51 protein-coding genes, 1 tRNA gene, 3 pseudogenes and 1 riboswitch (1 of these 56 running past the window's edge) are annotated in these 56141 nt (G+C 74.6%); of the genes and pseudogenes, 18 read left to right on the top strand and 37 right to left on the bottom strand.

From position 1 onward, the window contains the following. Positions 1 to 248 carry the end of an ABC transporter ATP-binding protein gene (locus tag V1J52_RS16750; protein WP_330140648.1) on the top strand. The gene continues 661 nt to the left of window position 1, outside the view, so 248 of the gene's 909 nt are visible here — the last part of the coding sequence; its start codon lies beyond the left edge, outside the window; its stop codon occupies positions 246 to 248. A 71-nt stretch (positions 249 to 319) separates the two neighbouring features. After that, a complete protein-coding gene (locus V1J52_RS16745) occupies positions 320 to 904 on the top strand; it encodes an MSMEG_1061 family FMN-dependent PPOX-type flavoprotein (RefSeq protein WP_330140647.1) in 585 nt (194 codons plus the stop codon). A gap of 329 nt (positions 905 to 1233) precedes the next feature. On the opposite strand, the gene V1J52_RS16740 is transcribed toward V1J52_RS16745, so the two are convergent. The 12 genes from V1J52_RS16740 to V1J52_RS16685 all read right to left on the bottom strand — a co-directional run bounded on the left by V1J52_RS16740 (position 1234) and on the right by V1J52_RS16685 (position 12301). Beyond that, entirely contained in the window at positions 1234 to 1926 is a 693-nt protein-coding gene (locus tag V1J52_RS16740) for a class I SAM-dependent methyltransferase (RefSeq protein WP_330140646.1), read from the bottom strand. A gap of 367 nt (positions 1927 to 2293) precedes the next feature. Continuing rightward, positions 2294 to 3412 (bottom strand): methyltransferase domain-containing protein, encoded by a 1119-nt coding sequence (locus V1J52_RS16735; RefSeq protein WP_330140645.1) that lies wholly within the window; start codon positions 3410 to 3412, stop codon positions 2294 to 2296. A 228-nt stretch (positions 3413 to 3640) separates the two neighbouring features. Beyond that, the gene (locus V1J52_RS16730; RefSeq protein ID WP_330140644.1) at positions 3641 to 4015 is read right to left on the bottom strand and encodes a hypothetical protein; all 375 of its coding nucleotides are present in this window, start codon (positions 4013 to 4015) and stop codon (positions 3641 to 3643) included. Positions 4016 to 4023: 8 nt separating this feature from the next. Then, the gene (locus V1J52_RS16725; RefSeq protein WP_330140643.1) at positions 4024 to 4197 is read right to left on the bottom strand and encodes a hypothetical protein; all 174 of its coding nucleotides are present in this window, start codon (positions 4195 to 4197) and stop codon (positions 4024 to 4026) included. 14 nt (positions 4198 to 4211) lie between these two features. Then, the gene (locus V1J52_RS16720) at positions 4212 to 4883 is read right to left on the bottom strand and encodes a hypothetical protein (protein WP_330140642.1); all 672 of its coding nucleotides are present in this window, start codon (positions 4881 to 4883) and stop codon (positions 4212 to 4214) included. A gap of 79 nt (positions 4884 to 4962) precedes the next feature. Further along, positions 4963 to 6186, bottom strand: a complete 1224-nt coding sequence (locus V1J52_RS16715) for a helix-turn-helix domain-containing protein (RefSeq protein ID WP_330140641.1) — start codon at positions 6184 to 6186, stop codon at positions 4963 to 4965. A gap of 337 nt (positions 6187 to 6523) precedes the next feature. After that, positions 6524 to 6898 (bottom strand): hypothetical protein, encoded by a 375-nt coding sequence (locus tag V1J52_RS16710; protein WP_330140640.1) that lies wholly within the window; start codon positions 6896 to 6898, stop codon positions 6524 to 6526. 46 nt (positions 6899 to 6944) lie between these two features. Beyond that, positions 6945 to 7421 (bottom strand): roadblock/LC7 domain-containing protein, encoded by a 477-nt coding sequence (locus tag V1J52_RS16705; protein WP_330140992.1) that lies wholly within the window; start codon positions 7419 to 7421, stop codon positions 6945 to 6947. Between the two features lie 37 nt (positions 7422 to 7458). Continuing rightward, positions 7459 to 8292 carry a transcriptional regulator gene (locus tag V1J52_RS16700; protein WP_330140639.1) on the bottom strand — a complete coding sequence of 278 codons (834 nt, stop codon included), beginning with the start codon at positions 8290 to 8292 and terminating at the stop codon, positions 7459 to 7461. A gap of 8 nt (positions 8293 to 8300) precedes the next feature. Continuing rightward, positions 8301 to 8693 carry a hypothetical protein gene (locus V1J52_RS16695; RefSeq protein WP_330140638.1) on the bottom strand — a complete coding sequence of 131 codons (393 nt, stop codon included), beginning with the start codon at positions 8691 to 8693 and terminating at the stop codon, positions 8301 to 8303. Between the two features lie 247 nt (positions 8694 to 8940). Then, complete coding sequence (locus tag V1J52_RS16690; RefSeq protein WP_330140637.1) at positions 8941 to 10563, bottom strand: CocE/NonD family hydrolase; 1623 nt, start codon at positions 10561 to 10563, stop codon at positions 8941 to 8943. A 469-nt stretch (positions 10564 to 11032) separates the two neighbouring features. Next, positions 11033 to 12301 carry a PucR family transcriptional regulator gene (locus tag V1J52_RS16685; protein ID WP_330140636.1) on the bottom strand — a complete coding sequence of 423 codons (1269 nt, stop codon included), beginning with the start codon at positions 12299 to 12301 and terminating at the stop codon, positions 11033 to 11035. A 37-nt stretch (positions 12302 to 12338) separates the two neighbouring features. Here V1J52_RS16685 and V1J52_RS16680 point away from each other — a divergent pair, with 37 nt between their 5' ends. Next, positions 12339 to 13643 carry an alpha-hydroxy-acid oxidizing protein gene (locus V1J52_RS16680; protein WP_330140635.1) on the top strand — a complete coding sequence of 435 codons (1305 nt, stop codon included), beginning with the start codon at positions 12339 to 12341 and terminating at the stop codon, positions 13641 to 13643. Between the two features lie 127 nt (positions 13644 to 13770). Then, the gene (locus tag V1J52_RS16675) at positions 13771 to 14556 is read left to right on the top strand and encodes a TSUP family transporter (RefSeq protein ID WP_330140634.1); all 786 of its coding nucleotides are present in this window, start codon (positions 13771 to 13773) and stop codon (positions 14554 to 14556) included. A 129-nt stretch (positions 14557 to 14685) separates the two neighbouring features. Here V1J52_RS16675 and V1J52_RS16670 read toward each other — a convergent pair whose 3' ends face one another. Next, positions 14686 to 15375: a hypothetical protein gene (locus tag V1J52_RS16670; protein ID WP_330140633.1), complete on the bottom strand. Its 690-nt coding sequence runs from the start codon at positions 15373 to 15375 to the stop codon at positions 14686 to 14688. 271 nt (positions 15376 to 15646) lie between these two features. Here V1J52_RS16670 and V1J52_RS16665 point away from each other — a divergent pair, with 271 nt between their 5' ends. Together V1J52_RS16665 and V1J52_RS16660 are read left to right on the top strand one after the other, a co-directional pair. Next, positions 15647 to 17149, top strand: coding sequence for a helix-turn-helix domain-containing protein (locus V1J52_RS16665; protein WP_443075849.1), 1503 nt, complete (start codon positions 15647 to 15649; stop codon positions 17147 to 17149). A 117-nt stretch (positions 17150 to 17266) separates the two neighbouring features. Continuing rightward, positions 17267 to 17467, top strand: coding sequence for a hypothetical protein (locus V1J52_RS16660; RefSeq protein ID WP_330140631.1), 201 nt, complete (start codon positions 17267 to 17269; stop codon positions 17465 to 17467). A 131-nt stretch (positions 17468 to 17598) separates the two neighbouring features. On the opposite strand, the gene V1J52_RS16655 is transcribed toward V1J52_RS16660, so the two are convergent. Then, positions 17599 to 18030, bottom strand: a complete 432-nt coding sequence (locus V1J52_RS16655) for a subtilase-type protease inhibitor (protein WP_330140630.1) — start codon at positions 18028 to 18030, stop codon at positions 17599 to 17601. Positions 18031 to 18840: 810 nt separating this feature from the next. Then, a pseudogene (locus tag V1J52_RS16645) lies at positions 18841 to 20740 on the bottom strand (MDR family MFS transporter); the annotation flags it as partial. A 244-nt stretch (positions 20741 to 20984) separates the two neighbouring features. On the opposite strand from V1J52_RS16645, the gene V1J52_RS16640 reads away from it, so the two are divergent. Further along, on the top strand, positions 20985 to 21194 hold the full coding sequence (locus V1J52_RS16640; protein ID WP_330140628.1) for a hypothetical protein: 210 nt from the start codon (positions 20985 to 20987) through the stop codon (positions 21192 to 21194). A gap of 173 nt (positions 21195 to 21367) precedes the next feature. Here the strand turns inward: V1J52_RS16640 and V1J52_RS16635 are convergent, their stop codons facing one another. From V1J52_RS16635 to V1J52_RS16605, 7 genes are all read right to left on the bottom strand, one after another. After that, a complete protein-coding gene (locus tag V1J52_RS16635) occupies positions 21368 to 22246 on the bottom strand; it encodes an RNA polymerase sigma factor SigF (RefSeq protein WP_330140627.1) in 879 nt (292 codons plus the stop codon). A gap of 200 nt (positions 22247 to 22446) precedes the next feature. Then, positions 22447 to 23238 carry an RNA polymerase sigma factor SigF gene (locus V1J52_RS16630; protein ID WP_330140626.1) on the bottom strand — a complete coding sequence of 264 codons (792 nt, stop codon included), beginning with the start codon at positions 23236 to 23238 and terminating at the stop codon, positions 22447 to 22449. Positions 23239 to 23397: 159 nt separating this feature from the next. Beyond that, positions 23398 to 23559, bottom strand: a complete 162-nt coding sequence (locus V1J52_RS16625; RefSeq protein ID WP_330140625.1) for a hypothetical protein — start codon at positions 23557 to 23559, stop codon at positions 23398 to 23400. A 112-nt stretch (positions 23560 to 23671) separates the two neighbouring features. Then, positions 23672 to 23758 (bottom strand) — tRNA-Ser (locus V1J52_RS16620). Between the two features lie 10 nt (positions 23759 to 23768). Further along, a complete protein-coding gene (gene tadA / locus V1J52_RS16615; RefSeq protein WP_330140624.1) occupies positions 23769 to 24317 on the bottom strand; it encodes a tRNA adenosine(34) deaminase TadA in 549 nt (182 codons plus the stop codon). Positions 24318 to 24346: 29 nt separating this feature from the next. After that, positions 24347 to 24877: a tRNA adenosine deaminase-associated protein gene (locus tag V1J52_RS16610; RefSeq protein ID WP_330140623.1), complete on the bottom strand. Its 531-nt coding sequence runs from the start codon at positions 24875 to 24877 to the stop codon at positions 24347 to 24349. A gap of 179 nt (positions 24878 to 25056) precedes the next feature. Beyond that, positions 25057 to 25344 carry a hypothetical protein gene (locus tag V1J52_RS16605; protein WP_330140622.1) on the bottom strand — a complete coding sequence of 96 codons (288 nt, stop codon included), beginning with the start codon at positions 25342 to 25344 and terminating at the stop codon, positions 25057 to 25059. Positions 25345 to 25417: 73 nt separating this feature from the next. Between V1J52_RS16605 and upp the strand changes: the two genes are divergently transcribed. Next, positions 25418 to 26053, top strand: a complete 636-nt coding sequence (gene upp / locus V1J52_RS16600; protein ID WP_330140621.1) for a uracil phosphoribosyltransferase — start codon at positions 25418 to 25420, stop codon at positions 26051 to 26053. Positions 26054 to 26144: 91 nt separating this feature from the next. On the opposite strand, the gene V1J52_RS16595 is transcribed toward upp, so the two are convergent. From V1J52_RS16595 to V1J52_RS26155, 5 genes and pseudogenes are all read right to left on the bottom strand, one after another. Continuing rightward, positions 26145 to 26798 (bottom strand): LytR C-terminal domain-containing protein, encoded by a 654-nt coding sequence (locus V1J52_RS16595; protein WP_330140620.1) that lies wholly within the window; start codon positions 26796 to 26798, stop codon positions 26145 to 26147. Positions 26799 to 26954: 156 nt separating this feature from the next. Next, the gene (locus V1J52_RS16590) at positions 26955 to 27251 is read right to left on the bottom strand and encodes a type II toxin-antitoxin system VapB family antitoxin (RefSeq protein WP_030543771.1); all 297 of its coding nucleotides are present in this window, start codon (positions 27249 to 27251) and stop codon (positions 26955 to 26957) included. Between the two features lie 154 nt (positions 27252 to 27405). After that, positions 27406 to 28992, bottom strand: coding sequence for a M28 family metallopeptidase (locus tag V1J52_RS16585; RefSeq protein ID WP_330140619.1), 1587 nt, complete (start codon positions 28990 to 28992; stop codon positions 27406 to 27408). A 259-nt stretch (positions 28993 to 29251) separates the two neighbouring features. Continuing rightward, positions 29252 to 29491 (bottom strand): annotated as a pseudogene (locus V1J52_RS16580) (FAD-dependent oxidoreductase); the annotation flags it as partial. Positions 29492 to 29582: 91 nt separating this feature from the next. Continuing rightward, a pseudogene (locus V1J52_RS26155) lies at positions 29583 to 29669 on the bottom strand (FAD-dependent oxidoreductase); the annotation flags it as partial. Positions 29670 to 30119: 450 nt separating this feature from the next. On the opposite strand from V1J52_RS26155, the gene V1J52_RS16575 reads away from it, so the two are divergent. The 5 genes from V1J52_RS16575 (at position 30120) to V1J52_RS16555 (ending at position 35834) form a co-directional block, all read left to right on the top strand. After that, positions 30120 to 30410, top strand: a complete 291-nt coding sequence (locus tag V1J52_RS16575) for a Sec-independent protein translocase family protein (protein ID WP_330140618.1) — start codon at positions 30120 to 30122, stop codon at positions 30408 to 30410. A 126-nt stretch (positions 30411 to 30536) separates the two neighbouring features. Then, positions 30537 to 31283, top strand: a complete 747-nt coding sequence (locus V1J52_RS16570) for a DedA family protein (protein WP_330140617.1) — start codon at positions 30537 to 30539, stop codon at positions 31281 to 31283. 235 nt (positions 31284 to 31518) lie between these two features. After that, on the top strand, positions 31519 to 32760 hold the full coding sequence (locus V1J52_RS16565; RefSeq protein ID WP_330140616.1) for a PP2C family protein-serine/threonine phosphatase: 1242 nt from the start codon (positions 31519 to 31521) through the stop codon (positions 32758 to 32760). A gap of 241 nt (positions 32761 to 33001) precedes the next feature. Then, a riboswitch (cyclic di-AMP (ydaO/yuaA leader) is annotated at positions 33002 to 33133 on the top strand. A gap of 11 nt (positions 33134 to 33144) precedes the next feature. After that, on the top strand, positions 33145 to 34164 hold the full coding sequence (locus V1J52_RS16560; RefSeq protein ID WP_330140615.1) for a M23 family metallopeptidase: 1020 nt from the start codon (positions 33145 to 33147) through the stop codon (positions 34162 to 34164). Between the two features lie 485 nt (positions 34165 to 34649). Then, entirely contained in the window at positions 34650 to 35834 is a 1185-nt protein-coding gene (locus tag V1J52_RS16555; protein WP_330140614.1) for a DNA cytosine methyltransferase, read from the top strand. On the opposite strand, the gene V1J52_RS16550 is transcribed toward V1J52_RS16555, so the two are convergent. The 3 genes from V1J52_RS16550 to V1J52_RS16540 are packed head-to-tail and all read right to left on the bottom strand — an operon-like array spanning position 35754 to position 37449. After that, positions 35754 to 36245: a very short patch repair endonuclease gene (locus V1J52_RS16550; protein WP_330140613.1), complete on the bottom strand. Its 492-nt coding sequence runs from the start codon at positions 36243 to 36245 to the stop codon at positions 35754 to 35756. The genes V1J52_RS16555 and V1J52_RS16550 overlap by 81 nt on opposite strands. A gap of 2 nt (positions 36246 to 36247) precedes the next feature. Next, positions 36248 to 36421, bottom strand: a complete 174-nt coding sequence (locus V1J52_RS16545) for a hypothetical protein (protein WP_330140611.1) — start codon at positions 36419 to 36421, stop codon at positions 36248 to 36250. 41 nt (positions 36422 to 36462) lie between these two features. Continuing rightward, positions 36463 to 37449, bottom strand: a complete 987-nt coding sequence (locus V1J52_RS16540; RefSeq protein WP_330140610.1) for a NaeI family type II restriction endonuclease — start codon at positions 37447 to 37449, stop codon at positions 36463 to 36465. Positions 37450 to 37779: 330 nt separating this feature from the next. On the opposite strand from V1J52_RS16540, the gene V1J52_RS16535 reads away from it, so the two are divergent. Further along, positions 37780 to 38430, top strand: coding sequence for a hypothetical protein (locus V1J52_RS16535; protein ID WP_330140609.1), 651 nt, complete (start codon positions 37780 to 37782; stop codon positions 38428 to 38430). On the opposite strand, the gene V1J52_RS16530 is transcribed toward V1J52_RS16535, so the two are convergent. From V1J52_RS16530 to V1J52_RS16515, 4 genes are all read right to left on the bottom strand, one after another. Next, on the bottom strand, positions 38427 to 39668 hold the full coding sequence (locus V1J52_RS16530; RefSeq protein ID WP_330140608.1) for a PrsW family intramembrane metalloprotease: 1242 nt from the start codon (positions 39666 to 39668) through the stop codon (positions 38427 to 38429). The genes V1J52_RS16535 and V1J52_RS16530 overlap by 4 nt on opposite strands. Before the next feature lie 146 nt (positions 39669 to 39814). Further along, on the bottom strand, positions 39815 to 40552 hold the full coding sequence (gene trmB, locus V1J52_RS16525) for a tRNA (guanosine(46)-N7)-methyltransferase TrmB (protein ID WP_443075862.1): 738 nt from the start codon (positions 40550 to 40552) through the stop codon (positions 39815 to 39817). A gap of 84 nt (positions 40553 to 40636) precedes the next feature. Beyond that, positions 40637 to 41950 carry an L-2-hydroxyglutarate dehydrogenase gene (lhgD, locus tag V1J52_RS16520; RefSeq protein ID WP_330140606.1) on the bottom strand — a complete coding sequence of 438 codons (1314 nt, stop codon included), beginning with the start codon at positions 41948 to 41950 and terminating at the stop codon, positions 40637 to 40639. A 106-nt stretch (positions 41951 to 42056) separates the two neighbouring features. After that, positions 42057 to 43502, bottom strand: a complete 1446-nt coding sequence (locus V1J52_RS16515; RefSeq protein ID WP_330140605.1) for an NsdA family TPR-like regulatory protein — start codon at positions 43500 to 43502, stop codon at positions 42057 to 42059. Positions 43503 to 44400: 898 nt separating this feature from the next. Here V1J52_RS16515 and V1J52_RS16510 point away from each other — a divergent pair. After that, positions 44401 to 46866: an asparagine synthase-related protein gene (locus V1J52_RS16510; RefSeq protein ID WP_330140604.1), complete on the top strand. Its 2466-nt coding sequence runs from the start codon at positions 44401 to 44403 to the stop codon at positions 46864 to 46866. 73 nt (positions 46867 to 46939) lie between these two features. Here the strand turns inward: V1J52_RS16510 and V1J52_RS16505 are convergent, their stop codons facing one another. Further along, a complete protein-coding gene (locus tag V1J52_RS16505) occupies positions 46940 to 48994 on the bottom strand; it encodes a sigma-70 family RNA polymerase sigma factor (protein ID WP_443075847.1) in 2055 nt (684 codons plus the stop codon). Positions 48995 to 49191: 197 nt separating this feature from the next. Further along, positions 49192 to 50151: a TetR/AcrR family transcriptional regulator gene (locus V1J52_RS16500; RefSeq protein WP_443075846.1), complete on the bottom strand. Its 960-nt coding sequence runs from the start codon at positions 50149 to 50151 to the stop codon at positions 49192 to 49194. 409 nt (positions 50152 to 50560) lie between these two features. Between V1J52_RS16500 and V1J52_RS16495 the strand changes: the two genes are divergently transcribed. Then, entirely contained in the window at positions 50561 to 51883 is a 1323-nt protein-coding gene (locus tag V1J52_RS16495; protein ID WP_330140990.1) for an NAD(P)/FAD-dependent oxidoreductase, read from the top strand. A gap of 384 nt (positions 51884 to 52267) precedes the next feature. Further along, entirely contained in the window at positions 52268 to 54061 is a 1794-nt protein-coding gene (locus V1J52_RS16490; protein ID WP_330140601.1) for an ATP-binding SpoIIE family protein phosphatase, read from the top strand. Positions 54062 to 54071: 10 nt separating this feature from the next. Here the strand turns inward: V1J52_RS16490 and V1J52_RS16485 are convergent, their stop codons facing one another. Further along, positions 54072 to 55409, bottom strand: a complete 1338-nt coding sequence (locus tag V1J52_RS16485; protein ID WP_330140600.1) for an MFS transporter — start codon at positions 55407 to 55409, stop codon at positions 54072 to 54074. 135 nt (positions 55410 to 55544) lie between these two features. Between V1J52_RS16485 and V1J52_RS16480 the strand changes: the two genes are divergently transcribed. After that, positions 55545 to 56051, top strand: coding sequence for a MarR family winged helix-turn-helix transcriptional regulator (locus tag V1J52_RS16480; protein ID WP_330140599.1), 507 nt, complete (start codon positions 55545 to 55547; stop codon positions 56049 to 56051). Positions 56052 to 56141: the final 90 nt, after the last annotated feature.

Raw genomic sequence — 56141 nt, 5'->3', positions numbered from 1 at the left:
TCCACGCCGCCGGACCCCCGGAGGAAGTGCTCACGGAGGACACCGTGCGCGCGGTGTTCGGCCTCGACAGCCGCATCGTCGAGGACCCCGTCTCGGGCCGCCCGCTGATGCTGCCCATCGGACGGCACCACGTCACGGCACCCCCGGAGCCGTCACCGGAGGCGGCGGCGTCGGAGGCGGGGGCCTCTCCGCGACCGGCGGAACGGTCGCCGGAGCCCGCCGACGCGGGGAGCACCGCGCGCCACTGAGACACCGGCCACCGCGGGCACGCCGGACGCGCGTCCCGCCCCTCCGCACCTTCGACCCACCGGGGACCCCGATGCTGCCCAAGACCACCGGCACCACCACGGCCGCGCCCCTCGACGGCTGCACCGAGCTGCGATCGGCCGCCGAACTGCGCGAACTACTCGGCGAACCCTGGCAGATCGTGTTCGACAAGGTGCACGACCAGCTCACCGAGAACGACACGGACGTCCTGGCCCGCTCCCCGTTCTGCCTGCTCGCCACGTCCGACGCGCGGGGCGCCTGCGACGTCTCCCCGCGCGGCGACGCCCCCGGCTTCACCCACGTCGTCAACACCCGGACGGTCGCCCTGCCGGAACGCCCCGGGAACCGGCGCGGTGACAGCCTGCACAACATCCTGGAGAACCCCCGCACCGGACTGCTCTACCTCATACCCGGCAGCCGGGACGTCCTGCGGATCAACGGCCGCTCCCGCATCCTCACCGACGCCCCCTTCTTCGACGCCATGGCCTCGGCGGGCCGACGCCCCGCGCTCGCCCTGCTCGTGGAGATCGAGGAGATCTACCTGCACTGCGCCCAGTCCCTGAACCGCTCGGGCCTGTGGAACCCGTCCACCTGGCCCGGCACCACCGACGACCAGCCGCCCTCCCCCGGAACCTGACCCCGCGGGGAACCCCGGCACCGGAACCAGCCGCCCGCACGGACAACCCCGCACGAACGGCCGAACCCAAAAACCCCGCCTGCGCGGGGAAGACGTGTCCGGCCTCACCGACCTGTACGCCGTCAGCGGACCACCCCCGCCTGCGCGGGGAAGACACCAGCTCCTGCGTCAGCCGGACGCCGACTGAAGGAGCACCCCCGCCTGCGCGGGGAAGACTCTTTCTGACCTGGGGCGTTAGAGAGGCTTTGCCTTTTCTTTGCCTTGCGCTGTACTCGTCACCGGGACATGCTGACATGAGGACGAGCGGTCCGCTGCGTCCCCGCCCCGAGTCAGGGCGCCTGGCGGAAGGCCGTTACCAGCAGGGTGTCGGCGGCGCGTGGGACGTCCCCCGTGAGCGGCAGTACATCGGTACTGATCCCAGTGAATCCGGCCTCGTCGAGGAGCTTGGTCCACACGTGTTCCTGGAGGACCCAGCGACGCATCGTGGTCGCCTTGCCGTCGGGGGTTCTCGCGGGGACGTCGGCAGCTGTGACGTCGGGCTGGCCGGGCGCGCCGCTCAAGTAGTGGGCGAGCGTGGAGAACACCAGCCGTCCACCTGGCCGCAGCGCGGCGCACACCGCTGGCAGCAGTTTCCGTGGCTGGGTGAAGTCGAGGGCGCCGAAGACGCTGTAGAGCACGTCGTAGGCACCGACCATGGTGTGCAGGTGCTCCACGACATCGGACCGGACGAGGCGGAGCCGGGGTGCGAGGTGGCCGTACAGGTCGGTGGCCATGGCGTACTGCGCGGGTGAGGCGTCTACGGCGATGACCCGGCCGGTTTCGTGGTGAGTGGCCAGGTGGGCGGCGTGCCGGGCGGCCCCGGCGCCGAGGTCGCCGATGACCCGTCCGCCCAGATCCCCGAGCACTTCCGGGCCGGGGCCGGAGTCCTGGGTCCAGCTCCAGCGGAAGGTGTCAGGGACGGCGCGGTCGCGCTCAGCGCGGATGCGGCCGTAGTGGAACCAGAGGTCCGCAGTGGTGGTCACCGCCCCATCCTGGCGGGTCCGGCCGGATGCCCGGGCCCGGATCTGCGGAGTTTCGCCTGGCCGTGCCGCTCCGATCCCGACCGGAGACGTCTCATGTCGTGCAGGAAGCATCGCATCGTTCACGCCTACGGCCGAGCACTGTTCGGAACACCCCGCCTGCGCGGGGAAGACGTGCGCATAGTGCGGCACAAACACGTCACCGACGGAACACCCCCGCCTGGGCGGGGAAGACGCTTTCTGACCTGCGGTGTTAGAGGGACTTTGCCTGTTCTTTGCCGTTGGCTGTTGTCGTCATCGGACATCGTGGCAGACGGGGCGCGGCCGTGGGCGCGATCGCGGCGCACGCGGGTTGCCCGGCTTTCTCGTGTCAGGTCGGCGGGAAGGGGATGTCCAGGCCGTCGAGCCAGACGGACTGGCCCGTGGGGTCGACGGTGAGGCCGAAGCGGTCGCGGGGTGGTGAGCCCGCGTCCGTCCATCGCGCGTGCGCGGCTTCGACCTCGTCCCACAACCGGCGCGGGCCGCCCTGTTCGACGTGGAAGGTCTTGTGTCCGGGGACGTAGTCCACCGAGGCCCAGGTCTGCCGGTCGTCGGACAGGACCCACAGGGTCGACTCCCGGCTGCCGTCCTCGGCTTCCACCAGGAGCGGCCAGGTGGCGGAGAGCTGGAGGGACACGGCGAACCGCTGGTCGAGGTCCCAGTACAGGGTTTCCGGGTGGATGCCGGTGCGGCTCTCCGCTGCCTTCGGCGCGCTGATGTGGTCGGCCAGGTAGCCGCGGCCGGGTCGCTGCTGGCGGACCCACATGAAGGCCGGTCGGCCGGTGAACCGGCCCCGCGCGACGCCGTCGGCCACGTCGAGGACGGCGAAGGAGGCGGAGAAGAAGCCGGTGCCCCACGGAGTGACGATGCGACCGGCGGGGGTCTGCTCGATCCACGCGTACGGCACCCTCTGCACCGCGCAGGTGCAGATGAGCCGGTCGAAGGGGGCGTGCTCGGGGATGCCGGCGAGTCCGTCGCCGCACACCACGGCGGGGTGCTGCCCGGCGGCGGCGAGGTTGGTGCGTGCCCGGGCGGCGAGGGCCGGGTCGGTCTCGATCGTGGCCACGTTCGCGTCACCGAGCCGGTGCGCGAGCCATGCGGCGTTGTAGCCGGTGCCCGTGCCGATCTCCGCGACGCGGTGGCCCTCGGTGACGCGGAGCAGGTCCAGCATTTCCAGCATGAGCGAGGGCATCGACGTCGAGGAGGTGGGCGTCGCCGGGCCCTCACTGGTGTCCGCTCCGTCGTTGGTCTGGGTCGTCAGGGCCAGGTCACCGTAGACGTACCTGGCCCACGTCTCCGGCTCGTCGGCCCGGCTGACGACCCGGTTGCCGTGGCGGTAGGTGGCGGTCACGAAGAGGCCCCGGTCCACGGCCGTGACCGCAGGACGCCATTCGGGTGTCAGCGCGCCGAGATCGTCGAGGATGTCGACCAGGCGCTTCGGATCGCTCATGGCGTCACCTCCCCGGCGGGGGCCACTGGCCGTCGGACTCTTTCGGGGACTGCTTCTTGTCGCCCTCGGCCCCGCCCTTGCCGTCACCGTGCTTGCCCATGTCTGTCCTTCCGTTTCCGGGTGCTGATCTCCCTGCCGCCGGGTCAATGCCCGATGAGGCGGTGCGTCACGCGGGGTCACGAAGAAGTTCAGCCGAGAGAGGCCGTTTAGCTCTTGGGCCAGGGGTGGTCAGGTGGCGGGGCCCGGACGGCACCGGGGGCAGGCCCTGGGGAACCAGAAGCTGATGTCGCCGTGCCAGCGCTGGCGTTGTGGGGGCGCTTCGACGGCGTCGGGGCCGAGCGGCGTGCCGCAGTGGACGCAGGCCTCGGCGCGGATCTGCGCGTCGGTGAGGCCGGTGCGCGGGATGCGTTCGTAGGGCGGCCCGCCCGGTGGCGGTGCTCCGGGAATGCGGGTGGCCTGCCAGGCGGTGTAGAGGGCGTGGCTGACCGGGCAGGTAGCGCCGCCGCGGGTGCGGCAGGCAGGGCAGCGGCGGCCGTGTCGCAGGAGATCGCCCCACGCCAGGTCCGCCGCCCGCTGCCGGGGCGTCAGGGGGGCGGTCGCCATTCTGCGGATCACCATGGTCCGCATCCGGCGGGTGTGGGCGGCAGGCCGTCGTGCAGGGGTAGCCGGGCGACGTACCGCCGTACGAGCGCGCGGTGTTCGTCCGCCACCGCCACGGTGCGGGGCGGGGCCGGGCGGCAGACGCACACGGTCCGGCTGGTGATCAGCAGACGTCGGATGCGCACGGCGGGCGGAACCGTCACGCGGCCCCCGTCCCGTACCAGCAGGGCGGGCATTCCCACACGGACGTGACCGGGGCCGCGGAGGCGAGGCGGGCGCTGCGGAGGTGGAGGTCGTCGCTGGGGGTGCCGCAGGTGGTGCAGCAGACCGGCGGAAGGTTCTCGACGGCCAGGCACACGGGGCACATCTGCCGCCGCCAGCCCGGCCCGGACGGGGACTCGATGAAGCTGACGGTCACGGCCTCGCCCGTACCGCAGCCGTCACACCGCAGCCCGCTCACCGGTTCACCGCCCCGGCCGGTCCGGCAGTGGGCGTCCGCGTCCCAGGCGGCGGTGAGTGCCCTAAGCAGCGGTTCCGGTTCGGTCAGTGCTGTGGTGGCCGGGAGGACGAGCCAGCGCAGCGGGCCGGTCGTCACTCCGGCGGGCGGGACGGGAATGCTCAGTCCGCTGGTGAAGACGTAGACGCCCTCCAGGTGCGGCCAGGCGGTGGCGGCGCCGGGTTCCACGAGCCAGGTCCAGACGCGGTGGGTGGCGTCCTCCATGACCGCCCCGGTGCGTTCACCGAGGGCCGCGAGGACGGCGGGGCCGAGCCCGGCAGGCACCCGGACGGCGTCCCACCACCGTCCGGCGGGCAGCAGGACCGGCTCCCCGCCGGACGGCGGGGACCAGGGGACGGAGGAAGAGTGCGACACGGCGGCTCCCAGGTTCGGTGATCGTTCTGTCACCGAACGTAGGGGTGCTCAAGTAGCGGTAGGAATACAGAACGTAGCCCTACAGGGCGCCTACCCGCATCCCCAGTTCCAGCAGGTTCCCGCGCCGCTGGGTACGGATCATCGTGCGCACCGTCTCCCGGACGCCCGGGTGCATGCGCGTCGTTGACGGCGCGATCGCCTCCGCTGTCAGGAACGCCGCCAGGGCTTCGTCACGCTGCCCGTTGTACCAGTGCCCCCGGCCCACATCGATCCAGTGCTGGGACCTGCGCTCGGCCGCGTAGCCCTGCGGGAGGTCTCCGCTGACGTGTTCGGCGGCGCGGACGGCGTCCCGGCCCCGGCCCATCTCCACCGGCAGGCTGACGGACCAGATCGCCGCGTTCGTCGGCCCGAACTGGAGCTGGTAGTCGTTGCGGTCCTCGCCCAACTGCTCGGCTGCCTGCCGAGCTTTGAGCAGGTGCCGCTGCGCCGATGTGCCGTCACCGGCTCGCGCGGTGTTGAGGGCCGCCTTCAGGTGGAAGGCTCCCGCCAGCGACAGGGCCTCGGGCGTGCGCGGTGTGCCGAGGTCGACGAGCGCGCCGTCGATGACGTCGGCCGCGTCCTGGTGTTCACCGATCGCCAGGTACTCACCGGCCTCGTACCAGCGCGCCGACAGCAACCGCATGGGGTCCTCGGTGCGCTCGGCCGCCCACACCACCCGTTCGGTCGCCAGGGTGGCGGCGGAGGAGCGACCCAGCTTGTAGAGGTACTGCATGGCGCACTCGTAGCCGGACGCGAGCAGGTCGTAGGCCGTGAGGCGGTCCTGTCCGGTGCACACCTCGGCGGCGACCTGGAGGTCGCGGAGCAGCGCGGGCAGCAGCTCGGCGGTACGGGAGAGGTCGGCGCCCTGCCGTAGGGCGTTCGCGGCTTCCACGCGCGTCCGCAGGTCCGTCACGTCCACGGCGGCGGCTTCCTGGTCGGTCGGCCGGGCGGGGCGCCCGTGCCGGAGCAGGGCGCGGTGGACGGCCGCGACGGCGAGAGCGGCGTCCTGGGCGTTCCGGTCGGCGGGCGCGAAGGGCTGACCGGTGATCTCGGTGGGATGGCAGTCGAGCGCGCGGCTGAACGCGAGGATGACGGAACCCCTGTCGAGACTGCGGCGGCCCTGCTCGAATCCCTTCACCGCCGACAGCGAGTAGCCGGTCTCGCGGGCGAGGCGTTCCTGTGTCCATCGGCGGCGTTTGCGGAGCGCGGCGAGGCGCTGGCCGTTGCTCTCGGGGTCCGGCGGGACGTCAGTGCGGTACGGCAACTCGTGCCTCCGTTCGTGACTTCGACATGAGGACGGTACCCCCGGGGCTGTGTGCGGGAACACCGGACGGCTTCCCGGCCGCCGGGGGGCGAAGACCCCGCGGGGACTCCGGCGTCAGGGGACGGTGGCGAGGACGTGTGTGCAGCGGGCCGGGGGTGGCAGGGGAGGCCGAGGCTACAGCGGCACACCCCTCGGCGGGGGTACGGTTCGTAGCCCTTCGGTCATGCCGCCACCGGTACTCCCATGCGTACCCGCAGCGTTCCCGCGTCCTGGCGTGCCGTCTCCGGTCCGCGTGCCGCCAGTTCGCCGACCGTTCCCCGCGCGTGGTGCCCGGCCGTCAGACCTCCAGCTCGGCTTCGATCCGGCGGAGCTGGTGGCGGGCCATCGCCAGGTTGGCCCGGTTGCGGTCGAGCGCGAGGTAGAGGAACAGGCCCTTGTTGCCGCGGGCCCGCAGCAGCCGTATCAGGTGGTACTGGGAGCCGAGGGTGATGAGGATGTCCTCGATCTCGTCGGTCAGGCCCAGGTGTTCCATCGTGCGCACCTTGGCGCGGACGACGTCGGTGTTCCCCGCGGCGGCGACGCCGAGGTCCAGTTCCTTGCCGCCGCCGAGGGTGCCGAGTGCCATGCCGCTGCCGTAGTCGACGAGGGCGACGCCGATGACGCCGTCGATGGAGGTCATCGCCTCTTTGAGCGCGGTCTCGGTGTTGGCCATGGTGGTGGGGTCCTTCCGGTGGAGAGGGGTGTCCGGGGGGCTGTGGTCAGGGCTGCTGCGGGCGGGGGCGCGGGGCGCGGCGGTCCTGGGCGGCGTCGACGAGGGTGCCGACGCGGGCCCCGGCGCGCCGGGCTTCGAGGTGGATGCGGCCGACGTTGCTGCGCGGTTCGGCCAGGACGGTGAGGACGGCGCTGCGGCCGGCCGCGTAGGTGGCCACGTAGCCGTGCTCGCTGCGCACGACGAGTTCGTGGAAACCGCCCTGGGCGGCGGCGTCCGACAGGCGCAGGGCGACGCCGAGCGCCGCCGCCGTGAGGGCGGCCAGGGACTCGCCGTCCACGGTTCCGGTGTCCCCGGCCAGCACGAGCCCGTCGACGCTGGCGGCGAGCGCGCCGGTGATCTGCGGGGCGCGGGCCCGCAGGCGGCGCAGCTCCTCAAGCACGTCGGCGTCGGGTTCGGCGGCCATCGCGGGTTCGGCGGCCATCGGCGGTCTCCTTCCGGCGCGCTGTCGCAGCGCGCGCCTCATGACGGCGTGCGGGGTGCCGGGCGGGTGGGCCATGGGCTCACAGGTGTGCCTCCAGTGCGTCACGGATGCGGCGCAGGGTCGCGATGTCCGGGGCCTCGGGGATGTGGCCGGGCGGTGCGGGCCCCGGCGGGGGCGTCGGTGTCCGGCGGGGCGGCGCGGGGCCGGGCGGGGTGCGGGGGGTCTCGACGACCCCGGCGGCGGCCAGCCTGCGGACGTCCAGCAGGACGCGGAAGACGGGACGGCCCAGGGCGGCGGCGACGTCGGCGGGGGTGCGCGAGCCGTCGGCGAGCCGGAGCACGTCCCGCTGCCGGGGGGTGAGGGGCGCGGGGGGCGGGAGCGGTGGTCCGGCGGCCGGGGCGGTCCGGGCGGGGGCGGGGCGCAGCGGGGTGATGTCCACCTGCGGGTAGGGCCAGAGCCGGTCCAGGACCCCGGCGCGGCGGTGCAGTTCGCGGCGCAGGGCGGGGACGGCGACGGGGCGCACCGGGCCGAGCCAGTGCCGCGCCCCCGCGCGGAAGCGGGCGGGGGCCCCGCTGTCCGCGAGGACGAACCAGGCGGCGTCGAAGAGGGCGGAGAGGTGGCAGATCTCGAGTTCGCCGCGGGTGAGGTGGCCGCCTTCGACGAGGGCACCGGCCACGGTGCCGCCGCCGGTGGCTCCCGGGCGGCCACCGGCTCCTCCGGCGTGCAGGGCCTGCTGCCAGCTCCGCTCGTCGAGCCGTCCCGCGCGGGTGAGGAGCAGTTCGACGCCGGGGGCGGCGGGGCTGTCGGCGTGCACGACGTTCCCGTGGGCGAGGTAGAGGGTGCCCGCGGTGCACAGCACGGCGCCGCTCGCGCGGTCGGCGGCGAGCTGGCCGAGCAGGGTGGCGAGCGGCATGCCCATGATCAGCTGAGCACCAGGGCGCCGGCGAGCTGGGTGAGCCGTAATCGGGCGAGGGCGAGGTTGCCCTGGTGCCGGTCCAGCCACAGGTGCACGAAGACGCTGCTGTCGAAGGCCGTCTCGACGTAGCGCAGCAGGTGGTAGCCGCTGTGCGAGGTGACGATGACGTCCTCGACGGGCGACGCGCCGGTGTCCGGGGCGTCGGCGGCGCCGAAGGCGGCGTGCTCGGCGGCCATGCGGGCGAGTTCGGCCGTCTCGGCGGCTGTGGTCTCGTGGTCGCCGGAGGCGGCCTCGCCGATCGTGCCGAGGGCCAGCCCGCTGGTCCAGTCGACCACCGCCGCGCCGCGTGCGCCGGGCAGCCCCATGGCTTCGAGCAGGCACTCGTCGATTCCGGGCACGCCGCATCTCCTCCCCAGGTCCTCCAGCGCCCCTCGCGGAACCGGAGGTGAGGGTGAAATTACGGTGCGTGCCACTCGTTCGGAGGACTTTCGCGGTATTGCTCCGCGCATCCGTCGCCGGGCCTATAGTTCGCCCGGCACATGACGGTTGGCACATGAGGCTGGCACATGACTCGGGGAAGTGCCGACGCCGCCGACGTGCCCCGGGGCGTCGGCCAGGTGAGGCCCCGGAGCACGCCGGGGGCCGTCAGCGCAGCGGGACGGTCAGCCGCGTATCGGTGAACTCCACCTCCTGGAAGGCGGAGTTGTGGTCGGTGTAGAGCAGGTCGGCGCCGTCGATGACGAGGGCGAGGCGGTGTCCGGCGGGCAGGTCGTACGCGGTGGAGAACAGCTCCGCGTCGAGCGTGAAGGGCTCGCCCGGGGTGCGGTCGTGGAAGGTCGCGGGGGCGTGGGTGATGAGCTTGCCGATGCCGAGCGGGCCGACGTCGTAGAGGTGGGCGATGGCCGTGCCGCTGGACCGGTTGCTGGTGACGGTGGTGGTGAGCGTCACCGTGCCCCGGATGCGCTGTCCGGCCTGGTAGCGGCCGGTCTGCCACACGGCCGCGCGGGTGCGCGGCAGCAGCGGGACGGACGCCGTGGGCGGGAGCTGGAGGAACTGGTCCAGGGTGCTGGAGAGCATCGCCACGCCGCCGTTCGCCCCCGATCCGGCGTTCGGCCAGATCCGCTCGGGGTCGTCGAAGACCAGCCGTTCGGTGCGGGCGGGCACGGCGGCCCAGTCGGTGTAGCCCTCGTATGCCGCGTCGCTGCGGGGCTTGAGCCGCACGGGCGGCTCGGCGTCGATGCCGTTGGCGACGCCGCGCAGGTGGTGGTCGAACCAGCGCCGGGTGTTCGTCCAGACGTCGTTGGGCAGGCCGAGCAGTCCGGTGGCCTCGGCGGTGGCGTGGTCGCCCGGGCGCAGTTCGAGGCGCTTGGGGCCGGTCAGCTTCTCGTAGAAGTCGGCGTACTGGTTGGGCGGGAAGATGGAGTCGCCCCAGGCGTTGGCCAGCATGACCGCCGCGCCGTTGGCGTTGATCCGGTCGACGTGGCTGGACGCCGAGCGCTCCGCGCCCCACGCGATCAGGTCGGCCTCGTGCTCCAGGTCGCCGCTGAGCATGGCCCGCATCATCGCGGCCGTCTCGTCGCTGGGCCGCCCGGTGAGGTGACCGAGGCCGGTGAGCACGGCGGTGGACTGGGTGTGCTGGGTGCGCCCCGAGTAGAGCGAGCCGACGAGGTCCGCCCAGCCGCTCATCGCGGCGACGGCCCGGACGCGATCGTCGAATGCGGAGGCCAGCAGCGAGATGCCCGCGCCGTAGGAGATGCCCGCCATGCCGACGCGGGCCGGATCGGCGGCGGTGTGCTCCAGCGTCCAGTCGATGACCTTCGAGGCGTCGGCGACGTCGGCGGGGCCGCCCACCTCGATCTCCCCGCCGGACTGCCAGAAGCCCCGGACGTTGTAGGAGACGACGACGTAGCCCTGGGCGGCGAGCTGCCGCGCCTGCGCCAGGTACTCCACCTGCGGCATGGCCCAGCTCGTGGGCAGCACGATCGCCGGGTGGCGGCGCCCGTCGTCCCGGGGCGCGACGACGTTGGCGGCCAGCCGCACGCCCGCGTGGCCGGGAATGTCGACGAACCGCAGCTCGGTGGGGAGGCCGTCGGCGGCGACGCGGGAGGTGGCCGGGGAGTGGGGGGCGGCGGCGGGGGCGTGGACGGCGGACGGCGCCGGGACGGCGTGCGCGGCGGGCACGGCGGCCGAGGCGGTGCCCGCCAGCAGGGCCGCCGCGACGGCGCACGCGGTGGTGCGGCCTCTTCGGGAGTGGGGGGTCCCTTTCATGAACGCGGCTCCTTGGCTCGGGTGCCGGTCCGGTGCCCGGCGCGCGGCGGAGGGGGCGCCCGGCGGCGGCGAGGCCGACGGGTGGTGCGGCTCGGTCGGGCACGGGAGGCAGGCGCCGGGGCGGGACGGGACGCGGGCCGACGGACCTGTTACCCGTAGGTAACACGAGCTGGGTCAAGGATGGCGGCGCCTCGGCCCGGGGCACCTGGTGCGGCGGCCAAAGTCCGGCCGCGGCTTTTGTGACGCGTCACGAACCCGCCCCCGGGCCGTGCCCCCGCTTCCCCTCCCGCCGCGCCGGTCCCGCACGCCCCCGCGCTCCGCACGCCCGCCCGCGCCCCGGCGCGCCCGGCGCGCCCCGCGACCCGCCCAGCCCCGTACGCGTCCCGCCCCGTACGGCGTCACGTCACCGTCCCCGTCCGCGTCACGCCCGTGCGGCGTCACGTCCCGTCCGCGTCACGCCCGTGCGGCGTCACGTCCCGTCCGCGTCGCCCCGCCCGCCGCCCACCGCGTCGTAGGCCGCCAGGGCCGCGCGCACGCGGGCCGCGTCGGCCGGCCGGGCGGCGTCGAGGCCGGTCAGCTCCGTGACCCGGCGCAGCCGGTAGTCCAGCGTGTTCGGGTGCACGCGCAGGCTCCGCGCCGTGCCCCGGCGGTCCATGCCGTGCGCCAGGTACGCGCGCAGCGTGGCCAGCAGCTCGGGCCGCCCGGCGAGCGGTGCGACGAGGGCGGCGAGCTGGTCCAGCGCGGGCCCGGGGCGGGTCAGCTGGTACTCCAGCAGGACGTCGGCCAGCCGGTACGTGCCGGGCGGACGCCCCGAGGCCGCCGCGACCTTCCGGACGTCCGCCGCCAGCCGGGCCGCGTCCGCGACCGCGTCGGGACCGGAGGCGACGGCTCCGGCCGTGACGGAGGCGCCGCACACCCGGGCGGCGTGCTCCAGGACCCCGTCCAGCCACGCCCACGTCCGGGCCGGGACGTCGCCGGGCGGACCTTCGGCGGGCACCAGCACCAGGCCGCCGTCCACCGACAGCGACGACAGCACCGTCCCGCGCACGTGCCGCTCCAGCTCCACGCGCAGCCGCCGCAGCTTGCGCCGCCCGGCGACGGCCGGGTCCACGCCCGGCGTCCGCTCGTCCCGGTGCGCGGCCACGGACAGGCTGAGCACCAGGTAGCAGGCGGGCAGCCGCAGACCGGCGCGGTCGGCGGCGTCCTGCGCGGGCACGGCGTCCAGCAGCGCGTCCAGCAGCGCCTGGCGGGCCGAGTGCTCCTCGCCGAACGCCGTCTGCCGCTCCTGGACGTACCCGGCCACGCCCGCCGCCGTGACGCGCTGGAGGTACTGGAGCAGCAGCCGGTGGACGGTCAGCACGGCGGCCAGGTCGCCCGGACCGGCCAGCGGGGACACCTCGTCCATGCAGACCCGCGCGCCCAGGTGGTAGGCGCTGATCACGGCGTCGAGCGGCAGCCCCTCCTCGGCGCGCCGGGCCGCCGACTCGCGCAGCCCGGCGAGCTGCCGCTCGTCGGGGGGCTCGCCGCTGCGCAGCACGTCCACGAACGCCCGGATGGACTGCTGCGCGACGCGGACGATGTCGCTGCGCAGCTCCTCCAGCGGCAGCGCGGCGTACGCCGGGAGCTGCCCGGCCAGCTCGTCCACGACCCGCACGGCCAGGTCAGGGGCGTGCGCCGCCAGGTGCCGGTGGACCGTGGTGCTCCCGAAGGTGATCGGCGCGTTCTTGGGATCGGTCACAGTGCACTGTGGCACGCCGCCGCCTTAGCGTGCGGGCATGACCGAACCGGCGGCACCGAGCACCCCGGGCGGCTTCGGCCGTGCCCGGCAGAACGACATCTACCGGGCGGGCGTCCTCGGGCGCAGGCCCCGCGTCCCCACTGACTTCGCCACGCTGGAGCGCCGGGCGCGGCGGAAGCTGCCGGCACGGGCCTGGGCGTACGCGGCCGGGGGCGCCGGGGGCGGCGCGACGATGCGCGCCAACCGGGCCGCGTTCGACCGCTGGGCCATCGTGCCGCGCATGCTGCGCGACGTCTCCCGCCGGGACCTGGGTGTGGAGCTGTTCGGGCGGCGCCTGCCCGCCCCGGTGCTGTTCGCCCCGGTCGGCGCGGCCGGACTCGTCCACCCGGAGGCGGACGTGGCCGTCGCGCGGGCCGCCGCCGCGCTCGGCGTGCCGTACGTCCTCTCCAGCCAGGGCTGCGCCCCCATGGAGGAGTGCGCGGCCGTCATGGGTGACGCGCCGCGCTGGTTCCAGCTGTACTGGAGTTCCGACGACGCGCTCGTGGACAGCCTGCTGCGCCGGGCGGCGGCCATCCGCGCGGACGCCGTCGTCGTCACCCTGGACACGACGATGCTGGGCTGGCGCCCCATGGACCTCAACCTCGGCTCGCTGCCGTTCGCCCGGGGGCAGGGCATCGCCCAGTACACCTCCGACGCGCGGTTCCGCGACCTCGTGCGCGAGCGGATCGCCGCCGCGCGGGCCTCGGGCACGAAGCCGGACGTCACCGTCACGCTCGACGCGGTGAAGGCGCTCGTCTCGATGAGCCGCCGCTTCCCCGGCGGGCTGCTCGCCAACCTCCGCTCGCCCGAACCCCGCGCCGCCGTCGAGACGTTCCTCGACGTCTACTCCCGGCCGTCCCTGAGCTGGGACGACCTCGCCACCCTGCGCGCGCGCACCGACCTGCCCGTGCTGCTCAAGGGCGTGCTGCACCCGGACGACGCGCGCCGCGCGGTGGACGCGGGCGTGGACGGCATCGTCGTCTCCAACCACGGCGGGCGGCAGGTGGACGGCAGCATCGCCGCGCTGGACGCCCTCACCGGCATCGCCCCGGCCGTCGCCGGGCGGGTGAAGCTGCTGCTGGACAGCGGGATCCGCAGCGGCGCGGACGTCTTCAAGGCGCTGGCCCTCGGCGCGGACGCCGTCACGGTCGGACGCCCGCACCTGTACGGGCTGGCGCTCGCCGGTGCGGAGGGCGCCCGGGACGCGGTGGCCGACATCATCGCCGAGTTCGACCTGACGCTCGGGCTCAGCGGGCTGACGAGCGTCGCCGAGGTCACCAAGGACGCGCTGCAACGGGTCTGACGCCCGGGGCGGGCCGCCGGGCCCGGCGGCCGCGTCCGTCATCCGGGCGGGGCGCGGGGCGGTCCGGAGCCGCGCGTAGGATCGTCCCCGACGTAAGGAGGACGGCCCATGACGGTCATGACGGGCCATGGCTGACCTGGGGGACATAGCGCTCACCACCGTGGTGCTGCTCTGCGTCGCCGCCGCCCTCGCGGGCTGGGTGGACGCGGTGGTCGGCGGCGGCGGACTGCTCCAGCTCCCGGCGCTGCTCATCGCCTTCCCGCACCTGCCGCCCGCCTACGCGCTCGGCACCAACAAGGCGGTGGCGGTCGTCGGCACGGGAGCGGCGGCGGTGACGTACGCGCGCAAGGCACCGGTGGACGTGCGGCTGGCGGCCAGACTGGGGGTGCTCGCCGCCCTGTCCTCCGTCGGCGGGGCCTTCTTCGCCGCCGGGGTGAACAGCGCGGTGCTGCGCCCGCTCATCATGGTGCTGCTGCTCGCCGTGGCGGCCTTCGTCGTCCTCAAGCCCCGCTTCGGCACCGCGCCCAGCGGCCCGGTGACGCGGCGGCGCGTGCTCGCGGCGATGCTCGTAGCCGGGGTCGGCATCGGCTTCTACGACGGGCTGCTCGGCCCCGGCACCGGGACGTTCCTCGTCATCGCGTTCGTCGCCCTGCTCAACATGGACATGGTGACGAGTTCGGCGACGGCGAAGGTCGTCAACGTGGGGACGAACCTGGGCGCGCTCGCCATGTTCGGCGCGCAGGGCACCGTCCTGTGGCAGCTCGCGCCGCTGCTGGCGCTGTTCAACCTCGGCGGTGCCGCGCTCGGGGCGCGCATGGCGCTCCGGCGCGGCAGCGGCTTCGTCCGCGTCGTCCTGCTGACCGTCGTCGTCGCGCTCGTCACCAAGCTGGCGTACGACCAGTGGTGGGCGTGAGCGGCAGCCCCGGTGGCGGGCACGGGCGGCGCGGGCCCGGGTGGCGGGCACGGGCGGTGGCGGACGCGACCGGCTCGCGCGGGCGGGCCCCGGCCCCCGTACCGGGGCCCGCCGCGCGCGGCCGCCCCGTCAGCGGAGCCTGGTCTCGGCCGTCCGCAGCGTCTTCTTGAAGCCGCGCACCGGCGCGGTCTCCAGAGTGCCCATCTGACCCCACTGCACGACGGTGACGAACGCGCCCTCCCGGGCGACACCGAGCAGGTTCACGTTGAGGCTGGACTCGGGGAAGGCCGTCTCGATGCCGTGCACGCGGCCGTAGTCACGCTCGGAGACGGACGCCTCCGGGTACTGCTCGGCGAGCTCGTCGGCGCAGTTCTCCACCGCCGCCCGGAGCCGGGCGGTCAGCTGGCGGGCCTCGCGCTCGTTCGCGGCCCGGTACACGACCTGGAAGGCCGAGGTCTCCAGGTCGGTGTGGAAGTCGCGGTGCACGGCGCCGGTGTCGGGCACGAGACCGTCCACGCAGAACCGCTGGCCGCCGGCGCCCTCGGTGACCGGACCGGCGACCCACGGGGTCCGGGCACGCGGCAGGTCCCCGGCCTCCAGCAGCTCGTGGGCGGACGGTGCGGCGGACGTGGACGCGGAGCCGGACGCGGAGCCGGATGTGGACGGAACCGCGGTGGCCGTCGCCTGGGCGGGTCCCGCCCCGGCGAGGGCGGCGGCGACACCGGCCGCGGTGGTGGCGGCGACGGTGGCGGCGGCGATCCGCACGGCACTGGTACGGGTACGGGCACGGGCACGGGCACGGCGCATGGTCTGGCGCATCGGGCAACTCCTGGATCGTGGCTGGTCATCGTCGGGGGCCCCGCCGACAGTCTTGCCCGGCCCCCGGCGGCCGGACGTCCGGCCGCCGGACATCCGGGACGCCGGAACGCCGGGGAGTACGCTGGCCTGCGGAAACGGCACCGCCCTGGAACGCCCGCCCGGAACGCCGGAACGCCGGGAACGGCGGGTGAGGGGCACCCGGGGGGCCAGCGGTGCCGGGCGGGGACGGCCGGAAGGGCACCGGACGGCGGTCGGCAGCGGAACGGCGGGGATGCACGTGGTGGGCGAGCCCAGGGAGACGGCCGCGTTCGCGGCGTACCTGCGCGAGCTGAAGGAGCGTTCGGGACGCAGCTACGGGTATCTCGCGCAGCGCCTGCACATGAGCACGTCCACGCTGCACCGGTACTGCCACGGTGCCGCCGTGCCGGTGGCCTACGCGCCGGTGGAGCGGATCGCGCGGCTGTGCGGGGCGGGCCCGGAGGAACTGGTGGAGCTGCACCGGCGGTGGCTCCTCGCGGACGCCCGCCGGGCGGACCGGGCGGACCGGGCGGAACGCCCTCCGGCCGCCGCCCCTCCGGCCGGGGCCGGCCCCACGGCCGGAGCCGGGACGGCGGCCGGTCCGGGGGAGGCGGCCGGTGCGGAGGCGGCCGGTGCGGAGGCGGTGGCACCGGAGGCGGCGGCCGGTCCAGAACCGGCCATCGGCGCGGACCCGGACCCGGAGCCAGTTCCGGACCTGGCACCGGCACCGGACCCGGACCCGGAGCCAGCACCGGGCCCGGCCCCGGCCCCCGCCGGTTCCCGCGCACCGGCGCACGTCCGGTTCCGGCGGCCCGCTGTGGTGGCCGTGGTCGTCGCGCTGGCCCTGTTCCTGGCGCCCGTGATGCTGGCCCTGGTCCGGGGCGGCGGCACGGCACCGCCGTCCGCCGAGCCGCCCGGTCCCGCCGCGCGGCCGCAGGTTCCGCAGGACCCCGGCAGCCCCTCGGCGGACGGTTCCGGTTCCCCGTCCGCGTCCGGTTCCGCACCGGCCTCCCGCTCCCCGCAGCCCGCCGTTCCGCAGGCGCCGCGGCCCGTCCCGGCGCCGCCGGAGGGCACCGCCCGCGCCTCCGGTTCCGCCGAGCCCCCGCGGCCCGGTTCCGCGCCGCTGACCGTGACGGCCCGGTCCCACGTGTGGCAGGCCGAGTGCGGCCACCGGTACCTCGTGGACCCCGGTGTCGCCGGTCCCGCCGACGTGCCGCCGCCGCCCGCCGGGCAGGACGCCCGCGCGTGGGCGGCGGAGCTGGGCGCGGTGCACGGCGGCCGCACGAACCTGGAGGTCACCGTGCAGGGCACCGGCGCCACCCCGGTCGTCCTGCTGGACCTGCACGTCCGGGTGGCCGAGCGGCGCACGCCGCTGCCGTGGCCGTCCTATGCGATGGACCACGGCTGCGGCGGCGCCCTCACGCCCGCTCACTTCGCCGTGGACCTGGACGCCGGCCGGCCGCTGACCCGTCCGGTCGACGGGTACGACGCGGGCGGTGAGACGGGGCGGGTGCTCCCCGCCGAGCGGTTCCCCTTCCGGGTGTCCAGGGCGGAGCCGCAGGTCCTGCGCGTCAACGCGACGACGGCCGGGTGCGACTGCGCGTGGTACCTGGAGCTGGAGTGGTCCGCCGGGGGCCGCACCGGCACGCTCCGCATCGACGACGCCGGGCGCCCCTTCCGCACCAGCGGCGCCGGCGGGCACCCGCAGTACGGGTACTGGCCGGACCGGGGCGGCTGGGTGCGCGAGGACCTCTGATCCGTGGGTGCGACACCGGTTCGGATGGTGCTGCCGGGGTCGCCGTGACCTATGGGCCGTGTGGGTGGATAAGCAGGTCGAAGCAGTATCCGACGAGACGGCAGGACGAAGAACGCCATGAAGATCAGAATGACCGTGCTGGGAGCCCTGGCGCTGGCCCTCTTCCTGCCCGCAGGGGCCGCCTCCGCGGACGAGACGCACAGCGGCTCGCACAACGCGCCGCGGGTGGCGCTCGTCTCGACGGGGCAGATCGACGATCCGCTGGAGGACGTCCTCGAACACGCGGCGGTCCTCGGCACCACGTACGTCTTCGACTGAACCGCCCCGCGGCGGCGCGGAACAGACGGACCGGGGGCGGCCACGGAGAGCGGGGGAGCCTCCGGACCGCCCCCGGAAGCGTCCCGCCGCGGGGAGGCTGCGCGGGACGTTCTGGAGCGTGCGTGCGGTACTCAGAAGGCGAAGACGGCCCCGCCTTCCGCGTTCTTCACGCACGCGTTGCCGTAGGTGTGCTCGTGGGAGACGCGGCGGCCGTCCCACACGCCCTGGGCGGTGACGACGACCGGGTCGTAGTGCATGGGGCAGAACGTCCCGTCCGGGTCGTTGAGGCTGCCGAAGTCCCCCTCCGCCGCCCGGAGCTGGCGGCAGGCCGCGGCGGCGTCCGGGTGCGTACCGCCGGGTTGCGGGGCACAGGTGAGCGTCACGGCCCGTTCGGGGACCGTGGTGGCGGCGCTGTCGCCCTGGGCGACGGTCAGCGTGAGGGCCGTGGGCCCGAGGGGGCCGGGGCCCGGGGTGGCGGGCGCGGCCTGGGCGGCGCCGCCCAGCGGCACGAACGCGGCTGCTGTTAACAGGACGCCCGTGGCCAGCTTCGCGGTGATCCGCATGGTGTGCTTCCTTCCGCTCGGAATTGTTCGTTGGCGTGCGGTTCTACGGTCCGGAGTCTGTCGAGAACCTTCACCAGATGCACATCGACCGAACAGAACAAGAAGCTTTGCGTATTCAACCAGTGGCGTGAAGTGACTGCGCCGAGCCGCGCGTGGCCTGCGACGACCCGCTTTCCCGCGGTGCCGACCGACAGAGCCGAGCCGCTCGCGCCCCGGTCCCGAAAGGCCGGAAACACCCGCCGCGTACCCGGGATCCAGCCCGCGTCACCGCGTCACCGCGTCACCGCGTCACCGCGTCACCGCGTCACCGCGTCACCGCGTCACCGCGTCACCGCGTCACCGCGTCACCGCGTCACCGCGTCACGGTGCCACCGCGTCGCCATGTCGTCGCCGCGCCCCCGGCCGGGCCCCGGCCGCCCGGAGCCGTGGACACGCGCACGCCCCTCGCCCGGCCCGCGCGGCGACCGGCGGTTTCACCGGTGCGTCCCCGGGACCCCCGCACCTGGCGTTCAGCGGCCCGGCGCCGCGCCGCAGGAAGGGCGCACCGCCGCCCGGCTGGGCGCCCCGGTGACCGTCCTGCTCGGCATGGGCCTGCTCGCCACCGGGCTCGCGGTGGTGGCCCGCTGGGGCAGCGACGGGTACGGGCCCGTGGCCGCCGGGCTCGTCGTCATCGGGACCGGTGTGGCCCTCGCCCTGCCCACGATGGCCAACGCCCTGATGTCGGCCGTCCCGCGGGAACGGGCGGGCGTGGGCGCGGGCGTCAACGGCACGCTCGCCGAGTTCGGGAACAGCCTGGGCGTCGCCGTGCTCAGCTCCCGGTTCACCGCGCTGCTCCTGCCCGCGGCCGTCGGCGCGCACTCCCTGCCCGACGCGCTCGCCGCCGCACCCGGCGCGGCGGACCGGGCGGCGGTGGCGGACGCCTTCGCGGACGGCGTGCGCACCGGCCAGTACGCGGGCGCGGCAGCCGTCCTCGCGGGCGGCCTGCTCGCCTGCCTCCTGCTGCGCCGCGCCCGGCGCGCCCCGGCGCCGTCCGCGGCGCCCCGGCCGTCCCGCAGCGGCGGACGGGGCCGTCACCGCCGTCCCCGGACGCGCCGCGGCCGTCACCGCCGCCGCTGACGCGGGGCGGTGACGGCCGTGAGTGCGGCGGTCCGGGGAGCCCGGGGCTACGGCCCCGATCCCCGGCTCAGGACTTCGCAGCGGGCGACTCCAGGGCCGACGCCGTCTTCAGCGGCACCTCGCGCACGCACAGCACCAGCACCAGCGCGACGGCGGCGACGGGCGTCGCGTAGAGGTAGACGTCGGCGATGCCGTGCCCGTAGGCGCTCTCCACGACGGCGCGCACCGGGCCGGGCAGCGCGTCCAGGTCCGGGATGGCGGAGCCGCCGCCGCCCGTCGGACCGCCGTGGGAGATCCCGGCGCGGGCCATGCCGTCGGCCATGTAGCGCGTGATGCGCTCGGAGAGCACCGCGCCCATCACCGAGACGCCCACCGCGCCGCCCAGGGAGCGGAAGAAGGTGACCGTGGAGCTGGCGGTGCCGAGGTCGGCGACGGAGACCTGGTTCTGCGTGGCCAGCACCAGGTTCTGCATCATCATGCCGATGCCGAGGCCCAGCAGCGCCATGAAGAGCGCGACCCGCCAGTACGGGGTGTCGTGGCGCATGGTGCCCAGCAGCCCGATCCCCGCCGTGACCAGGACCGCGCCCGTCACCAGCCACGCCTTCCAGCGCCCGGTGCGGGTGATGATCAGGCCAGAGGCGGTGGAGGACAGGAAGAGGCCCGCGATCATCGGGATGGTCATGACGCCGGACATGGTCGGGGACTGGCCGCGCGCGAGCTGGAAGTACTGGCTGAGGAAGACCGTCGCGCCGAACATCGCGATGCCGACGAACATGGACGCCAGCGCGGTGAGCGTGATCGTCCGGTTGCGGAACAGCCGCAGCGGGATGATCGGTTCGGGCGCCCTGGACTCCACGGCGACGAAGGCCAGGGCCAGCAGCACCGAGCCGCTGGTCATGACGGCCGTCTGCCAGGACAGCCACGGGTAGTTCTTCCCGGCCAGCGTGACCCAGATGAGCAGCAGCGAGACGGCCGCGCTGATCAGCACCGCGCCCCGCCAGTCGACCTTCACGCCCTCGCGGCGCACCACGGGCAGCCGCAGCGTCTTCTGGAGGACGATCAGCGCGATGACCGCGAAGGGCACGCCGACGTAGAAGCACCAGCGCCAGCCGAGCCCCGGGGTGTCGGTGAGGATGCCGCCCAGCAGCGGCCCGCCGACCGTCGCCACGGCGAAGGTGGCCCCGAAGTAGCCGCTGTAGCGACCGCGTTCGCGCGGGGAGACCATCGCGGCCAGGATCGTCTGGGCGAGTGCCACCAGGCCGCCCATGCCGAGGCCCTGCACGGCGCGGAAGGCGATCAGCGTCCCCGTGGACTGCGACAGTCCGGCGCCCGCCGAGGCCAGCACGAAGACGACGATGGCGGTCTGGACGAGCGCCTTCTTGCTGACGAGGTCGGCGAGCTTGCCCCACAGCGGGGTGGAGGCGGTCATGGTCAGCAGGGAGGCCGTGACGACCCAGGTGTAGGCGCTCTGACCGCCACCGAGGTCGGAGACGATCTGCGGCAGCGCGTTGGAGACCACCGTGGACGACAGGATGGCGACGAACATGCCGAGCAGCAGCCCGGACAGCGCCTCCATGATCTGCCGGTGGGTCATCGTGGGCGCACCGGTGGGGCCGGGCGCCCCGGGCACCCGGCCGCCGGTGCCCGCGCCCCTGGGTATCTCCGCGTGGGCCGTATCCGTCGGCGCCGCCATACACGTCCTCCATAGTTCGTTGCTCTAAGCAACTGTAGGGGCGGAGGCCGGACCGGTCCAAGCGGAAACCGGGGCACGTGAGGCAAACAATCCTTAAAGCTCCCGGGCGTGGAACGCGGGCCGCCGGTTCGCTAAGGTCACGCGTATGGCACACCACCCCCAAGCGCCGCAGGGCCCCGAGGGCCAGCACGACCCGGCGGGCAGCACCCAGATGTTCCGCGCCTTCGTCGACGAGGGCGCGCCCGAGCGTCCCGCCGCCCCGGCCGCGGCCGCCAAGGGCCCGCGCGTCGGGCTGATCGCAGGCGTCGTCGTGGCCGTCCTGGTCATCGCGGCCGTCGCCTGGCTCGCCTTCTGACCCGCCCGGCACCCGCCGCTCCGGAGCCCGGTGCTCCGGAGCCCGCAGCTTCCTGAGCCCGGCGCCACGGCACCGCCTTGCCCGGCGTGCGGAGACGCCCGGGTGCGGGTGACGCTGGTGCGCGGTGACGCCCGGCTGCGGTGACGCCCGCGTCTGGGCGTCACCGCGCCGCCTCACTCCTCGGAGATCAGCCCGTCGCGGAGCTGGGCCAGGGTGCGGGTCAGCAGCCGCGAGACGTGCATCTGCGAGATGCCGACCTCCTCGCCGATCTGCGACTGCGTCATGTTGGCGAAGAACCGCAGCATGATGATCTGCCGCTCGCGCGCGGGCAGCCGCGCCAGCAGCGGCTTGAGCGACTCCCGGTACTCCACGCCCTCCAGGGCGGTGTCCTCGTAGCCGAGGCGGTCCGCGAGCGAACCCTCGCCGCCGTCCTCCTCCAGCGACGGGGAGTCCAGCGAGCTGGCGGTGTAGGCGTTGCCGACCGCGAGCCCGTCCACCACGTCCTCCTCGGAGACCCCGAGGCAGACGGCCAGCTCGGCCACGGTGGGGGAGCGGTCGAGCTGCTGCGACAGCTCGTCGCTGGCCTTCGTGAGCGCCAGCCGCAGCTCCTGGAGCCGCCGCGGCACGCGCACCGACCAGGAGGTGTCCCGGAAGAAGCGCTTGATCTCGCCGACGACGGTCGGCATCGCGAACGTGGGGAACTCCACGCCGCGTTCGCAGTCGAAGCGGTCGATGGCCTTGATGAGGCCGATCGTGCCGACCTGGACGATGTCCTCCATCGGCTCGTTGCGGCTGCGGAAGCGGGCTGCCGCGTAACGCACCAGCGGCAGGTTCAGCTCGATCAGGGTGTCCCGGACGTAGGCCCGCTCCGGGCTGTCCTGCGCGAGCGCCGCCAGCCGCAGGAACAGGGAGCGGGACAGGGTCCGGGTGTCGAGCGCGGTGACGTCCGGCGGAAGCCCGGCGTCGCCGGGTGCCTCGGCCGACGTGCCGGCCTCGGCGTCAGTGCCGATGACGTCGGTGAGCACCTTGGAGCTGCCCAGTTCTACGGACATGCCACCCCCTTGAGGTCGCGGACGGGTCGCAGCGGCCCCCTCGCAGGCGAGGGTGCACCCCCAGCTCAATACCGGCGGCACGGCCACGGCAAACGCGGTTCTTGCAGAATGTCACAAGTCAGCAACACGACGTAGCGCCATGTCGATAAAACAGCACAGCTCCATGTGTGCGCAACCCGGTCGTGTGTCGCTCGAACTGATTAGGCGTCGATGGTGTTTGCGGCACGCAGACGGGCGAAGCTCCGCGACAGCAAACGGGACACGTGCATCTGCGACACCCCCAGCTCCGCACTGATCTGGGACTGCGTCAGGTTCCCGTAGTACCGCAGGAGCAGAATCCGCTGCTCACGCTCGGGCAACTGCACGAGCAGGTGGCGCACGAGATCGCGGTGCTCGACCCCGGCCAGCGCCGGGTCCTCGTAGCCGAGCCGGTCGATGAGCCCGGGCATCCCGTCGTCCCGCTCCTGCGCGGCCTCCAGGGACGTCGCCCGGTAGGCGCGGCCCGCCTCCATGCAGGCCAGCACCTCCTCCTCGCCGACACCGAGCCGCCCCGCGATCTCCGCCGTGGTCGGATTGCGCCCGTACAGCACGGTCAGGTCCTCGCCCGCCGCGCTCACCTGCGCCCACATCTCGTGCAGCCGCCGCGGGACGTGGACGGTGCGCACGTTGTCCCGGAAGTACCGGCGGATCTCCCCGATGATCGTGGGCATGGCGAAGGTCGGGAACTGCACGCCGCGCTCCGGGTCGAAGCGGTCGATGGCGTTGATCAGGCCGATCGTGCCGACCTGGACGACGTCCTCCATCGGCTCGTTGCGGTGCCGGAAGCGCGCGGCGACGTAGCGCACGAGCGGGATGTTGGCCTCGATCAGCGCGCTGCGGACCCTGCGGTGCTCCGGAGTGCCCGGCGACTGCGCGGCGAGCTGTTCGAAGAGAACCTGGGTCAGCGCCCTCGTCCTCGCGCTGCGGCTCTCGCCGGCCTGAGTCGCCGCCATTCTTCGCACCACCCCTTCACGGTCCCTCTCCCGGCGAAAGCGGTCATAGCATCACAATTTGCCATGACCGTGTGCAAGCACCGGGAAAATCCGTGTTGGTTCAGCGTGCAACCGAACGGCCCTTCGCGGGCGCCGCCCAGAGGGCCGTTCGGACCAGTGTCAGCCGATCAGCTCGGTCATGAAGTCGCCCACGCCGCCCGCGGCGTCGCTGACCCCCTGGAAGCCCACCCCCACCAGCTCGGCGGCCCGCTCGGGCGACGTCACGATCGTGTACAGCACGAAGACGACGAGGATGGTCGTCAGGACCTTCTTTATCTGCACGTGCCGCCCCTCCAGCGTCCCCGCTGCGCCGCCTCCCCTGCACGCAGTCGCGCGAGTCTAACGCCCACGCCGAAGGGCCGGACCTGTCGGTCCGGCCCTTCGGCGATCACAGCGGTAGCGGTGGGATTTGAACCCACGGAGGAGTTGCCCCCTCACTCGCTTTCGAGGCGAGCTCCTTCGGCCGCTCGGACACGCTACCGGGACGGAGTTTAGCCCACCCCCCGCCGCGGACCGAAATCGGTGTCCGGGCGGCCGCGGAAGAAGTCCGTCAGGAGGGCGCCGCACTCCGCCGCCAGGACGCCGGGGACGACCTCGGGGCGGTGGTTGAGGCGGCGGTCGCGGACGACGTCCCACAGGGAGCCGGCGGCACCCGCCTTCGGGTCGCGGGCGCCGTAGACGACGCGGTCCACCCGGGCCAGCACGAGCGCGCCCGCGCACATCGTGCACGGCTCCAGGGTCACGACGAGGGTGCAGCCGCCCAGGCGCCACGCGCCGCGCGTCCCGGCGGCGGCGCGCAGCGCCAGGACCTCCGCGTGGGCGGTCGGGTCCCCGGTGGCCTCGCGCTCGTTGCGGCCCCGGCCCAGCACCGACCCGTCCGGGCCCAGCACCACCGCGCCCACCGGCACGTCACCGGTGTCCGGGGCGCGGGCGGCCTCGGACAGGGCGGTCCGCATGGCGGGGCGCCAGGGGCCCCGGAGCGGGTCCTGCGGCGGGTCACGGTGCGGGGGCGGGGGCGGGACGGGGGTGCTGGGCGCCATGCGGTCCAGTGTCGCCGCTCAGGCGCCGGTCACCGGACCGCCTCCAGCAGTTCCGCGCAGCCGAGCGCGTCCGCGATCTCCCCGAGCGCGTCGTCGGCGGACAGGGACAGCACCTCCTTCTCCTCGACCCCGATGTCGGCCAGCAGCTCCGCGTCGCCGACCGGCCCCTCCGGGACGGCGTCGGAGCCCGGCCCCGGCTCGTCGCCGTCCGGGGCCGGCTCCCCGTCCTCGGTGCCGTCGAGGTCGGTGAGGCTGTCGAGGTCGTCCGCGGCCTTCGGCTCCCGCCCGAGGAGTTCGTCGGTGAGCAGGATCTCCCCGTACGCGCTGCGCTGCGCCGCCGCGGCGCTGGAGACGAAGATCCGGGGGTCCTCCTCACCGTCCACCCGGACGATGCCGAACCAGGCGCCTTCCTGTTCGATGCAGACCAGGACCGTGTCGTCGTCGGCCGACGCCTCGCGGGCGAGGTCGGCCAGATCGGCCAGGGTCTCCACGTCGTCGAGGTCCGTGTCGCTCGCTACCCAACCCTCTTCGGTACGAGCGAGCAGTGCGGCGAAGTACACCGTGACTCTCCCACTGGTTTCCGGTGTTCCCGAGTGCTCAAGTGGGGCGGCGCCCCGCTCACTCGGAATCGTGACAGAAACCAGGGCTCCTGGAGGAGTCTTCGGGCGTGCGTCGGGCAGGTGTTTGTCGGTCGTCCGTCCGCTCGCCCCGGGCGGCGGGGCCGCGGACGGCGGCGGTCTCACCAGCGGAACGTGCGCATCCGCATCTGCTCGCGCATCCGGGCGGCCCGCGCCCTGCGGGGCTTGACCCGGTCGCGCAGGGCCTTCGCCTCGCTCAGCTCGCGCAGGAACAGGGCCCGCCTGCGCAGCCGTTCCGGGTCGGGGGCGCTCTCGTAGGGAGCCGGTTCCGGGTGGTTCCGCTCGACATGGCCGTGCCGTGCGGCGCCGCGCTGAGCGGCACCCCGGTGGACGGCACCCCGGGAACGGGACCTGGCGTCGTACTGCGCGTCGTACTGCGCTTCGGACATTTCGGCCTCACCTCCGCGTATGCCATCACTTTCCCCGGAACACCTGTTTCATGCCACCGGTAGGGTCGGGGGCATGCGGACCCACGTCGTCGACCACCCGCTGGTGGCGCACAAACTGACCACCCTGCGCGACCAGCGCACCGATTCGCCCACCTTCCGGCGCCTCGCCGACGAGCTGGTGACCCTGCTCGCGTACGAGGCCACCCGGGACGTGCGCACCGAGCAGGTCGACATCGCCACGCCCGTCACGCGCACGACCGGAGTGCGGCTGTCCCGGCCGCGCCCGCTGGTCGTGCCGATCCTGCGCGCGGGGCTCGGCATGCTGGACGGCATGGTGCGGCTCCTGCCGACGGCCGAGGTCGGCTTCCTGGGCATGATCCGCGACGAGGAGACCCTCCAGGCGTCCACGTACGCCACGCGCATGCCCGAGGAGCTGTCCGGGCGGCAGGTCTACGTGCTGGACCCGATGCTGGCCACCGGCGGCACGCTGGTCGCCGCGATCCGGGAGCTGATCGCGCGCGGCGCCGACGACGTGACCGCGCTGTGCCTGCTCGCCGCCCCCGAGGGCGTGGACCTCATGGAGCGCGAACTGGCCGGCACCCCGGTGACGGTCGTGACCGCCGCCGTGGACGAGCGCCTGAACGAGAACGGCTACATCGTGCCGGGTCTGGGCGACGCCGGTGACCGGATGTACGGCACGGCGGGCTGACCCGGCCTCAGAAACGGCCCCGGCCGCGGGGCCGCACCCGCCGGTGCGTCCCGGTGCGTCCGGCGGCACCGGCCGCCCGACGGGCCCGGAGTCAGCAGCCGGACGGGCTCGGGCTCGGCGAGGGGCTGGCCAGCGCCGTCAGCGTGCGGGCCGCCGCCTGCGGTCGGGCCAGCGCCCGGTAGGCGTCCCCGAGGACGAGGTCCACGCTCTCGGCCGCCTCGCCCCGGCGTGCGGCGTCCGTGCGCGGCTCCGCGTCCGCCAGGTGGGCGCCGAGCAGCGCGAGGGTGCCGGACTCCGCCAGTTCGGGGGCGGCGACGAGCAGGCCCGCCGCGCGGACCTTCCCGTCCAGCTCCGGCGGCGCGTTCTCGACGGCGCCGATGGTGAAGCCGCGCTCGCCCAGCTCGTCGGCCGTCTTCCTGGCCAGGCCGGTGCGCTGGGTGGCGTTGTAGACGTTGACGGTGACGGCCGCCGGTTCCGGCGGCCGGACCGGCTCGGCCTGCTGCCCGGAGACCGGCCGCTGCTCCGGCCCGGCGGTGCAGGGCGCCGTGTGCGCCGCCGTGGTGACGGACTCCCCCCGGCCGGAGAGGAGCTGGACCGCCCCGAAGGACAGCAGGCCGAGCGCCGTGATGGCGCCGACGGCGCCCAGCACCATCCGGCGGCGGCCGCGACGCGGCCGCATGCGCGGGTAGCGGTCACCCGTGATGCGGTACTTGCCGCCCATGCCGGGGGGCGTCAGCATGCTCATGAGCGCAGGGTATCGCCGTCACACCGATGTGCGTACTGGCTGATGAGCTGAGAGGTGCGGGGCGGTCCCCGAAAGGATCACAACGCTGCGGAAAAGGGACCGGCGGACGGCGGGACGCGCGTCCGGCGGCTCCCGGGACCGGCGGCGGGAGGGCCGTCAGCCCAGCTCCAGCACCCGGGCGTGCAGCACCTGGCGCTGCTGGAGCGCCGCCCGCACGGCCCGGTGCAGCCCGTCCTCCAGGTAGAGGTCGCCCTGCCACTTCACGACGTGCGCGAACAGGTCGCCGTAGAACGTCGAGTCCTCCGCGAGGAGCGTCTCCAGGTCGAGCTGCCCCTTGGTGGTGACGAGCTGGTCGAGGCGGACCGGACGCGGGGCGACGTCCGCCCACTGGCGGGTGCTGTCCCTGCCGTGGTCCGGGTACGGCCGGCCGTTTCCGATGCGCTTGAAGATCACACGGAAAGCCTACCGGGCGCGCGGCGCGCGGCGCAGCTTTCGCCGGGGCGCGTGCGGGCGCCCGCACGCGCCCCGGGTCCGCGCGCACCCACCCGCCGGGCGCCGGACCGGGAACCGGCCCGGCGCCCGGCGGGCAACCGGTGAGGGAAAGGGGCTACTCCGTCGCGCCGCCGTGGCCGTGGTCGTGACCGCCGTCGGTGTCGGCGCCCGCGCCGGAGGGCACGAACGGCACCTCGTCCCACAGCGAGGAGGTGTTCCAGGCGTAGCGGCCGACCGCGTCCGCGATCACCCGTACGTTGACGTCCAGCGCCTTCTTGCTGACGTTGCGGATGTCGTCGCACGCCTGGTGGTAGCAGGCGTCGTACGCCGTCCCGGCCTCGCCGCCCCACAGGGCGACCTGCTCCGGCGTCTTCACGCCCTCCGCGCCGGTGAAGGTGCCGCCCGAGGGGATGCCGACGGCGATGAAGGGGCCGTAGTCCGAGCGCCCGGAGAAGTCCGTGCCGCGCGGCTCCTCGCCCCGCGAGCGGATGAACTCGCTGATCCCGTGCTCGATCTGCGCCGAGCCCTCCGGGCCCGGGCCCTCGCCCACGCCGTCGGAGTCGTCGCCGTCGTAGACGAACAGGCCGTAGTTGGGCGAGGCGATCATGTCGAAGTTGAGGTAGAGCGCGATGCGCTCCCGCTCGGCCTCGGACAGCTCGCCCACGTAGTGCTCGGCGCCCAGCAGTCCGAGTTCCTCGGCGCTCCACAGCGCGAAGCGCACCTTGTTGGCCGGCTGCTTCGGGTGGCCCCGGTGCCACTGCTTGGTGGCCTTGGCGTACTGGAGGGCCGTCTCCAGCACCCCGGCGGAACCGGAGGCGTTGTCGTTGATGCCCGGCCCGTCCGCGACGGAGTCGAGGTGGGCGCCGACCATCACCACGTTGTCCGGGTCGCCCCCGCGCGTCTCGGCGATGACATTGGACGTGGTGCGCTCCTCCTGGAACTCGATGACCTCCAGGTTGACGGTCACCTCCCCGGCCGCCACCGCCGCCGACAGCGCCTGGCCGTCCGCCTGGGAGAGGCCGGCGGTGGGGATGACGCCGACGTCAGGGTCGCCGAGCGTGCCGTTCAGCTCCCCCTCGGTGTTGTTGTAGACGACGGCGCCGATCGCGCCCGCCTCGGCCGCCGCCGTCTGCTTCTCGGCGAACGCGCAGCCGCCGCGCTGGATGAGGGCGATGCGGCCGGTGAAGTCGCCGGAGGCGTAGTCGTCGGCGGTGCAGCCGGTGGTGGCGTCCTCGTCCACCGGGACCTCGGTGACGGCCGCCTCGATGCCGCCCTCGGGCGTGCTCGGGGTGTACGTCATGAGCCGCAGCGGGATCTCGCGCCGCTCGGGTGTGAGCTGCGTCAGGTTCTCGGCGACGGTCTCGCGGTAGGTGAAGTCGAAGTCCTGGTACGTCACCTTGTACCCGGCCGCGCGGAGCAGCAGGCCCGCGTACCGGGCGGACAGGTCGTAGCCGCGCGAGCCGGCGGCGCGGTTGCCGTCGTTCGCGTCGGCGATGGCCTGGAAGACCCGCATGTGGCGCAGGGCGCCGTCGCCGGTGGTCCGCTGCACGAGGTGCCGGGCCAGCTTCTCCCCGCGGTCCGCCGGGTCCTGCTTGGCGGCGGCGGGGGCGGTCCCGGCGGCGAGCAGCAGGGGCGTGGCCACGGCCGTCGCGGCGAGCGCGGCGACGGTACGGCGTCTGGTACTGGTGGGTGAACGGTGCACTGACGGTCCTTCCGATGGGTTCGGCAGGGGCGGCCGGGCAGGTCCGGGCGCGAGCGGACCGCGGCGGTCCGCGCGGGCCCGGGGGACGTGCGGGTCGAACGGGCCGGGCTGCGACCGCTGTTCGACGTGGGACGTGCCGTGTCCGGGTTGCGGACGCGTCGCAGGGCAACCTAACGCCCTCGCGGCCAAGTGGGAACAGGTGTCGCAGTGTTCACTCGTGCGGGGCTGGCGGGCGCTCCGAGGTGTGCAAGGGGCCCGGTCACGGGACGTCGGCGAGCACCTCCCGCGCCGCCCGCGCCCCGGAGGCCAGGGCGCCCTGCACCGGGCCCGTGGCCCGGTGGTCGCCGCAGACGTACCGGCCGGGGCCGACGCGCGTCGTGCGGCTCAGCGGCCGGGGCGGCACCATGACGGGCAGCGCCTCGGAAACCGTGCGCGACGCCACGTGCTCCCAGCCGCCGGTGTCCGTGCCGTGGACGTCGGCCAGCGCGGCGCGCACCGCGCTCGGTCTGCACGAGCACGCCGGGGGTGAAGGGCCGCAGCCGCAGGGCGCGCAGGTGCAGGCGCCGTCTGACCTGCGGGTGGGAGGTGTTGGACACCTGGAAGCCGTCATCGAGCAGGAAGCCGCGGTGCCGGTCGGTGCGCATGCGCCCGCCGGCCCGGTCGGCGGCCTCCAGCACGCGCACGGCGCGGTCCACTGCGCCCAGGTGCGCCGCGCCCAGGTGCGCCGCGCGGCTGTCCGGCGGGCCGGACGCGCCGGGCGTACCGGTCCGGTCGGGTTCGCGCGGCGCCCCGGGTGCGCTCGTTCGGTCCGGCTCACTCGGCACGGGCGGCACTTCCTTCCTCGGGAGTCCGGCGAAATTTCCTGTCAGTCACTTCATCTGACGATACGTCCGGGGATGCGCGGTACACGTCCGCCGCGCGCGGGGTGTCGCGCCCGGCCCCCGCGCGGCGGACCGGGGCGGACCGCCGGGGCCGCACGGGGGAGGCCCCCCGGGGGCATGTCCCGGTAAGGAACAGCCGGGAAGGGCCCCGGGGACGGGGCGGGGAGCCCGGCCGCCGGGGGCTTGGGGCATAGTGGATGCCGATGCCCGCCGAAAGGCGCGGGCCCGCTGGGAAAGGGGGCGGCAGTGCTGGCCACCACACGGTCGTCGTCGCACCTGCTGCTGCTCGCCGTCGCGCCCCCGGCGCGCGGTCCGCAGAAGCCGCCCGTCCTCGCCCGCGGCCTCGGCCACTCCGCACGCGTCCGCAAGGCCGAGGGCCGGGCGACGCGGAACGACGCGGCCGTCCCGTCCGTTGCCCCCAAGACCCCCGCGTCCCCCGGAACCGCCACCGGGCCCGCCAAGGCCACCGCGCCGCCGGCCACCGTCGCCGCGACGGAGCCCGTCGGAGGGAAGGCCGAGCAGCGGCCCACCGCCTGACACCCGCCGCCGCGCAAGCACGGTACCGGCCGCCGGGAGGCCCGGGGCGGCGGCTGCCCCGCGCGTGCCGCCTCCCGCCCCCCGTACCCCGGCGCGTACGCGCGCTCTGACCGAGGAAACTGATCAGTGACTCCACTCGCGCTCGGACCGAGCTGGCTCGACCCCGACTACCTGATCGCCACGTTCGGCCTGCTGGGCATCCTCGCCATCGTCTTCGCGGAGTCCGGCCTGCTGATCGGGTTCTTCCTGCCCGGCGACTCCCTCCTGTTCACCACCGGCCTGCTCGTCGCCACCGACCAGTACCTGCACTACCCGCTGTGGCTCGTGTGCGTCCTGATCGTGATCGCCGCCGTGGCGGGCGACCAGGTCGGTTACCTGTTCGGGCGGAAGGTCGGCCCCGCGCTGTTCCGGCGGCCCGACTCCCGATTCTTCAAACAGGAGAACGTCGCCAAGGCGCACGAGTTCTTCGAGAAGCACGGCCCGAAGTCGCTCGTCCTCGCCCGCTTCGTGCCCATCGTGCGGACGTTCACCCCGATCATCGCGGGCGTCAGCAACATGACGTACCGCACGTTCGTCACCTACAACATCATCGGCGGCGTGCTGTGGGGCGCGGGCGTGACGCTGCTCGGCGCGCTGCTGGGCCAGATCGCCTTCGTCCGCGACAACATCGAGCCGATCCTGATCGGCATCGTGTTCCTGTCCGTCGTCCCCATCATCATCGAGTTCTGGCGGGCCCGGCGGGAGGGCAAGCGCAACGCGGCCCAGGAGGTCGTCGAGGCGCTGTCCGAGGCCGACGGCCCGGCCGCAGGCCGTCCGGCCGCCCCGGCGCCGTCGCCCGCGCCGCGCGGCCGCGGCCGCCACGCCCGCCGCTGACCGTCCGCGGTCGCCGTCAGGCGCACGGCCCGCCCCGTCCCACGGCGTCCGTCCCACGGCGGGGCGGGCCGGCGGCCGCCGCCCCAGCCCGCCGTCGCGCAGGCCCGGAGCCACCCGGCTCCGGGCCTGCGCGCGTCCCGCCCCCGCGCGGGCGGCTGCCGGGCGCGCGGGGGCCTTGCGCCGAATGGCCCGGCCCGGGTCGCCCGGTGCGCGGCAGGGCGGCCACAGTGGACGCGTGGGCAGGCGAGCACGGTGGCGGACGCGGGCGGCGCCCCGGGAGACGGCGGGCGCCCGCCCGCCGGGTGCGTCCGGTCCCGCGCGGGCGTCCGGTCCCGCGCACACGCCCGGCGGACGGGCGTCCGGCGGGCTGGAGGAGCCCGGCGCCGCCCGGCGGATCGCCCTGCTGCTGCCCCCCGCCCTGCTGGCCGCCGCCACCGTCTCGCAGTACGTCTATCCGGCCGACATCGTCTTCGGGGCCGCCTTCGCCGCCGCACCGCTGGTCGCGGCCCCGCTCTACTCCACCCGGGCCACGGCCCTCACCGGGCTGCTCGCCTCCGCGACGTTCATCTGGCTCGTCCACGTGCGCGAGAGCCTCGCCCTGTTCGAGGGGGTGCTCCGGGCGACCACCGTCGCCACCGTGGCCCTCCTGGCCGTGGGACTGAACCGTGTCGTGCGCCGGGGCGCGGCGCAACTGGCCTCCGCCCGCGACGTCGCCGAGGCCGCCCAGGTCGCGCTGCTGCCACCGCCCGAGCGGCGGCTCGGCCCGCTGGAGATCGCCGCCCGCTACCAGGCCGCCCACACCGAGGCCAGCATCGGCGGCGACCTCTACGCGGTGCAGGACACCCCGCACGGCGTACGGCTGCTCGTGGGTGACGTGCGCGGCAAGGGCCTGGACGCGGTCAGCGCCGTCGCCATCGTGCTCGGCGCCTTCCGCGAGGCCGCCGAACGGGAGCCCTCCCTGGAGGCGGTCGCCGTCCGGCTGGACCGTGCCCTGGAACGGGAGGGACGCCGCCGGGAGGGCACGCTCGACGAACGCGAGGGGTTCACCACCGCCGTGCTCGCCGAGGTGTCGGACGACGGTCGGCTCCGCCTGGTCAACCGGGGCCACCCGCCGCCGGTGCTGCTCACAGCGGACGGCGGCGTCCGCCTGCTGGAGCCGCCGTGCCCGGCGCTGCCGCTGGGGCTCGCCGACCTGCCCGCACGGGACGGTGAGGACGCCGTGGCGCACGAGACCGTCTTCCCGCACGACGCCACGCTGCTCATCCACACCGACGGGCTCACGGAGGCCCGCGATCCGCGCGGCGTCTTCTACGACCTGCCCCGGCGGCTCCGGGTAGGCGGCTGGTCGGGTTCCGGCCCGGAGAAGCTGCTGGACGCGCTGCTGGCGGACCTGGCCGCCTACACGGAGGACGGGCCGACCGACGACCTGGCCCTGCTAGCCGTCACCTTCCGTGACGACGCGGAACGCCTCAGATGACAACTTGGCCACGATCTGGCCCGGAAGGGCAACCCTTTCCTCGGGCCGAATGCCCGGGTTCGTCCTCGCGTGCGGCGAACATCCTGGTGGCGGCGGGGTCTTGTTCCCGTCAGGGCTTGGAATATGAGCCCGTCGTCTATTAACGTTCGATAACGCAGCGCGGTCGTCACCGCCGCCACCATGGCGGCACCGTGCGCCTTGGCCGAATCCTGACGGTGCGTCAACGGGCAAACACAGCTGCACCACAACTGCACCAACGCACCGAAGGAACCGGGGAACCACTTCCTTGGGGTGAATCGGGCCTCCGGGCCCGTAGGAGACCTTCCTGCTCCGAACCCGTCAGCTAACCCGGTAGGCGAGAAGGAAGGAAAGGAGAACGCCTCCGTGGCGTCGAGCAGGTCTGCCCCCGAGGTTCCGCACGCCCAGTACGAGGTCTACGGGCCGTCCGCCGGGGACACGTGGAACGAGTGGAACCCCACCGAAGAGACCGTGCGCCCCGTGCGCGGACGCCACCGCGTGGCCAAGCAGCGCTCCGGCATGGCACGCAGCGGCGCCGTCCTCGGCGTCGGCATGGTCGCCGCGATCGGCGCGGGTGGCATGGCCACCGCGCAGGCCAAGACGAAGGCCCCGCTGTCCGTGCCGGACCTGGCCACCCTCGCCGGGGACATACCCGTCGCCGAGGCCCTGCTCGGTGAGGCCGCCGAGGCCGCCCCCGAGCCCGTCGCCGCGCCGCTCACCCAGGCCGCGCTGACCGCCGAGGACACCGCCGCCGGGCAGACCGACGCCGGTGAGGCGCTGCGCGCCCGCATCCTCCAGCAGGCCGACCACCAGCAGTCCGCCGCCGAGCGCGAGGTGCGCGAGGCCGCGGAGGCCGCCGCCGCGTCCGAGGCCGCCGACGCCGCCGCCGAAACGGCCGAGGCCGAGCGGAAGGCGGAGGAGGAGCGCCAGCGCAAGCTGGAGGAGGAGCGCCAGCGCAAGGCGGAGGAGGAGCGGCTGCGCAAGCTCGCCGCCAGCTACACCCTCCCGCTCAGCGGCTACCAGCTGACGTCCAGCTTCGGCGACTCCGGTGCGATGTGGGCCAGCAACCACACCGGCCAGGACTTCGCCGCGCCCACCGGCACCCCGCTGAAGGCCGTCCACACCGGCACCATCAAGGAGGCGGGCTGGGCCGGCTCCTACGGCTACCGCATCGTGCTGGAGCTGGCGGACGGCACCGAGGTCTGGTACTGCCACCTGTCCTCGATGACGCGCACCAGCGGCCAGGTCACCACCGGCGACGTCATCGGACGCGTCGGCTCCACCGGCAACTCCTCCGGGCCGCACCTCCACATGGAGGTCCGCCCCGGCGGCGGCGACCCGGTCGACCCGCTCACCTGGCTGCGGTCCAAGGGCCAGAACATCTGACGCCGACCGGCCGGGGACGCTGCCCGGCCGGTCACCGACCCCGGCGGCCCTGGTGACCCACCCCCCGACACCAGGGCCGTCGGCCTGCCCGCCCCCGCCCCGCGCTCACGCCACCACCCGACGCCCCGCCCCCACCCGGAACGCGCCCCACCTCGGACGCCCGCCGCGCCGGGAGACGTGAGACGAGGAGCCGACCGCCGGCAGCCGTGGAGTCCGCGCGGCGCCCCGGTCTTCCCCGCCCCCGGCCCCGGGCACGCCTTCTCGCCGAGTAGCCTCACAGGTGGACAGCGCCGCGGTCACTGACCGCGTTCCGAGGGCGGCCGACGCACTCGGGAGAGACTTCCGTGCTAAGCCACAGGGGGCTGAAAGCGCTGCATGAGGCGACGGTGGACACGAGGGACCACAGCAGTGTCAGTGGCCGGTGTCACCCTCTGTAACTGTGGACGTAGACCGGCGTCCGCTGGCAAAACCCGCAAGGAGGGTGCATGAGCAGCACGGACTCAACGCTGACCTCAGTGGAGATCTGTGCCGGTGCCGGAGGGCAGGCCGTAGGGCTGCACCAGGCAGGATTCCAGCACCTCGCACTGATCGAGATCGACGGCAGCGCGTGTGACACGCTGAGGCTCAACGTGACCGAGGAAGCCGGCTGGGGGGACTGCGAGATCCTCCAGGAGGATCTCAACCAGTTCGACCCTGCTGTGCTCGGCCTCAAGGAGGGAGAACTGGGCCTGCTCGCTGGCGGGGTGCCCTGCCCCCCGTTCTCCTCGGCTGGCCTGCAACTGGGGGAGAACGACGAGCGAGACCTCTTCCCCGTCATGCTCGACCTCGTGGACTACCTCAAGCCCAGAGCCGTGATGATCGAGAATGTGCGCGGACTTCTTCAGCCTCCCGACAAGTTCCGCAGGTACCGGGACGAGGTCATCCGGCGCAGGCTCACCGAGGCCGGGTACGTGATCTGCGGGTGGGAGGTGATCGAAGCCTGTGACTACGGCGTTCCGCAGCTCAGGCCCCGCGCCATCCTCGTCGCGATGCGTCCTGAGTTCGCCGGGCACTTCTCCTGGCCCGACCCGGGGGACGTCGAGATGGTCACGGTGTACGACGCTCTCCACGAGTCGATGAAGCGGCGCTTCGGTGACTCTCCCGAGGGGCGGAAGGCGTACGACCGCTGGTCCGCCAAGGCACGGGGCGGCATTGCTCCGACTCTGGTCGGCGGGTCGAAGAAACACGGCGGCGCGGACCTGGGGCCGACACGTGCGAAGTCAGCGTGGCGGAAACTCGGTGTGGACGCCATGGGGGTCGCCAACGAGCCACACGAGATGAAGGACCCGGAGCGGGACCTGTATGCCAGGGACCGCGAAGGCGTGCCCATCGGCCCCAAGCTCACTGTGTCGCAAGCCGCACTCGTGCAGGGCTTCCCCGCCGACTGGAAGTTCTCCGGCCGCAAGACCGCTGCTTACCGTCAGGTCGGAAACGCCTTTCCGCCCCCCGTCGCAAGAGCGATCGGACAGCAGATCGCCCTGGCGCTGGAGAAGGGGACGCACACCCCCAGTACGCTGGAGCTCCCGCCGCACCCCGAGGAGCACTGCACGCTATTCGACATTCCCGGGACGACGCTGGGCGCGCGATTCGGTGACCGTGTGCACGATCTGGAGAGCACAGTCGTCCGGTGACTCGTGCTCCCAGAACCTCAGCACGGTCCAGCCCGCCTGAGTGAGCCGCTGGTCGGTGTCCCGGTCGCGTGCCACGTTCTTCGTGATCTTCTCCGACCAGTACCCCGGGTTCGTCCTCGGGGCGACGTAGTGCTCGGGGCAGCCGTGCCAGTAGCAACCGTCGACGAAGACGGCGACTCTGGCCGGACGGAACACGAGGTCCGCGGTCCTCCGGACGCCGGGCAGCGGCCGGGCCGCCACGCGGTAGCGCAGGCCGTGCGCGTGCACGAGCTGCCGGATCACCTTTTCCGGTCTGGTGTCCCGGCTGCGGATGGCCTGCATGTTCCTCCGCCGCGCGGCGGAGGACGCCCAGGAGCCCTCGGGCGGCTCCCAGCCGGCGGCTGCCCCATCAGTGGTTCCCGTCCCCGCCATGGTCACCACTTCACCAGCGGGGCAGCCAGCCCGTCATGGGGAAGGAGGCGCTGCTGTCCGGCGCCCCCGGCCCAGACGATGGGGTGTTCCGCGTTCCTGCCCGTCAGTGCGTCCACTGACGCTTCTCCGCCGGGCTTGCGCTGTCCGAGGTGTGCCGTGGCGAAGGGTGCTGACATGGTGCTGGAGGATAACCGATGCCCCACTTGGCGTGTCGCTCTCACCGCGTGTGCTTGGGCAGCTCGGGCGCCCGCTCCACCGGGGCGTCCGGCTCCGCGCGCACCCAGGATCGTCCGTCCAGCGTGACGTGGGGCTGGTTCCGCTGCTCCTGCGCTGCTTGCACGACCCGCACGCTGACGAACTCGCCTTCGCGCGGTACGGCGATGTTGAGCGCTGCGGCGGCGTCCCGGTGACTCGCGTAGTCTCCGAAGATCAGAATGCCCTCCTGGCGCAGGGCCGTCCGGGCTCCGCCGTTGCCACGCACACGCTTCATGTAGTCCTTCTGCTGGGCGACCGTCCGGACGACGTTGCGGCCTATCCGGCGGTTCTGTGCCCTGCGGAACAGCTCATTGACACGAGCCTGGCCTGAGGACGGGGCGAAGACGGCGGACCGGTCACCCGGATCCATGTGCAGGAGCACGTTCTGCGGCAGCTCGGAGTCCTTCCAGAGCCACCGGATCTCGCTCCGGTGGGCCGCTTTCACCGTCAGCTTGAGGTCCCGGTTGTTGCCGTGGTTCAGCCACTCCCGTCGTATCCGCAGCAGGCCGGCGCTCCAGCGGCTCTTGTAGTCATCCGCCCACAGCAGCAGGCAGACGTGGCCGACCGCCTCGGGCGGGATCATCCAGCCGCCGAACTGCTGGGAGTACTTGCAGTCCACCTCGACACCGGCGATCCGGTAGTCCATGAGAGCGCCGTCAGCGAATCCGAACTCCCGCTGCACGTTGATCTCCACGAGCGTTCCGGCATGCGTCTTCTCGGTCTTGTACAGGGTCTTCCAGTCGTAGCGCCCTGTGACCTCCCCGTTGAGCAGCTGGTCGATGGTGTCCCTCAGGACGGCGCCGAACCTGGTCCCCTCCGGATCGAGCTGACGCAGCTGTGTCTCGACAGCCGCCAGCTCCGGGTCAGGCAGCTGTCCTGCGGCGATCCTGGCAGCCGCGGTGGCGTCGGTGGTGAACAAGGTGGCGTCCTCGGAGCCGTCCTCCGCCATCAGAACCCTCACTTCCCCCTGCGCGCCCCGGCTCGCCCGTGGGCCAGTCCGACGGTAGCCGCTGGTGCTGGTACGGCGTGGGGGAGTCCGGTGTCCGGTGTCAGAGCCGGTTCGTAGCCTGCCCGTGACACCGGATGAAGCAGTGGTTACCCCAAGGGGGAGCGTGTGACTGACTTAGAGGCGGTGCTTCAGCGGTTCTGCACGGCTGGGAGCACGCGGGACACCTATGACTCGTGGCTCCGGGACGAAAGACGGCGCGATGTCGTACCCGTGCTGCGGCGGCACCGGTCACAGGTCGTCTACACGCTGACGCCTGAAGACGTCACACGGGTGTGCGAACGGACAGAGCACGCGCTGGGGACAGTCCAGCGCAGCGCGGGTGAGAGCGTCAGGGGCATTGTCGACTGGCACCCGGCGTTCGCCTTCGCCCACACCTTCCACGTCTGCATGGAACGGACCGGAAGGCTCCCGACGTACGGACAGTTCCGGGACTTCGCCTTGGAAGACGAGCTGGGGCGGCGGATGCTGGGAGACCCGGCCAAGCACAAGCTTGAGGCGGAGCAGCTTAAGGGGGTGCCGCGCGACCAGGCTCGTGCTGCGATGCGCTGGCGCGTGGGGAACGCCTACTACGGTTTCCTGCGGGAGGTCTACACCGTCGTGTCGCTGCGGTCGAGGGGCATCGGTCTGGAAGTGCATCCGGTGGCCGACGCTCTCTTCCGGGCAGACGCGTGGGCGGGCAGGACGGTGCTCAGCCTGCGCGTCGGCAACGCGGAGTTCCGTCGGGGTGACCGGGAGGGACGGAAGGTCAGGACCGAACAGCTGCTGGCCGACGTCCGTCCCGCGCTGCACTTCCTCCCCATCGAGCTGGGCGCCGCCACCACGTACGGCAGGGTCCACCTGCCGTCCCGGGACCATCTCGAAGCAGCGCTGCGGCAGATCCGGCAGGCCGGACAGCTCTCGGCGGAGGGTCCGGCAGGCTAGCGCCGGACACCCGGATGCTGTGCGGGAAACGGATAGGGGTAGTGCGGGTGGGGGCGGTGGGGGGTGGCGGCGGTGGTGGGCGGGCTGGCCAGGGGGCGGCGGGTCAGCAGGTGGTAGAGCAGTTCCTGCTCGCGGGCCGCGAAGTCCGGAGCAGGTGCGCCGCGTTCGGCGCGGGCCCGCAGCAGGGCCAGGGACGTGGCCGCCGCGTGGTACTCGGAGACGGCCTGGGCGCCGGGTTTGCCGTGGGTGCGGCGGGCGAGGGCGCGGGCCTGGGAGCGGGCGTGCATGGAGCCGAGCGTCCAGGGCTCGGCGGCGTTGATCCAGCCCTGCGCGGCGTACGCGTGCAGGGTGTCGCGGACCGTGCGCAGCTCCTTCTGGCGGGACCACACCGCCAGCCAGATCAGGGTGGCCAGCACGGGGACCATGAACAGGGCGTAGACGAGCAGGAAGTGCAGGCCCCGCTGGGAGGCCGACCCGTTCCACAGGGCGTGCAGCACCATGGACGTGAGCAGGCCGAGCAGGGGCAGGGCGACGCGCAGGACCCGGCGGCGCGGTGGGAGCGCGGCGGCGATGCCGAAGCCGATGCCCGTCAGCGCGGTGAACAGCGGGTGCGCGAACGGCGACATCACGATCCGCGCGAAGAACGTCTGGGCGGTCGTGGCGACGCCGTCGGACAGGATCTGGTCGTCGGCGTAGGCGGTGCCCAGGTAGAGGATGTTCTCGGTGAACGCGAAGCCCGCGGCGGTGACGCCCGCGGTGACGATGCCGTCCACCACGCCGCTGAAGAAGCGGCGGCGGTGGAGGAACAGGAGCAGCACGGCGGCCGCCTTCGCCAGCTCCTCGACGACGGGGGCGACGAAGGTGGCGCCCACCAGGTCGATGTCGCCGTTCGCGACGACGCTCGTGACCAGCCACTCCGCCGTGAAGCCGTTGGCGATGACCGCCACCAGGGTCGCCGCGCACGCCCCCCAGGCGAACGCGAAGGCGATGGCCCGCCACGGGGACGGTTCGACGCTGTCCACCCAGCGGAACGCGGCGATGAGGAGCGGCACGGGCAGGACGGACAGGGCGAGGCCGATGAGGAAGCCCTCGGTGCCGGTCTGCTCGCGGACGATCGCCAGGATCGTCAGGCCGCACAGCGCGAGCAGGATGCCGATGGCGACGGCCCGCAGGGTGCGGCTGTGCCACCACGGCGCCCGGCGCGGCGCGTAGCGCCACTCCGCGGGCGGCACCGGCATCGCGGGGGGTGCCGGTGACCCGGCCGGGGCCGGTGGCGCGGCGGGGGCCGTCGGTGGGAGCGCGGGGACCTCCCCGGGGGCTTGTGGGCGCACTCGTTGAACCCTAATTCACCACGGCGGACGCGGAAGGGCGATTTCCGCCGCCCTCAGCCGGCGACTCGGCGGAAGAGCAGGTCGCGCACGGTGTGGCCCTTGTCCAGGCCCTGCCCCTCGAAGCGGGTCAGCGGCCGCACGGCGGGCCGGGGCGCGAAGCCGCCGTCCGGCTGGGTGTTCTCGAACGCCGGGTGGGCGGTGAGGACGGCGAGCATCTGCTCGGCGTAGGGCTCCCAGTCCGTGGCGCAGTGCACCAGGGCGCCCGGGGCGAGCGGGACGGCGGCCAGGTCGAGGAAGGCCGGCTGGAGGATGCGGCGCTTGTGGTGCCGCTTCTTCGGCCAGGGGTCGGGGAAGTAGAGGCGCAGCCCGGCCAGGGACGCCGCGGGGAGCATCTTCTCCAGGAGGATGACCGCGTCCCCGTTGGCGACGCGCACGTTGGTGAGGCCGTGCTGTTCCGCCAGCCGCAGCAGGTTGCCCTGGCCGGGGGTGTGGACGTCCACGGCGAGGAGCGCGGTGCCCGGTTCGGCCGCGGCCATCCGCGCCGTCGCCTCGCCCATGCCGAACCCGACCTCCAGCACCACCGGGGCGTCCGGGGGGAGGGTGTCGAACAGGGCGGGCAGGTCCAGGACGCGCAGGCCGTCCACGTCCAGGCCCCAGGCGGGCCACAGCCGCTCCAGGGCGTCGCGCTGCGCCTGGGTGACCCGGCTGCGGCGGGGCTGGAAGCTGCGGATGCGCCGGTCGTGGTGGGAGCCGGCCGGGTCGGCCGCCGGCCCGGCGCCTGGCGGGAACATCGGCCGCCGGGGGCCGTCGGGCGGGGACGGGGGAGGGGAGGCCGGGCGCTCCCCGGGCACGTTCTCGGACACAGTGCCGCGATGTTACCGGCCGAGGCCGGCCAGGACGCGTCCGGCGATCTCCCGGCCGATGGGCAGGGCGGCCGTGGCGGCGGGGGAGGGCGCGTTCAGCACGTGCACGGTGTGCGGCGCCTCGGTGATGAGGAAGTCGTCCACCAGCGTCCCGTCGCGCAGCACCGCCTGGGCCCGCACCCCGGCCGGGGCCGGCCGCAGGTCCCTTGGGGTGACGGCGGGCAGCAGCCGGCGGACGGCGTCGGTGAACGCCCGCTTCGACACCGAGCGGTGCAGCTCGCCCGCGCCGTACCGCCAGTGCCGGCCGGCGATGCGCCACGCACCGGGCCAGGCCAGGGTGGCGGACAGCTCCCGGGGGCGCACCGTCCGCCAGCCGTAGCCCTCGCGGGCCGCCGCGGGGACGGCGTTGGGGCCGATGTGCACGCTGCCGTCGATGCCGCGGGTCAGGTGGACGCCGAGGAAGGGGAAGGCGGGCTCCGGCACCGGGTACACCAGGCCCCGCACCAGGTGCGCGCGGTGCGGGGCCAGCGTGTAGTACTCCCCGCGGAAGGGGACGATCCGGGCCGGCGGCTCGTCCCCGGCGAGCCGGGCCACCTCGTCGGAGCGCAGGCCCGCGCAGTTGACCAGGGCGCGGGCGCGCAGGACGGTGCCGGTGCCGGTGCGGACGGCGACGCCCCGCCCCGCCCTGCGGTCGACGGCGGTGACGCGCTCGCCGCACAGCACCCGCGCGCCGGCGTCGCAGGCGAGCCGGGCGAGCGTGCGGGTGACGGCGGAGTAGTCGCAGACGCCGGTCGTCGCCACGTGGATCGCCGCTTGGCCCGCCACGTGCGGCTCCAGGGCGGCGAGCTGGGCGGGGCCGAGCTCGCGCAGCGGAATGCCGTTGTGCCGGCCGCGCTGGGCCAGGGCGTGCAGCCGGGGCAGCTCCGAGCGCTCGGTGGCGACGATGAGCTTCCCCGTCACCTCGTGCGCGATGCCGTGCTCGGCGCAGAACTTCACCGTCTCCGCCGCGCCCTGGGCCGCGAGACGGGCCTTCAGCGAACCCGGCCGGTAGTAGATCCCGCTGTGGATGACACCGCTGTTGCGCCCCGTCTGGTGCCGGGCCACGCCCGCTTCCTTCTCCAGCACCACGACCCGGGTGCCGGGACGGGCGCGGGTGAGCGCGTACGCCGTGGACAGGCCGACGATCCCGCCGCCGACCACCAGCACGTCGCAGTCGTACGGCGGGCGCGGCCCGCCTGGGCCGCCGGGGCTGGGCGGGGAGGAAGGGGCCGTCCGGCCGTCGTTCGAGGGCACCACACCGTCCATCATGGGTGGCGGCACTGACATCGCACAGCGGCGCACCTCACCCGCCGGGTGTCCGGTGCTGGTGCTGGTGCCAGGGCCAGGGCCGGTTGTGCCGGTGCCGTGCGGTGGCCGTCCGGCCCGCCGTGCCTCACGCGGGTGCCGCCAGTAACGGGCGGGCGCGCTCGCGGAACTCCACCACGCGCGGGTTGTCCCCGTACGGTTCCATGCGGTGCAGCAGGTCGCGGACGTACTCGGTGGTGCGGGCGGACGATATGCGGCCCGCCACCTCCACCGCCCGCGTCCCGACGGCGCACGCCGCGTCCAGGTTGCCCGACTCCAGCTCGGCCACCGCCGAGACGAGCAGCCGCAGCCCGTGCGAGCGCACGAACTCCTCGGTGGGCCTGGACAGCGCCTGCTCGGTGAAGCGGCGCACCTGGCGCGGGGCGCGCAGGTCCCGGTAGCACTCGGCGGCGTCGGCGGCGAGGCGGTCGTAGGAGTAGAAGTCGAGCCAGGACGGGTCCGCGTCACCGTCCCGGGAGCGCTCCAGCCAGCTCTCGGCCGCCGCGAGCGCCGCCCCGCAGGCCGGTGCGTCGTCGGCCTTGGCGTGCGCGCGGGCCTCCACGAGGTGGAAGAAGCTCATGACGCGGGCCGTGGCCACCGAGCGGTTCCGTTCGAGGGCCGCCTGCGCGAGGTCCACGCCCTCGTCGGCGAAGCCGCGGTAGGTGGCCTGGAGCGACATGGACGCCAGCACGTAGCCGCCCAGCGGCACGTCGGCCGCGGCGCGGGCCAGCCGGAGGGCCTGGATGTAGTAGCGCTGGGCGGCTTCCTGCTGGCCGGTGTCGAACGCCATCCACCCGGCGAGCCGGGTCAGTTCGGCCGTCGCGCCGAAGAGGGCGCGCCCGACCTCGTCCGAGTACGCGCCGAGCAGCAGCGGGGTGGCGTCCACGCGCAGGCACTCCGGCACCATGGACGAACGCCAGTCACCGCCGCCGTACTTGGAATCCCAGCGCCGGGACTCCTCGGCGGCCTCGCGGAGCTTGGCGACGTCGCTGTGGCCGACCCGCACGGGTGCGGACGCGGACAGTCCGTAGACCCGGGTGCCCTGCGCGTCGGCGCGGACGTCCCTGGCGACCGAGCTGTCGGCCGGACTGATCAGCCAGCGGGAGGCGGGCGTTGCATAGGCGCTCACCGCGAAGGAGCCCGCCAGGGACTGCCACACGCTGCCGTTCCCACGGCGACCGGCGAGATCCAGCCGGTAGAGATCCGTTGCGGACTTCACAGCCGCACCCACATCGCGCGGGAAGGACAAGCCGATCTCGGGCGCCGGATCGGCGTCCGCGAGGCCGATCTCGTGCAGCGGCACGGGGCGTCCCAGCTTGCTGCCGATCGCGGCCGCGATCAGATGCGGCGCCGCGCCCTGCGGCACCATGCCCTTCGACACCCACCGCGCCACCGACGTCTTGTCGTACCGAAGTGACAAACCGCGCTGCGCTCCCAGGTCGTTGACCCGGCGGGCGAGCCCCGCGTTGCTGATTCCCGCGAGGGCGAGAACGGTCCCGAGCTTCTCGTTCGGTCCGCGTGGCTCCCTGGACATGGCACCCCTGACACAACCGACGCCCGCCCCGCCGCACCCGGAACATGCTCGGGGCATTCGTGAACCCAGAGTAGTTCGCCGCATCCTGACCGTTAAGGGCCCGCTTCCCGGTTGGCGGGATTCCTCCCCGTACACGAGTGCGTTCGTGATATTGCCCGTTGCGCGGGGGGACGTGGGGCGGTGCCGCCGCGCCCGCACCGCACGTGCCCCGGCCGTGTGGCCGTGCGCCCGTCCGTGCGCTCTGTGCGGTGCGTGGCGGAGGCGTTTCGATGGGACTCGCGTGGGTCGGCCCGCTGCACGCGAACCAGTGGGCTGGGGGAATGCCGCCGCCCCAATCCCCGCGGGCGGCGGACAGGTCCGGGAGGAGTCCGTGCCTCCCGGACCTCCACGCGCTCCTGGGCGCAGGGGAGCGCCGCCGCCCGGGCTGTCCCCGCCGCGGTGCGTGTAGCCGGCACGCACGCCGTCGGCTCCGCCGGTCCGTCCGCCGCCAAGTGTCTTTCGATGTAGGCAAGTTGGCCGGATTTCGCTGTTTGAACGCCGCGCGGTGCGGGATCACTCACGCACGAACACGCCCACGCCCCCGTGCCCCGCACACCGCCCGCGCGGCCCGCACGTGGCAGCATGGGGCCAGGCGATTGCCGAAACGGGAGTGACGGGCGAGGAGCGGCGAGCACGCACCCGCGCGGACCGGCACGCGGCCCCAGGGCGCTGCCGTATCCCCGGGGGACCGGACGGTCCCCCGGGCTGCGGACGCGGACCCCGGGGGGCGGGCACGATCCCCGCGGGTTCGGACACGGACCCACGGGCGCACGGGCGCGGATCTCCCACCCCAGGACGGGCACGAGCCCGGTGAGCGACGCCCGGCCCAGGGCGGGCCCGAGGGCGGAAGGCGGCGGCGATGCGGTGGTTGGTGGGGTGGAGCAGCACCGCGGCGGGCCGGGCGCGGTTTCCCGGCGGCCTGTCCGGCCGCACCCTGCACCCCGTGGGCGGGCAGGCGCTGTGGAGCGACCCCGATCCGCTGTGGGCCGTCGGCGACTGGCGGCCCGACGAGATCCGCGTCGTGGACGCCGGCCCCGAGGCCCGCCTCGCCGTGTTCGGCTGCTGCGGAGCCAGCGACGAACAGCTCCGCGTCGGCCTGTCCGCCGCCCGCGGCGGCGCCCTGCGCCACCTGACGGCCTGGCCCGGCTCGTACACCGCCGTCGCCCGCGTCGGCCGCCGCGTCGCCGTCACCACCGACCTGGCCGGTGCCCGGCCCGTCTTCCACACCCCCTTCGCCGGGGGCACCGCCTACGCCACGGCGGCCCTCACCCTCGCGGACCTCGTCGAGGCCCAGCTCGACGTCGGCCACCTCGGCGCTCTGCTCGCCGCGCCCGAGGCACCCGAGGCCCTGGGCGACAGCACCCCCTACACCGGCGTCCACCGGGTCCCGCCCGGACACGCCCTGATCCTGCGCGAGGGCGGCTCCCGCGAGATCGCCAGCTACGAACCGACCGCGCCCACCGTCGTCGCCGCCCTCCCGGCGGACGCCGACACCGCCGTGGCCGGAGTGCGCGACGCCCTCCTCGACGCGGTGCGGGTACGGCTCGCCGCCCCGCGCCACATGCCGGAACCGGACCCGTCCGCCGCGTACGGACCCGGCGTGCCGCACGGCGCCGGAGACGGCGGGCACGGCGGGTACGGCCGGGACGGCGGGTACGGCCACGACGGCGGGTACGGCCGGGACGGGACCGTGTTCGTGCCCGGACAGGCCGGGGAGTACGGCGCCGACGAGGGGCACGGCACGTACGACGGGCGCGACGCGTACGGGCGCGACGCGTACGGACACGGCGCGAACGGGGGCTACGGCGCGTACGGCGGCCCCTCGGGCGACGGCACCGGCCACCCCGCGGGCGGCGGCCACCCGGACGGCCCCGGCTACGGAGCCGACGGACGCGACCCCGGACCCGTCCCGGGCATGGGGCCCGACGCGCGACGGGGACGGCGTGGCAGCCCGGCGCCCGGCGTGGGCGCCGACCTCTCCGGAGGCGCCGCCTCCGCCACCCTCGCCCTGCTCGCCGCCGGGCTGCCCGGCGTGCCCGGCACCATCGTCGGCGCCCCCGGAACGGCCGCGGGCCAGCGCCTCCTCGCCGTCACCCTCAACGACCTGGCCACCGCGGCGGACGCGGACCGGCAGGCGGAACTGGAGCGCGCCCACGCCGTCGCCGAGGACCCGCGGCTCCAGCACGTCGTGGTCGCCGCCGAGGAGGAGGCGCTGCCCTACGCCGAACTGGCCGACCCGGACGCCGTGCCGCTCACCGACGAACCGGGCCCCGCGCTCGTCACCGTGGCCCGCAGCCGGGCGCGGCTCGCCGCGGGCAGCGCCGACCACCTCACCGGCTACGGCGCCCGGCACGTCCTGGACGCCCACCCGGCCCGCCTCGCCGACCTGCTTCTCGACCGCCGCAGGCGGCACCTGCTGCGTCCGGCCGCCGCGCTCGCCATGGCGGAGAACGCCCCGCGCGGCCGCTCCGTGCTCGTGCCGTTCGCCGTCTACCGCGCCGCCCGGCGGCTCGCCCGCACCTCGCAGCGCGACGGCGTCGCAGCCGCCGCCCGGCGGCTGCGCGAGCGGGACTTCACCGCACCGGGCACGGGCGGGGACCCCTACGGCGCGCTGGACGCCTCCCTCGCCGCCCTGGCCTGGTGCCGCCCCGGCCCCGCCGCGCGCTGGCTGACCGGGGAAGCGCTGGCCGAAGTATCGGTTCGTCTGGAGAGCGCGGCGCTGCGGACGGGCACCGGCTACGGAGAACGCCCCGGCGTCCAGCGGGCCCGCGCCGCCCTCGCCCGGCAGGCCGCCGACTACCGGGTGCTCGAACGGGCCGCCGCCGTCCGGGGCCAGCGCCTGCACGCCCCGTTCCTGGACAACCAGGTCGTCCGGGCCGCCCGGGAGCTGCCGGAGGCCCTGCGGGTACGGCCCGGCGCCCGCGCCGCCGTCCTGCGCACCGTGCTCGCCGGGGCCGGAATCCACGCACTGCCGCCCGGATGGGGCGCGACCACGCACGCGGCCCACACCGCCGCCGTCCGGGCCGGACTGCGGACCTACGCCGACGAACTGTCCGGACTCTTCGCCGCCCCGCTGCTCGCCGAAGCCGGACTGGTGGACGCGCGCGTCGTGCGGGGCGCGCTGAGTTCCGCCGTCCAGGGCGACGTGCTGCCGCTGGACGGCATCGCCGAACTGGTCGCCACCGAGCTGTGGCTGCGCCGGCTGTTCCAGCGGCGCGGCACGAGCTGGACGGGTTCCTGCGCCCCGCGCAGCCGTGCCGTCTCCGGCGGGGTGCCGCCCCGTCCGGTCGCGGTCGGACCGGGCGCCCCGGGCGACCTGCCCTGACCTGTCCGGGCCCCCCTTGCCCGGACCCGCCCGGCCCAGGGGCGCCCGGCCCCGGGGCGGGGCGGTGGCCCGGTCAGCGGCAGCGGACCACCGACTCCGCCCAGTCCGCCTGCGCCACGGCGCCGAAGGCGGTGTGCGGCTCCACCACGAGCCGCAGCGTCCGCACCCCGGTCAGCGGTACCGCCACGGGCACCGGCGGCTCCCCACCGCGCACCACGCCGGAGCGCCACAGCTGCCGCCCGTCGCCGAACACCGCGAACCGCACCGCGCCGAGCCCGAGCGTCAGGTCGTCCACCCCGGCGAGCGCCTCGTACGCCACGCACTCACGGTTCAGCTCGATCCGCACGGACGAGGGCGCCTGGACGGTGATGCCGTGCGCGTACGTCCGGCCACCGATCCGCAGCCCCGAGCGCTGCCACACCGGGCTGCTCCCGGCCAGCTGCACGACGGGACCGTCGCCCGCGCCCCGCACGTCCCACGGCAGTGCGGCCACCCGGTACCCGCCGGGCGCCGGCGGCGGCGCCGGGGGGACGGGCGGCTCGGGCACGTCCGGCGCCGGTTCCGGCCCGGCCGTGGGGCTGACCGGTGCCGGGCCCGGCACCGGCGGTGTCGTGGCCGACGGCACGGACCCGGGCTGCGGCACGGACCCGGACGGTGGTTTGGACGCAGGCTGCGGGACGGACGCGGGCGGCGCCGAGGGGGCCGGTTCCCGCCCGGGCCCGGGCTCCGGAGCGGGCACGTCAGACCCGGCAGACGGCTGCGGACGCGCCGGGCCCGCCACCGGCGGCTCCGACGGCGCCGGGCCTCCGGGAGCCGCCGAGGGACGGGCCTGCGGCGGGGCGGGCGCCTCCTCCTGCAAACTCCCGGACAACGCCAGGGCCAGCGCGAGGGCGGCCGCCGCCGCGGTCACCGCGCTCACCGTCACACCGGCCTTCACCGACGCCCCGAGCCCTTCGGCAGCGGCACCCCCCGGCCCGGACCCGCCGGGGATGACGGACCCTCCGGCAGCCGCTCCCGCCGCCGCCCCGGCCGCCCCCGCGACCCCCTTCGCCGCGTAGGACCCGGCGGCCCACCCGATGACCGCCGTCGGCAGCAGCGCCCGCAGCCGAGCGTTGACGTCGCGGAGTTCCCACGCCGCCGTACGGCAGCGGGCGCACTGCTCCAGGTGCTTGCGCAACCCCCGCTCGGCCCGGGCCCGCAGACCGCCCCGGGCGAAGGCGCCGAGCCGGTCCGCGTAACGGGCACAGCCGTCGGCGTCCGTCAGCGACCGGCTGACATGGGCCTGGAGGTACGCCTGCTTCAGCCCCTCCCGGGCGCGGTGCGCCAGCACCGCCGTCGCGTTGGCCGTCAGCCCCAGGAGCGGGGCCACCTCCCGCGGTGACGCCTCCTCCACCGCCGTGTGCCACAGGACCGTCTGCCAGCGTTCCGGCAGTGTGCGGAAGGCCCGCACCACCATGGAGTGCTCGGCGTCGTGTATGGCCCGCACCTCGGCCCCGAAGTCCAGCGTCTCCTCGGCCGCCGCCTCCCGCCCCCCGGCCGCGGCGACGGCGAACGCCGCGAAGTCGTCGACGAGCTGTTCCCGCCGTGCCGTACGGGCCCAGGCCGCCGCCGCGTGCCGCACCGACGTCAGCAGGTAGGCCCGCACCGCCGTCTGCGGGCCCTTTCCGCTCTGTACCGCCTGGAGCGTTCGGACGAAGACCTCGTTGGTGAGGTCGTCGGCGGTGTCCGCGTCCCGGCAGCAGCTCCGGGCGTACCGGCGCACGGCCGGGGCGTGGCGGCGGAAGATCTCGTCGTACGCCCCGGCGTCCCCACTGCGCATGCGGGACACCAGCTCCGTGTCGCTGACGCGCTCCCCGCCGCCCTCGTCCCCGCCGGTCTGCTCCCCGGCGCCCCCTCCCGCGCGCCGCTCCTCCCGGCCGCCGCTCGGCCCGGCGCCGCCGCTGCGCTGTTCCGGGACCGTCTCACGCGCCCCCGGGACCGCGCGCCGCGCGGCGGGCCCGCCCTGATCCGGCACCCGGGCTCCCGGCAGCGGCGGCACCGGCGCCGGTCCCCCGGACACCGGTGCGCGCACTTCCTCCCCCCGGGGGCCGTCAGCCCCAGGCGGCACCCCGCGCCCCTCAACGCCCATGGCGGCAGCCCCCGTAGACCGGTCCCGACGCGACACCGGGTCAGCGTGGCATGCCCGCGTGCGCCGTGCCCGGCCCGTACGGGGCAATCACCCGACCGGGCCAGATGCGTACACCTGAGCTACCGGGGCCACGCGAACGGCCCCGCCCTGCCGGGCGCGCACGGGCGCCACCAAAGGCCCCTGGCCGTCCGCCGCCGTCAGACGCCCGGACGCGAGCGCAGACCTTCCAGCAGGATCTCCAGCAGGCGCTGCGACGCCTGCTCCTGCTGCTTCGCGTCCGGCAGCGAGGGCGCCGCCGTGGCGATGACGAGCAGCACGTCCGCGACCGTCACGTCGGCACGCAGTTCCCCGGCCCGTCCCGCGCGGCCCACGAGCTGACCGACGACCGTCAGCAGTTCCCCGGACGCCCCGCCCTCGGGTATGACCTCGCCGGACGCCGCATCGCCTCCGACCAGCCGCAGTTCCGGCGCACCGGCCGCCACCCCACCGGCCGCGCCCCCGGCGGCGTCGGCGAACCCCGCCGGCTCCGCCACCTCCGCCAGTGCCTGCCCGGGCCGGCGCTGCTGCGGCACGCGCCGCAGCCCGGCGTCCACGTCCGCCCCGGCCGTCCCGTCAGCCTCCGCTTCCCCCGGACCGCCATCGGCGCGCAGTATCTCCGGCGGCAGCAGCCGTCCCGCTCCCGACTCCACCGAGGTGCGCAGGAAACGCTCCAGCGCCGACCACGGCTCGTCCTCCTGCCGCAGGGCCGTCCTGGCCTGCTCGGTGAGGCGAGCCGTCTCCTCCTGTGCTATGCGCTTGACCAGCACGTCCTTGCTGGGGAAGCGGCGGTACACGGTGCCCACCCCCACCCGGGCACGGCGTGCCACGTCCTCCATCGGAGCCCCGTACCCCAGCTCGCCGAAGACCTCGCGGGCCGCACGCAGCACGTGCTCCAGGTTCCGCTGGGCATCGACCCGCAGCGGCGTCGCTCTCCCCGCCGGACCCCCCGCCAGACCGGCGCCGCCCGTTCCCGCCCCGCCCGGCCGCGCCGGACCGGAGTCCTCTGTGCCGATCCCCGCGCCCGAGCCCTCGTCACTCACATCCCCGACCGGGACGACGGCGGTCGCCCCCTGGGCAGCATGTGAATCCTGCGTACCGTGAATGGTCTGCATGCGCATACGTGTTCCCCCCGGCCATGACTGTCTCCCCCCGGAGACTCCCCTCGTGGACGCCGGAGTTCCGGCCATCTCCCCGCCTCACTCCAGCCGTCTACGAACATAGTTGACCCCTGGTCACGTGAGAAGAGCACCCTTCGCGGCGACCCCCGCCCGATCGGAGTACCCCCGCCCCGGTCCGGTCAGCCGCCCCCACACACGCCCGTTCCCGCCCCGCTGACCTGCACTTCTCTCACCCGCGACGCCTCAGCGGGGCGGACGGATGCCTGTCCTGGACCGGTCATACGATTTGGCAGCCCTGTGGACAAACCCGTGTCCGGGGGTGCGTCATGGACGGGTGACGCATGGACAGGGGCCCAAGGTGACGAAGGAACCGGTGCGCGTTCTGGTGGTCGGCGGCGGCTACGTCGGCATGTACACCGCGCTGCGCTTGCAGAAGAGACTGAGGCAGGAGCTGAAGGCGGCGCGCGAAGGGCACGGCGGAGTGGAGATCACCGTCGTCAGCCCCGAGCCCTACATGACCTACCAGCCGTTCCTCCCCGAGGCGGGCGCCGGCTCCATCTCGCCCCGCCACGTCGTCGTCCCGCTGCGCCGGGTGCTGCCGCACTGCCGCATCGTCGTCGGGGAGGCCACGTCCGTCGACCACGCCCGGCGCACCGCGACGGTCGAAACCATCGCCACCGCCGACGAGCGCGGCGGGCCCCTCGACATGCGGTACGACGAACTCGTCCTCGCCCCCGGCTCCGTCTCCCGCACCCTCCCCATCCCGGGCCTCGCCGACTTCGGCATCGGCTTCAAGACCGTCGAGGAGGCCATCGGACTGCGCAACCACGTGCTCGAACAGCTCGACATCGCCTCCTCCACCCGCAACCCCGAGATCCGCGACGCCGCCCTCACCTTCGTCTTCGTCGGCGGCGGCTACGCGGGCGTGGAGGCGCTGGCCGAGCTGGAGGACATGGCCCGCTACGCCTGCCGGTACTACCACAACCTCCGGCCCCAGGACATGAAGTGGGTACTCGTCGAGGCGACCGGCCGCATCCTGCCCGAGGTCGGCGAGGAGATGGGCGGGTACGCCGTCCGGGAACTGCGCGCCCGCAACATCGACGTCCGCCTCGACACCCGCCTGGAGAGCTGCGAGAACCGCGTCGCCGTGCTGAGCAACGGCACCCGCCTGCCGTGCCGCACCCTGGTGTGGACGGCCGGGGTCAAGCCCCACCCCGTCCTCGCCGCCACCGACCTGGCCAGGAACGAGCGGGGACGGCTGCGCTGCGCCGCGACGCTGCGGATCGAGGACGCCGAGCACGCCTGGGCGGCGGGCGACGCCGCCGCCGTCCCGGACCTCACCGCCGAGGAGCCCGGCGCCGAATGCGCCCCCAACGCCCAGCACGCCGTCCGCCAGGCCCGGGTGCTCGCCGACAACGTCGCCGCCACCCTGCACGGCCGACCGCTGACGGAGTACCGCCACGCCTACGCCGGTTCCGTCGCCTCACTCGGTCTCCACAAGGGCGTCGCCCGCGTATACGGTCGCAGGCTCAAGGGTTACCCCGCCTGGTTCATGCACCGCGTCTACCACCTCAGCCGCGTGCCCACGTTCAACCGCAAGGCCCGTGTCCTGGCCGAGTGGACCCTGGCCGGATTCTTCAAGAGGGAGATCGTCTCCCTCGGCTCGCTGGAACACCCCCGGGCGGAGTTCGAGATCGCCGCAGGTGACGGTCACCGCCAGGGCAAGCACTGACGGTGTCGTCGCCGACGGCCACACCGCGCATGTGACGATGGGTGGGTCAACGGCCTCACTGGGTGACCGCCCATGGGCCATCATGGACCGTCGCGGCCCCGCGGCCGACGCCGACCGGCAGCACGCCCCGGAGCAGTACCGAGCCAGCACGCCAGCACAGCATCAGCACGCAGCACAGCACCAGCACAGCAACACCCGCACTCCAGCACCCCGGCGCCGGCGCCCCCGGCACCAGTGCCCCCGCACCAGCAGCACCGATCCCGCGCCCCCGACCCCGACCGCCGACCAAGCGCCCGGTCCCGCGAGCGGCCCGAAACGGTCCGCCACCGGCGCCGTGCGAGCCGAGACCCTGCCCGACCCAGCAGAAACCGGACCTGAACCGCAGTGAACTTCACGCGCTGGAGCGCCCGCCTGCCCGGCACGCAGCGACGTAACGCCGTCGCGCGGGCCGGACGGTCCGCCGACTCCGTGCCCGCCACCGGAGCCGGGGGCCGGGAGGTGCCGCCTGCCCGTGGTGAGCTGACCGACGCGGCGGGCACCGACGCGTCCGGGCACCCGGCGGCGGCCGTCCGCAGCCTCGACGCCCTGTCCGTGGACGACCTGCTCGGCCAGGTCCCCGCACTCGTCGCCCTCGTGCAGGGCCCCGAACACCGCATCGCGTACGTCAACACCGCGTACGCCGGCGTCTTCGGCCCGCGCCGCACCGGCACCCCGGCCCGCGAGTCACTGCCCGAGCTGGTCGAGCTGGGCCTGCTCCCGCTGATGGACCAGGTCCTGCGCAGCGGCAAGCCCCGTACCGTCAAGGCACGGCGCGTCCCCGGACGCACCAGGCACAGCTACTACACGTTCACCTGCACACCGGTCGAACTCTCCGGCGCGTGCGGGCCGGACGGACGCACCGCCCCGGCGCGCGGCACCGGCGCACGCGGCGGCGCCGTCCGGGCCGCCCGGACGGCGCCGCAGGAGCGCGGCGTGCTCGTCTTCGCCGCCGACGTCACCGACCAGGTCGAGGCCGCCGAACGGCTCCGCGCCAGTGAGGCCCGCCAGCGCGAGGCCGCCGTCACCCTCCAGCGCAGCCTGCTGCCGCAGGAGCTGGAACAGCCGGACGACCTCCGGGTGGCCGCCACCTACCGCCCCGGCGGCACCGAGGCCGCCGTCGGCGGCGACTGGTACGACGTGATCACCCTCGGCGCGGGCCGCACCGCCCTCGTCATCGGAGACGTGATGGGCCGCGGTGTGCGGGCCGCGGCCGTCATGGGCCAGCTGCGCACCGCCGTCCGCGCCTACGCCCGCCTCGACCTGCCGCCGCACGAGGTGCTGCAACTGCTGGACGGGCTCGCCGCCGAGATCGACGCCAGCCAGATCGCCACCTGCGTCTACGCCGTCCACGACCCGAGCGAGGGCCGCCTCAGCTACGCCTCCGCCGGGCACCTGCCCGTCCTCGTCCGGGACGCCGAAGGCACCGTCCACCGCGCCGAGGAGCCGACGGGCCCGCCGCTGGGCACCGGCGGCTGGCTGCACACCTCCGGCACCCTCCCCTTCCCCGAGGGCTCGACCGCCGTCCTCTACACCGACGGCCTCGTCGAACGCCGCGACGCCGACATCGACGAGGGCGTCGCCACGCTCGCACGCGCCTTCGCCGGAGCCACCGGCTCGCCGGACGTCATGTGCGACCGGCTGCTGCGCGCCCTCGGCATCACCGCCGAGCACGACGACGACGTCGCCCTCCTCGTCCTCCAGCACCCGAGCCGCGAGGGGCCCGACGCGGAGCTGTTCCACAACGCGGCACTCGACCTGCTCGGCGGCGTGGAGGCCGCGCCGCGTGCCCGCGCCTTCGCCTCCGGGGTCCTGACGTCCTGGCGCTTCCCGCGCGAGCTGCACGACCTCGGCGTCCTCGCCGCCAGCGAGCTGGTCGCCAACTCGCTCCAGCACGGCGTGCCGCCGATGCGCCTGCGCCTGCGCCGCACGGACCGCCGGCTCATCGTGGAGGTCACGGACGGCGACGACCACCTGCCGCGGCGGCGCAGGGCCGAACCGGCGGACGAGTCGGGCCGCGGCATCTCCATCGTGGCCACCATCGCGAGCTCCTGGGGCTCCCGCCGCACCCCGGGCGGGGGGAAGGCGGTCTGGTGCGAGTTCGCCCTGCCGGGCCACCGCCCCGTCCCCGGTCCCGTCTGACGGCGGCCGGTCACGCCGCGACGGTCACCCGCCCGGCGTCCGGCCCACCATCCGGCACTCCGGCCGGTCCGGCCGCCGGGCCTTCCGCCGCGCGGGCCGTGCGCCGCAGCGCCGGATTGTCCTGGACCGGCGACAGCCGCCCGCCCAGCCGCAGCGCCAGCGCCGTGATGCCGAGCGAGCACACCACCAGCAGGACGACGTAGGCCGCGTAGGCGCCCTGGGCCGCCATCAGCCCCCCGACCGCCGGGCCGACGGCCACTCCGAGCTGCTTCACCAGGGCGAAGGCCGAGTTGTACCGGCCGACCATGCCCGCGGGCGCCAGATCCGCCACCAGCGGGGCGACGGTCGGTGACAGCATCGCCTCGCCCAGGCCGAACAGCGCGTACGTCGTGACGAAGAGCGCCGTGGCCACCGCCTGCGCGTGCGGGACGAGCCCGGACGCACCGGCCGCCAGCCACCCCGCCGTCCACACCAGGCCGACCAGCGCGATCACCCGGCTGCGCCGCCGCCCCTCGACCAGCCGCAGCACCACGAACTGGGCGAGCACGATCACCGCCGTGTTGGCGAACAGGGCGAAACCCAGCGTGGACGTCGAGACGCCGCTCACCTCGACCCCGTACGCCGCGAGCCCCGACTCGAACTGGCCGTAGCACGCGAAGAACAGCACGAAGCCCAGGACGCACAGCATCACCATCGACCGGTCCGACGCCAGGCTCCGCCCGCCGCCGTCGGCCCGGGGCCGCGAGGGGGCTGCGGGCCCGGGCTGCTCCGCACCGGCGCACCGGGGCAGCCGGACGGTGAGCAGGACCGCCGCGAGCGCGAGGAACATCACGGCCTCGACGGCGAACAGCACCGCGAAGCTGGACGGCGCGTGCTCGTCGACGATCTGGCCGCCCAGCAGCCCGCCGACGCCCATGCCCAGGTTGTTCAGGAAGAACTGCGTGGCGAAGGCCCGGGACCGGGTCGCGGTCGTCGAGCACCAGACGATCATCGTCGCCAGCGACGGCTGCAGTACCGCGATGCCCGCGCCCATCACGGCCGCGGAGCACAGGACGTGCGGCGCGTTCCCGGCCAGCCCCAGGCTGAGCGCGCCGAGGGCGGCGGCCGCCGCACCGGCCAGGGCGACGGGCATCGGCCCGTGCCGGTCGATGACCCGCCCCACCAGGGGCAGGACGAGCAGTGCGGCGGCGGCGAACGCCGCCAGCACGGCCCCGGCCGTGCCCGCCCCGAGGCCGCGCACGTCGGCCACGTAGAGGAACAGGTAGGGCACGGTGAAGCCGCTGCCGAACGCGCTCAGCGCGTTGCCGAGCTGGATGCGCCGCAGGGTCCCGCCGGTCTCGGTGGTCACACTCACCTTCCTCGGTCGTCGCAGGGCGACAGCCCTGATAACTCAGATGTGAAGACTTCGAAGCTAAACTTCAACGCTAAAGACTACACAGGGCAAGTCTTCAGAGCTAATCGGCTGCGTGGCATACTCCCGCCCATGGCCGACCCACAGCCGTCCCTGGACGAGCAGATCGCGATCTACCAGCGCGAGTACCGCGATCTCGACCCGCAGGTGGAACGGGTGGTCAACGCGCTCAACCGCCTGGACCGGCGCATGAGCGTGGCGTACGGGCGCCAGCTCGCCACCCTCGGACTCAGCGGGGCCGAGTGGGAGGTGCTCAAGGAACTGGTCATGGCGGGGACGCCGTACCAGCTGTGGCCGGGCACCATCGCCAAGCACCTCGGGCTCACCCCGGCAGCCATGACGCACCGCGTCGACCGCATGGTGGAAGCTGGCCTCGTCACGAGGGAACGGGACGAGGAGAACCGGGTCCGCGTCATCATCGGGCTCACCGACGAGGGCCGGGAGAAGTGGCTCCAGGTGATGCGCCAGGCGTCCGCGTTCGAGGAGTTCCTGCTCCAGGACCTCAGCACCGACGAACGCACGCACCTCGGCGACCTCCTCACCCGCCTCCTGGACCGGGTGGCCTCACACCTGGACTGACGGGCGCCTCCACCCGCGAGTTGACAGTGGCAGGAGCCGTACGTAGAGTTCTTCGGGTTGTCAGCGAGCCGCTCTGGCCGCGCAGCGACA

The sequence above is a fragment of the Streptomyces solitudinis genome (genome assembly GCF_036323765.1).
In the GTDB taxonomy this organism is placed as follows: domain Bacteria; phylum Actinomycetota; class Actinomycetes; order Streptomycetales; family Streptomycetaceae; genus Streptomyces.
The sequence above is the reverse complement of the archived record's forward strand: the minus strand, read 5'-3'. Positions and strand labels throughout refer to the sequence as shown.

Excerpts from the sequence above, each read along its gene's own strand:
- V1J52_RS16670 (WP_330140633.1), bottom strand. The coding sequence starts at position 15,375 with ATGCGCCAGACCATGCGCCGTGCCCGTGCCCGTGCCCGTACCCGTACC.
- V1J52_RS16690 (WP_330140637.1), bottom strand. The coding sequence starts at position 10,563 with ATGAAAGGGACCCCCCACTCCCGAAGAGGCCGCACCACCGCGTGCGCC.
- V1J52_RS16540 (WP_330140610.1), bottom strand. The coding sequence starts at position 37,449 with ATGGCGGAGGACGGCTCCGAGGACGCCACCTTGTTCACCACCGACGCC.
- V1J52_RS16630 (WP_330140626.1), bottom strand. The coding sequence starts at position 23,238 with ATGGCGGCGACTCAGGCCGGCGAGAGCCGCAGCGCGAGGACGAGGGCG.
- V1J52_RS16700 (WP_330140639.1), bottom strand. The coding sequence starts at position 8,292 with ATGCCGCTCGCCACCCTGCTCGGCCAGCTCGCCGCCGACCGCGCGAGC.
- V1J52_RS16730 (WP_330140644.1), bottom strand. The coding sequence starts at position 4,015 with ATGGCGACCGCCCCCCTGACGCCCCGGCAGCGGGCGGCGGACCTGGCG.
- lhgD (WP_330140606.1), bottom strand. The coding sequence starts at position 41,950 with ATGTCAGTGCCGCCACCCATGATGGACGGTGTGGTGCCCTCGAACGAC.
- V1J52_RS16635 (WP_330140627.1), bottom strand. The coding sequence starts at position 22,246 with ATGTCCGTAGAACTGGGCAGCTCCAAGGTGCTCACCGACGTCATCGGC.
- V1J52_RS16710 (WP_330140640.1), bottom strand. The coding sequence starts at position 6,898 with ATGGCCAACACCGAGACCGCGCTCAAAGAGGCGATGACCTCCATCGAC.
- V1J52_RS16550 (WP_330140613.1), bottom strand. The coding sequence starts at position 36,245 with ATGGCGGGGACGGGAACCACTGATGGGGCAGCCGCCGGCTGGGAGCCG.
- V1J52_RS16510 (WP_330140604.1), top strand. The coding sequence starts at position 44,401 with ATGCGGTGGTTGGTGGGGTGGAGCAGCACCGCGGCGGGCCGGGCGCGG.
- V1J52_RS16665 (WP_443075849.1), top strand. The coding sequence starts at position 15,647 with ATGCACGTGGTGGGCGAGCCCAGGGAGACGGCCGCGTTCGCGGCGTAC.
- V1J52_RS16530 (WP_330140608.1), bottom strand. The coding sequence starts at position 39,668 with ATGCCGGTGCCGCCCGCGGAGTGGCGCTACGCGCCGCGCCGGGCGCCG.
- V1J52_RS16675 (WP_330140634.1), top strand. The coding sequence starts at position 13,771 with ATGGCTGACCTGGGGGACATAGCGCTCACCACCGTGGTGCTGCTCTGC.
- V1J52_RS16495 (WP_330140990.1), top strand. The coding sequence starts at position 50,561 with ATGTACACCGCGCTGCGCTTGCAGAAGAGACTGAGGCAGGAGCTGAAG.
- V1J52_RS16515 (WP_330140605.1), bottom strand. The coding sequence starts at position 43,502 with ATGTCCAGGGAGCCACGCGGACCGAACGAGAAGCTCGGGACCGTTCTC.
- V1J52_RS16545 (WP_330140611.1), bottom strand. The coding sequence starts at position 36,421 with ATGTCAGCACCCTTCGCCACGGCACACCTCGGACAGCGCAAGCCCGGC.
- trmB (WP_443075862.1), bottom strand. The coding sequence starts at position 40,552 with ATGTTCCCGCCAGGCGCCGGGCCGGCGGCCGACCCGGCCGGCTCCCAC.
- V1J52_RS16660 (WP_330140631.1), top strand. The coding sequence starts at position 17,267 with ATGAAGATCAGAATGACCGTGCTGGGAGCCCTGGCGCTGGCCCTCTTC.
- V1J52_RS16680 (WP_330140635.1), top strand. The coding sequence starts at position 12,339 with ATGACCGAACCGGCGGCACCGAGCACCCCGGGCGGCTTCGGCCGTGCC.
- V1J52_RS16745 (WP_330140647.1), top strand. The coding sequence starts at position 320 with ATGCTGCCCAAGACCACCGGCACCACCACGGCCGCGCCCCTCGACGGC.
- tadA (WP_330140624.1), bottom strand. The coding sequence starts at position 24,317 with ATGGCGCCCAGCACCCCCGTCCCGCCCCCGCCCCCGCACCGTGACCCG.
- V1J52_RS16555 (WP_330140614.1), top strand. The coding sequence starts at position 34,650 with ATGAGCAGCACGGACTCAACGCTGACCTCAGTGGAGATCTGTGCCGGT.
- V1J52_RS16500 (WP_443075846.1), bottom strand. The coding sequence starts at position 50,151 with ATGCGCATGCAGACCATTCACGGTACGCAGGATTCACATGCTGCCCAG.
- V1J52_RS16640 (WP_330140628.1), top strand. The coding sequence starts at position 20,985 with ATGGCACACCACCCCCAAGCGCCGCAGGGCCCCGAGGGCCAGCACGAC.
- upp (WP_330140621.1), top strand. The coding sequence starts at position 25,418 with ATGCGGACCCACGTCGTCGACCACCCGCTGGTGGCGCACAAACTGACC.
- V1J52_RS16505 (WP_443075847.1), bottom strand. The coding sequence starts at position 48,994 with ATGGGCGTTGAGGGGCGCGGGGTGCCGCCTGGGGCTGACGGCCCCCGG.
- V1J52_RS16480 (WP_330140599.1), top strand. The coding sequence starts at position 55,545 with ATGGCCGACCCACAGCCGTCCCTGGACGAGCAGATCGCGATCTACCAG.
- V1J52_RS16595 (WP_330140620.1), bottom strand. The coding sequence starts at position 26,798 with ATGAGCATGCTGACGCCCCCCGGCATGGGCGGCAAGTACCGCATCACG.
- V1J52_RS16735 (WP_330140645.1), bottom strand. The coding sequence starts at position 3,412 with ATGAGCGATCCGAAGCGCCTGGTCGACATCCTCGACGATCTCGGCGCG.
- V1J52_RS16705 (WP_330140992.1), bottom strand. The coding sequence starts at position 7,421 with ATGAGGCGCGCGCTGCGACAGCGCGCCGGAAGGAGACCGCCGATGGCC.
- V1J52_RS16605 (WP_330140622.1), bottom strand. The coding sequence starts at position 25,344 with ATGTCCGAAGCGCAGTACGACGCGCAGTACGACGCCAGGTCCCGTTCC.
- V1J52_RS16655 (WP_330140630.1), bottom strand. The coding sequence starts at position 18,030 with ATGCGGATCACCGCGAAGCTGGCCACGGGCGTCCTGTTAACAGCAGCC.